The sequence below is a fragment of the Sphingomonas aerophila genome, from assembly GCF_014199305.1.
GTDB classification, from domain to species: domain Bacteria; phylum Pseudomonadota; class Alphaproteobacteria; order Sphingomonadales; family Sphingomonadaceae; genus Sphingomonas; species Sphingomonas aerophila.
This window is the reverse complement of the sequence record NZ_JACIJK010000009.1, coordinates 56,503-110,754: the sequence shown is the minus strand read 5'-3', so window position 1 is coordinate 110,754 and position 54,252 is coordinate 56,503. Positions and strand designations below refer to the sequence as shown.

Annotated in this window: 61 protein-coding genes, 2 tRNA genes and 2 pseudogenes (2 of these 65 cut by a window edge); 41 read left to right on the top strand and 24 right to left on the bottom strand. The window is 65.0% G+C overall.

Going from position 1 to position 54,252, the window contains the following annotated elements; all coding sequences use genetic code 11:
* From FHS94_RS14660 to FHS94_RS14645, 4 genes are all read left to right on the top strand, one after another.
* Positions 1 to 640, top strand: partial view of a CaiB/BaiF CoA transferase family protein gene (locus tag FHS94_RS14660; RefSeq protein ID WP_184059180.1) — the 3' portion only. It extends 503 nt beyond the left edge of the window; 640 of the gene's 1,143 nt are visible here — the last part of the coding sequence; the start codon falls outside the window, past its left edge; its stop codon occupies positions 638 to 640.
* 9 nt (positions 641 to 649) lie between these two features.
* Positions 650 to 1,195 carry a 2Fe-2S iron-sulfur cluster-binding protein gene (locus FHS94_RS14655; RefSeq protein ID WP_184059178.1) on the top strand — a complete coding sequence of 182 codons (546 nt, stop codon included), beginning with the start codon at positions 650 to 652 and terminating at the stop codon, positions 1,193 to 1,195.
* A 108-nt stretch (positions 1,196 to 1,303) separates the two neighbouring features.
* On the top strand, positions 1,304 to 2,374 hold the full coding sequence (locus FHS94_RS14650) for an RcnB family protein (protein WP_246348637.1): 1,071 nt from the start codon (positions 1,304 to 1,306) through the stop codon (positions 2,372 to 2,374).
* A gap of 82 nt (positions 2,375 to 2,456) precedes the next feature.
* Complete coding sequence (locus FHS94_RS14645) at positions 2,457 to 3,143, top strand: prolyl hydroxylase family protein (protein WP_184059176.1); 687 nt, start codon at positions 2,457 to 2,459, stop codon at positions 3,141 to 3,143.
* Positions 3,144 to 3,149: 6 nt separating this feature from the next.
* Here FHS94_RS14645 and FHS94_RS14640 read toward each other — a convergent pair whose 3' ends face one another.
* The 3 genes from FHS94_RS14640 to FHS94_RS14630 are packed head-to-tail and all read right to left on the bottom strand — an operon-like array spanning position 3,150 to position 4,120.
* Entirely contained in the window at positions 3,150 to 3,326 is a 177-nt protein-coding gene (locus tag FHS94_RS14640; protein WP_184059174.1) for a hypothetical protein, read from the bottom strand.
* 45 nt (positions 3,327 to 3,371) lie between these two features.
* Entirely contained in the window at positions 3,372 to 3,884 is a 513-nt protein-coding gene (locus FHS94_RS14635; protein ID WP_184059172.1) for a hypothetical protein, read from the bottom strand.
* The gene (locus FHS94_RS14630) at positions 3,881 to 4,120 is read right to left on the bottom strand and encodes a helix-turn-helix transcriptional regulator (RefSeq protein ID WP_184059170.1); all 240 of its coding nucleotides are present in this window, start codon (positions 4,118 to 4,120) and stop codon (positions 3,881 to 3,883) included. Before FHS94_RS14630 ends, FHS94_RS14635 begins: the two co-directional genes overlap by 4 nt.
* A gap of 309 nt (positions 4,121 to 4,429) precedes the next feature.
* Here FHS94_RS14630 and recJ point away from each other — a divergent pair, with 309 nt between their 5' ends.
* From recJ to FHS94_RS14605, 5 genes and pseudogenes are all read left to right on the top strand, one after another.
* Complete coding sequence (gene recJ, locus FHS94_RS14625; protein ID WP_184059168.1) at positions 4,430 to 6,196, top strand: single-stranded-DNA-specific exonuclease RecJ; 1,767 nt, start codon at positions 4,430 to 4,432, stop codon at positions 6,194 to 6,196.
* A 61-nt stretch (positions 6,197 to 6,257) separates the two neighbouring features.
* Positions 6,258 to 6,332, top strand: a tRNA-Glu gene (locus FHS94_RS14620).
* 229 nt (positions 6,333 to 6,561) lie between these two features.
* Positions 6,562 to 7,869, top strand: coding sequence for an O-antigen ligase family protein (locus tag FHS94_RS14615; RefSeq protein ID WP_184059166.1), 1,308 nt, complete (start codon positions 6,562 to 6,564; stop codon positions 7,867 to 7,869).
* A 387-nt stretch (positions 7,870 to 8,256) separates the two neighbouring features.
* Positions 8,257 to 8,406 (top strand): annotated as a pseudogene (locus FHS94_RS19940) (DapH/DapD/GlmU-related protein); the annotation flags it as partial.
* Between the two features lie 156 nt (positions 8,407 to 8,562).
* A complete protein-coding gene (locus FHS94_RS14605) occupies positions 8,563 to 9,699 on the top strand; it encodes an acyltransferase family protein (RefSeq protein ID WP_184059162.1) in 1,137 nt (378 codons plus the stop codon).
* On the opposite strand, the gene FHS94_RS14600 is transcribed toward FHS94_RS14605, so the two are convergent.
* On the bottom strand, positions 9,696 to 9,941 hold the full coding sequence (locus tag FHS94_RS14600; protein WP_184059160.1) for a hypothetical protein: 246 nt from the start codon (positions 9,939 to 9,941) through the stop codon (positions 9,696 to 9,698). The genes FHS94_RS14605 and FHS94_RS14600 overlap by 4 nt on opposite strands.
* 268 nt (positions 9,942 to 10,209) lie before the next feature.
* Between FHS94_RS14600 and FHS94_RS14595 the strand changes: the two genes are divergently transcribed.
* The 4 genes from FHS94_RS14595 (at position 10,210) to FHS94_RS14580 (ending at position 14,963) form a co-directional block, all read left to right on the top strand.
* A complete protein-coding gene (locus tag FHS94_RS14595; protein WP_425506190.1) occupies positions 10,210 to 11,016 on the top strand; it encodes a class I SAM-dependent methyltransferase in 807 nt (268 codons plus the stop codon).
* A 25-nt stretch (positions 11,017 to 11,041) separates the two neighbouring features.
* Positions 11,042 to 12,949: a S9 family peptidase gene (locus FHS94_RS14590; RefSeq protein WP_184059158.1), complete on the top strand. Its 1,908-nt coding sequence runs from the start codon at positions 11,042 to 11,044 to the stop codon at positions 12,947 to 12,949.
* A gap of 90 nt (positions 12,950 to 13,039) precedes the next feature.
* Entirely contained in the window at positions 13,040 to 14,791 is a 1,752-nt protein-coding gene (locus FHS94_RS14585; RefSeq protein WP_246348636.1) for a sensor domain-containing diguanylate cyclase, read from the top strand.
* A 97-nt stretch (positions 14,792 to 14,888) separates the two neighbouring features.
* Positions 14,889 to 14,963: transfer RNA gene (locus tag FHS94_RS14580), tRNA-Val, on the top strand.
* Positions 14,964 to 15,013: 50 nt separating this feature from the next.
* Here the strand turns inward: FHS94_RS14580 and cpdR are convergent.
* Positions 15,014 to 15,388, bottom strand: a complete 375-nt coding sequence (gene cpdR / locus FHS94_RS14575) for a cell cycle two-component system response regulator CpdR (protein ID WP_184059154.1) — start codon at positions 15,386 to 15,388, stop codon at positions 15,014 to 15,016.
* A gap of 114 nt (positions 15,389 to 15,502) precedes the next feature.
* On the opposite strand from cpdR, the gene FHS94_RS14570 reads away from it, so the two are divergent.
* Positions 15,503 to 16,348 (top strand): N-formylglutamate amidohydrolase, encoded by an 846-nt coding sequence (locus FHS94_RS14570; RefSeq protein ID WP_184059152.1) that lies wholly within the window; start codon positions 15,503 to 15,505, stop codon positions 16,346 to 16,348.
* Positions 16,349 to 16,522: 174 nt separating this feature from the next.
* Here FHS94_RS14570 and FHS94_RS14565 read toward each other — a convergent pair whose 3' ends face one another.
* The gene (locus tag FHS94_RS14565; RefSeq protein WP_184059150.1) at positions 16,523 to 17,293 is read right to left on the bottom strand and encodes a SapC family protein; all 771 of its coding nucleotides are present in this window, start codon (positions 17,291 to 17,293) and stop codon (positions 16,523 to 16,525) included.
* 60 nt (positions 17,294 to 17,353) lie between these two features.
* Positions 17,354 to 18,814, bottom strand: a complete 1,461-nt coding sequence (locus FHS94_RS14560; RefSeq protein ID WP_184059148.1) for an FAD-binding oxidoreductase — start codon at positions 18,812 to 18,814, stop codon at positions 17,354 to 17,356.
* 132 nt (positions 18,815 to 18,946) lie between these two features.
* Between FHS94_RS14560 and FHS94_RS14555 the strand changes: the two genes are divergently transcribed.
* From FHS94_RS14555 to FHS94_RS14545, 3 genes are all read left to right on the top strand, one after another.
* Positions 18,947 to 19,354: a hypothetical protein gene (locus FHS94_RS14555; protein ID WP_343055303.1), complete on the top strand. Its 408-nt coding sequence runs from the start codon at positions 18,947 to 18,949 to the stop codon at positions 19,352 to 19,354.
* A gap of 83 nt (positions 19,355 to 19,437) precedes the next feature.
* Positions 19,438 to 20,817 carry a DEAD/DEAH box helicase gene (locus FHS94_RS14550; protein ID WP_184059144.1) on the top strand — a complete coding sequence of 460 codons (1,380 nt, stop codon included), beginning with the start codon at positions 19,438 to 19,440 and terminating at the stop codon, positions 20,815 to 20,817.
* A 6-nt stretch (positions 20,818 to 20,823) separates the two neighbouring features.
* On the top strand, positions 20,824 to 21,030 hold the full coding sequence (locus FHS94_RS14545; RefSeq protein WP_184059142.1) for a DUF1289 domain-containing protein: 207 nt from the start codon (positions 20,824 to 20,826) through the stop codon (positions 21,028 to 21,030).
* A gap of 17 nt (positions 21,031 to 21,047) precedes the next feature.
* Here FHS94_RS14545 and FHS94_RS14540 read toward each other — a convergent pair whose 3' ends face one another.
* The 3 genes from FHS94_RS14540 to FHS94_RS14530 form a co-directional block, all read right to left on the bottom strand.
* A complete protein-coding gene (locus FHS94_RS14540; RefSeq protein ID WP_184059140.1) occupies positions 21,048 to 21,902 on the bottom strand; it encodes a dienelactone hydrolase family protein in 855 nt (284 codons plus the stop codon).
* 70 nt (positions 21,903 to 21,972) lie between these two features.
* Positions 21,973 to 22,635: a DUF1013 domain-containing protein gene (locus FHS94_RS14535; RefSeq protein WP_184059376.1), complete on the bottom strand. Its 663-nt coding sequence runs from the start codon at positions 22,633 to 22,635 to the stop codon at positions 21,973 to 21,975.
* A 237-nt stretch (positions 22,636 to 22,872) separates the two neighbouring features.
* A complete protein-coding gene (locus FHS94_RS14530) occupies positions 22,873 to 23,874 on the bottom strand; it encodes an NAD(P)H-quinone oxidoreductase (protein ID WP_184059138.1) in 1,002 nt (333 codons plus the stop codon).
* A 94-nt stretch (positions 23,875 to 23,968) separates the two neighbouring features.
* Here FHS94_RS14530 and FHS94_RS14525 point away from each other — a divergent pair, with 94 nt between their 5' ends.
* From FHS94_RS14525 to FHS94_RS14455, 15 genes are all read left to right on the top strand, one after another.
* Positions 23,969 to 24,163, top strand: coding sequence for a DUF1192 domain-containing protein (locus tag FHS94_RS14525; protein WP_184059136.1), 195 nt, complete (start codon positions 23,969 to 23,971; stop codon positions 24,161 to 24,163).
* A gap of 166 nt (positions 24,164 to 24,329) precedes the next feature.
* On the top strand, positions 24,330 to 26,663 hold the full coding sequence (gene clpA / locus FHS94_RS14520) for an ATP-dependent Clp protease ATP-binding subunit ClpA (protein WP_184059134.1): 2,334 nt from the start codon (positions 24,330 to 24,332) through the stop codon (positions 26,661 to 26,663).
* 118 nt (positions 26,664 to 26,781) lie between these two features.
* On the top strand, positions 26,782 to 28,467 hold the full coding sequence (locus FHS94_RS14515) for a GGDEF domain-containing protein (protein WP_184059132.1): 1,686 nt from the start codon (positions 26,782 to 26,784) through the stop codon (positions 28,465 to 28,467).
* 56 nt (positions 28,468 to 28,523) lie between these two features.
* On the top strand, positions 28,524 to 28,724 hold the full coding sequence (locus tag FHS94_RS14510; protein ID WP_184059130.1) for a hypothetical protein: 201 nt from the start codon (positions 28,524 to 28,526) through the stop codon (positions 28,722 to 28,724).
* Positions 28,725 to 28,777: 53 nt separating this feature from the next.
* Positions 28,778 to 29,032 carry an exodeoxyribonuclease VII small subunit gene (locus tag FHS94_RS14505; RefSeq protein ID WP_184059128.1) on the top strand — a complete coding sequence of 85 codons (255 nt, stop codon included), beginning with the start codon at positions 28,778 to 28,780 and terminating at the stop codon, positions 29,030 to 29,032.
* Entirely contained in the window at positions 29,029 to 29,928 is a 900-nt protein-coding gene (locus FHS94_RS14500) for a polyprenyl synthetase family protein (protein ID WP_343055302.1), read from the top strand. Before FHS94_RS14505 ends, FHS94_RS14500 begins: the two co-directional genes overlap by 4 nt.
* Positions 29,925 to 30,428, top strand: a complete 504-nt coding sequence (coaD, locus tag FHS94_RS14495) for a pantetheine-phosphate adenylyltransferase (protein WP_184059126.1) — start codon at positions 29,925 to 29,927, stop codon at positions 30,426 to 30,428. Before FHS94_RS14500 ends, coaD begins: the two co-directional genes overlap by 4 nt.
* Positions 30,429 to 30,510: 82 nt before the next feature.
* Positions 30,511 to 31,245, top strand: a complete 735-nt coding sequence (locus FHS94_RS14490) for a peptidylprolyl isomerase (RefSeq protein WP_184059124.1) — start codon at positions 30,511 to 30,513, stop codon at positions 31,243 to 31,245.
* Positions 31,242 to 32,267, top strand: a complete 1,026-nt coding sequence (gene queA / locus FHS94_RS14485) for a tRNA preQ1(34) S-adenosylmethionine ribosyltransferase-isomerase QueA (RefSeq protein WP_184059122.1) — start codon at positions 31,242 to 31,244, stop codon at positions 32,265 to 32,267. Before FHS94_RS14490 ends, queA begins: the two co-directional genes overlap by 4 nt.
* A gap of 139 nt (positions 32,268 to 32,406) precedes the next feature.
* Positions 32,407 to 34,044, top strand: coding sequence for an alpha-amylase family glycosyl hydrolase (locus FHS94_RS14480; protein WP_246348645.1), 1,638 nt, complete (start codon positions 32,407 to 32,409; stop codon positions 34,042 to 34,044).
* Positions 34,045 to 34,129: 85 nt separating this feature from the next.
* The gene (locus FHS94_RS14475; protein ID WP_184059118.1) at positions 34,130 to 34,693 is read left to right on the top strand and encodes an EF-hand domain-containing protein; all 564 of its coding nucleotides are present in this window, start codon (positions 34,130 to 34,132) and stop codon (positions 34,691 to 34,693) included.
* Positions 34,690 to 35,829 (top strand): tRNA guanosine(34) transglycosylase Tgt, encoded by a 1,140-nt coding sequence (gene tgt, locus FHS94_RS14470; RefSeq protein ID WP_184059116.1) that lies wholly within the window; start codon positions 34,690 to 34,692, stop codon positions 35,827 to 35,829. Before FHS94_RS14475 ends, tgt begins: the two co-directional genes overlap by 4 nt.
* Positions 35,826 to 36,035: a hypothetical protein gene (locus FHS94_RS14465; RefSeq protein ID WP_184059114.1), complete on the top strand. Its 210-nt coding sequence runs from the start codon at positions 35,826 to 35,828 to the stop codon at positions 36,033 to 36,035. The genes tgt and FHS94_RS14465 overlap by 4 nt, the downstream gene beginning before the upstream one ends.
* Before the next feature lie 146 nt (positions 36,036 to 36,181).
* Entirely contained in the window at positions 36,182 to 37,186 is a 1,005-nt protein-coding gene (locus tag FHS94_RS14460) for a cell wall hydrolase (RefSeq protein WP_184059112.1), read from the top strand.
* A 59-nt stretch (positions 37,187 to 37,245) separates the two neighbouring features.
* Positions 37,246 to 37,401: a hypothetical protein gene (locus FHS94_RS14455; protein ID WP_184059110.1), complete on the top strand. Its 156-nt coding sequence runs from the start codon at positions 37,246 to 37,248 to the stop codon at positions 37,399 to 37,401.
* A 42-nt stretch (positions 37,402 to 37,443) separates the two neighbouring features.
* Here FHS94_RS14455 and uvsE read toward each other — a convergent pair whose 3' ends face one another.
* Together uvsE and FHS94_RS14445 are read right to left on the bottom strand one after the other, a co-directional pair.
* Positions 37,444 to 38,622 carry a UV DNA damage repair endonuclease UvsE gene (uvsE, locus tag FHS94_RS14450; RefSeq protein ID WP_184059108.1) on the bottom strand — a complete coding sequence of 393 codons (1,179 nt, stop codon included), beginning with the start codon at positions 38,620 to 38,622 and terminating at the stop codon, positions 37,444 to 37,446.
* The gene (locus FHS94_RS14445; protein WP_221234788.1) at positions 38,619 to 39,689 is read right to left on the bottom strand and encodes a single-stranded-DNA-specific exonuclease RecJ family protein; all 1,071 of its coding nucleotides are present in this window, start codon (positions 39,687 to 39,689) and stop codon (positions 38,619 to 38,621) included. Before FHS94_RS14445 ends, uvsE begins: the two co-directional genes overlap by 4 nt.
* A 96-nt stretch (positions 39,690 to 39,785) precedes the next feature.
* On the opposite strand from FHS94_RS14445, the gene FHS94_RS14440 reads away from it, so the two are divergent.
* Genes FHS94_RS14440 through FHS94_RS14425 form a run of 4 tightly spaced genes read left to right on the top strand, consistent with a single transcriptional unit; the run spans position 39,786 to position 43,124 of the window.
* A complete protein-coding gene (locus FHS94_RS14440; protein ID WP_184059106.1) occupies positions 39,786 to 40,391 on the top strand; it encodes an arylesterase in 606 nt (201 codons plus the stop codon).
* A 56-nt stretch (positions 40,392 to 40,447) separates the two neighbouring features.
* Entirely contained in the window at positions 40,448 to 41,317 is an 870-nt protein-coding gene (locus FHS94_RS14435; protein WP_184059104.1) for a CDP-alcohol phosphatidyltransferase family protein, read from the top strand.
* Complete coding sequence (locus FHS94_RS14430; RefSeq protein ID WP_184059102.1) at positions 41,314 to 42,405, top strand: inositol-3-phosphate synthase; 1,092 nt, start codon at positions 41,314 to 41,316, stop codon at positions 42,403 to 42,405. The genes FHS94_RS14435 and FHS94_RS14430 overlap by 4 nt, the downstream gene beginning before the upstream one ends.
* Positions 42,402 to 43,124, top strand: coding sequence for an NTP transferase domain-containing protein (locus tag FHS94_RS14425; RefSeq protein WP_184059100.1), 723 nt, complete (start codon positions 42,402 to 42,404; stop codon positions 43,122 to 43,124). Before FHS94_RS14430 ends, FHS94_RS14425 begins: the two co-directional genes overlap by 4 nt.
* Positions 43,125 to 43,184: 60 nt before the next feature.
* Here the strand turns inward: FHS94_RS14425 and FHS94_RS14420 are convergent, their stop codons facing one another.
* The 5 genes from FHS94_RS14420 to FHS94_RS14400 form a co-directional block, all read right to left on the bottom strand.
* Entirely contained in the window at positions 43,185 to 43,610 is a 426-nt protein-coding gene (locus FHS94_RS14420) for an OsmC family protein (protein WP_184059098.1), read from the bottom strand.
* Between the two features lie 13 nt (positions 43,611 to 43,623).
* Positions 43,624 to 44,100 carry a hypothetical protein gene (locus tag FHS94_RS14415; protein WP_184059096.1) on the bottom strand — a complete coding sequence of 159 codons (477 nt, stop codon included), beginning with the start codon at positions 44,098 to 44,100 and terminating at the stop codon, positions 43,624 to 43,626.
* A 239-nt stretch (positions 44,101 to 44,339) separates the two neighbouring features.
* A complete protein-coding gene (locus FHS94_RS14410; protein ID WP_184059094.1) occupies positions 44,340 to 44,786 on the bottom strand; it encodes a DUF3597 domain-containing protein in 447 nt (148 codons plus the stop codon).
* 67 nt (positions 44,787 to 44,853) lie between these two features.
* Positions 44,854 to 45,264: a glycine zipper 2TM domain-containing protein gene (locus tag FHS94_RS14405; RefSeq protein ID WP_184059091.1), complete on the bottom strand. Its 411-nt coding sequence runs from the start codon at positions 45,262 to 45,264 to the stop codon at positions 44,854 to 44,856.
* 183 nt (positions 45,265 to 45,447) lie between these two features.
* A complete protein-coding gene (locus FHS94_RS14400; protein WP_184059089.1) occupies positions 45,448 to 45,723 on the bottom strand; it encodes an HU family DNA-binding protein in 276 nt (91 codons plus the stop codon).
* Positions 45,724 to 45,931: 208 nt separating this feature from the next.
* Between FHS94_RS14400 and FHS94_RS14395 the strand changes: the two genes are divergently transcribed.
* The 4 genes and pseudogenes from FHS94_RS14395 to FHS94_RS19935 all read left to right on the top strand — a co-directional run.
* Entirely contained in the window at positions 45,932 to 46,738 is an 807-nt protein-coding gene (locus FHS94_RS14395) for a universal stress protein (RefSeq protein WP_184059087.1), read from the top strand.
* 99 nt (positions 46,739 to 46,837) lie between these two features.
* Positions 46,838 to 46,981, top strand: coding sequence for a hypothetical protein (locus FHS94_RS14390; RefSeq protein WP_184059085.1), 144 nt, complete (start codon positions 46,838 to 46,840; stop codon positions 46,979 to 46,981).
* Positions 46,982 to 47,069: 88 nt separating this feature from the next.
* On the top strand, positions 47,070 to 47,723 hold the full coding sequence (locus FHS94_RS14385; RefSeq protein WP_184059083.1) for an NAD(P)H-dependent oxidoreductase: 654 nt from the start codon (positions 47,070 to 47,072) through the stop codon (positions 47,721 to 47,723).
* Positions 47,720 to 47,884: pseudogene (locus tag FHS94_RS19935) on the top strand (hypothetical protein); the annotation flags it as partial. The gene FHS94_RS14385 and the pseudogene FHS94_RS19935, both read left to right, overlap by 4 nt.
* On the opposite strand, the gene FHS94_RS19450 reads toward FHS94_RS19935, so the two are convergent.
* The 5 genes from FHS94_RS19450 to uvrA form a co-directional block, all read right to left on the bottom strand.
* Entirely contained in the window at positions 47,816 to 48,034 is a 219-nt protein-coding gene (locus tag FHS94_RS19450; RefSeq protein WP_246348634.1) for a hypothetical protein, read from the bottom strand. The pseudogene FHS94_RS19935 and the gene FHS94_RS19450 overlap by 69 nt on opposite strands.
* A gap of 179 nt (positions 48,035 to 48,213) precedes the next feature.
* Positions 48,214 to 48,426: a cold-shock protein gene (locus FHS94_RS14375; protein WP_184059079.1), complete on the bottom strand. Its 213-nt coding sequence runs from the start codon at positions 48,424 to 48,426 to the stop codon at positions 48,214 to 48,216.
* A gap of 272 nt (positions 48,427 to 48,698) precedes the next feature.
* On the bottom strand, positions 48,699 to 49,046 hold the full coding sequence (locus FHS94_RS14370) for a hypothetical protein (protein WP_184059077.1): 348 nt from the start codon (positions 49,044 to 49,046) through the stop codon (positions 48,699 to 48,701).
* Entirely contained in the window at positions 49,043 to 49,795 is a 753-nt protein-coding gene (locus FHS94_RS14365; protein ID WP_184059076.1) for an SIR2 family NAD-dependent protein deacylase, read from the bottom strand. The genes FHS94_RS14370 and FHS94_RS14365 overlap by 4 nt, the downstream gene beginning before the upstream one ends.
* Positions 49,796 to 50,165: 370 nt before the next feature.
* The gene (uvrA, locus tag FHS94_RS14360) at positions 50,166 to 53,084 is read right to left on the bottom strand and encodes an excinuclease ABC subunit UvrA (RefSeq protein WP_184059074.1); all 2,919 of its coding nucleotides are present in this window, start codon (positions 53,082 to 53,084) and stop codon (positions 50,166 to 50,168) included.
* Between the two features lie 180 nt (positions 53,085 to 53,264).
* On the opposite strand from uvrA, the gene FHS94_RS14355 reads away from it, so the two are divergent.
* Positions 53,265 to 53,795 carry a homogentisate 1,2-dioxygenase gene (locus FHS94_RS14355; RefSeq protein ID WP_184059072.1) on the top strand — a complete coding sequence of 177 codons (531 nt, stop codon included), beginning with the start codon at positions 53,265 to 53,267 and terminating at the stop codon, positions 53,793 to 53,795.
* A gap of 2 nt (positions 53,796 to 53,797) precedes the next feature.
* On the opposite strand, the gene FHS94_RS14350 is transcribed toward FHS94_RS14355, so the two are convergent.
* A complete protein-coding gene (locus tag FHS94_RS14350) occupies positions 53,798 to 54,151 on the bottom strand; it encodes a GCN5-related N-acetyltransferase (RefSeq protein WP_246348633.1) in 354 nt (117 codons plus the stop codon).
* Positions 54,148 to 54,252, bottom strand: the 3' portion of a protein-coding gene (locus FHS94_RS14345; protein ID WP_184059070.1) for a helix-turn-helix domain-containing protein. The gene runs 855 nt beyond the window's last position; the window shows 105 of its 960 coding nt (coding positions 856–960); its start codon lies beyond the right edge, outside the window — the gene reads right to left on this strand; its stop codon occupies positions 54,148 to 54,150. Before FHS94_RS14345 ends, FHS94_RS14350 begins: the two co-directional genes overlap by 4 nt.

Below are 54,252 nucleotides of genomic sequence, written 5' to 3'. Positions count from 1 at the left end.
GAAAATCGGCGTCGCCTTTGCCGACATCATGACCGGGCTGTACGCCGCCAACGCGATCCAGGCGGCGCTGCTGATGCGGGAGCGGACGGGCCGGGGCCAACATATCGATTGTGCGCTTCTCGACACCATGACGGGGGTGCTCGCCAACCAGGCGACCAATTATCTGGTCGGCGGCGTCGACCCGCATCGCGTCGGCAACGCGCACATGAACGTGTCACCCTATGCCGTATTCCCGACCAGCGATGGCTGGTTCATCCTGGCGGTCGGCAATGACGGGCAGTTCCGCCGGTTTTGCGAGGTCATGGACCTTCCGATCGCAGAGGACCCGCGGTTCCTCTCCAACGCCGGACGGCTGGAACATCAGCCTGCGTTGTTCGCGCTGATCGAGGACGCGACCCGCCGGGCCCCTCGGGACACGCTGCTTGCCCGACTGGAGGCCGCGAACGTCCCGGCTGGGCCGATCAACACCGTTTCACAGGCGCTGGCCGACCCGCAGGTACGTGCGCGCGGCATGCAGATCGACGTCGAGCGGGAGGATGGGCTGACCCTGCCTGCCCTTCGTTCGCCGATCCGCTTCTCCGATGCCGAGCTCGCGGTCGGGCGCGCGGCCCCGTTGCTACCGCGCGCCGAGCAGGGCTAGGCAGGCGATGTGACCCGCTTCACCGTCAACAACCAACCGGTCGAGTACCGGCTCGATCCGCAGACACCGCTGTTGTGGGCGCTGCGCGACGCGTCCAACCTGACCGGGACCAAATATGGCTGCGGCACGGGCCAGTGCGGCGCGTGCACGGTGGACGTCGACGGCCAGGCGCGCCGGTCCTGCCAGGTCGCGATCGGCACGATCGAGGGCAGCTATGTCACCACGATCGAGGGGCTGTCGCGTGAGCGCAACCACCCGGTCCAGCTCGCCTTTCTGGCCGAGAATGTCGTCCAGTGCGGTTTCTGCATACCCGGTTTCGTGATGGCGGCCGCCGCCTTGCTGCGCCGGAACCCCGATCCCAGCGAGCAGGTTATCCGGGATACCCTGACCAACCTGTGCCGATGCGGCGTCTACCCGCGGGTGGTGGAGGCCGTGCAGCGCGCAGGACGTGCCATGCGGGGAGAGGAACTGATCCCGGCCGGTCCGCGCCCTGGCATCGAACCCGCAGATTCGGCGCGACTGGTGCCGGCCTTTGCTCCACCGTCCCGGCCATAAAGCTTTCTGGTCGCTGACGACCGGGTTCAGCATTGCATCAGCCCGACTCGGCCATACCCTGAACATCATAGGGGCCGGCTCGTGCGCCGGCGATCGGAAGGATGTTCGATGCAAAAGGCATTGCTGGCTCTGCTCGTGACGGCAGGCGCATGGCTGCCGGGCGTGGCAAGCGCGCAGGACGCGCCGGAGCGCTGGCGCGGCGGCGCTCGCGGTCAGGCGCAGGCTGCCCCGCGGTTCAATGGCGCGGGTGCCAACGGCAATTACCAACGTGGCAATTGGCAAGGGCGGCAGGAGGCTCGTGCACCCGCAGAGCGCCCCGCTCCGCCCCAGCCGCAGGTTCAGCCACAGCGCCAGCCGGACGGGCAGGATCGCCCCTTCGTGCGCGGCGGTGGTGGCCAGCGAACCGATTGGAACCGCGACGCTGGCCAACGACCGGACTGGAACCGGGCGGAACGAGGCGGCTGGGGCGGCGACCGTCGGCCTGGGGCACCCGGTAACGACGCGCGGCCAGCAGAAGCGCAGCGTCCTGTTTTCCAGCGTCCGGATGGCCAGCGCGATTGGCGCAACGGCAACCGGCAGCAGTTCAACGGGCAGCGCCCAGATGGACAGCGGTTCGACGGGCAGCGCTTTAACGGGCAGCGCCCCGACGGACAGCGGTTCGACGGCCAGCGGTTTAACGGCGAGCGGTTTAACGGGCAGCGGTTTAACGGCCAGCGCCCCGATGGACAGCGCTTTGGTGGGCAGGGCTTCAACGGCCAGCGCGACTGGCGCGGGGGTGATCGCAACCGTCCGTCCGCCGGTTGGCAGCGCGACCGCGCAGACTGGAACGACCAGGGCCGCAACGATCGCCGTTTCAGCGATCGCGCAAACTGGAACCGTGGCTGGCGCGATGACAACCGGTACGACTGGAATCGTTATCGGTTTTCCAATCGCAACGCGTTCCACCTGCCGCGCTACTATGCGCCGTCGAACTGGGACTATGGCTATCGCCGCTACGGCGTTGGCGTCCGGCTGAACACGATCCTGTTCTCACAGAACTACTGGATCGACGATCCGTGGGATTATCGCCTGCCAGAGGCTTATGACCCGTATCGCTGGGTTCGCTACTACAACGACGCGCTGCTGGTGGATGTGCGCTATGGCGAGGTTGTTGACGTCGTCTACGACATCTTCTGGTGATTGGTCGGAGCGTCGTGCCGGGTGATCCCGGCGCGACGCCCTGCGGCTTGCCTTTCGCGCTGGCGCTTGCAACATCCGGCCGATGTTCGGCTTCGGCAAAAAGCAACCTACCTACGCCTCCCCTGCCCGCGGGGAGATCGGCGCCAGCGTCGCCGCCCGGCTTCAGGCCGATCCGCGGATGCAGCAGGTGGAGCTTGCCCAGGCGCAGATCTTTTATGGCGTGGATTACCTGCCGCCGGATCAATGCGACCTCCTGATCGGCATGATCGACCAGTACCGCCGCCCCTCTACCCTGTTGTCAAACAAGGGAGGGCCCGGCTTTCGCACCTCCGAAAGCTGCGACATGGATCGACATTCGCCGATGGTGAAGCCGATCGACAACGGCCTTGCCGACCTGCTTGGCATCGACCCCGCCCATGGCGAGACAATGCAGGGCCAGCGCTATGCGCCCGGGCAGCAGTTCAAGGCGCACCATGATTACTTCCACGAAGCGGAGGACTACTGGCCCGCGATGAAGGCCGGCGGCGGCCAGCGCACCTGGACCGCGATGATCTACCTGAACGATGTGCCGGAGGGCGGCGCGACCTGGTTCCCCTCCGCCGGCATCAAGGTGGCACCGCGCCGGGGCATGTTGCTCGCCTGGAACAACATGAAGCTGGACGGCAGCCCGAACGAATGGACCATCCATGAAGGGATGCCGGTCGTCGAGGGCGTGAAGTACATCGTTACCAAATGGTTTAGAGTGGGGCGCTGGTCGGGCGCGTCCTGACGCCGCTCAGCGAGGGCGGCGCAGGCGGACCAGGGCATAGCCGGTGAACAGGGACACGATCAGGGCGATGCCGAACCCGATCAGGGCACCCCATCGCCCGCCGACCGGACCGGCGACCAGCCCGCCCAGCACAAGCCCGACGATCGGCAGAATTACCAGCAGCAAGCATCCGATCGCGATCATCAACGCCTACTCCGGATTGGCAACATCGCGACAACCTCGCGACCCTCAATCGTCGTCGTCGATTGGGGCCCGCGCCCAGCTTGCGTAACAGGTCGGCCCGGCGGTGTAGATCGTAGCCAGGACGAAGGCGAGTTTCATAATCGTCGAGCGCAAGGCGTCGGCCGTCCAGCCCTGGACCAAAGACAGCCCGACGATCGTCCACAATCCAATCACAGCCACGGCGGCCAGCGCTGAAAACGCGGCCAGGAACGCGCGGGCGCGCAACGCCCGGTCGAACTCGTCCACGCGCTCCGGCCCCCCCCAAGGTTTGACCGGCCCCAGGATGGGCATCAGGTTCGCCAGGCCAAAGCCGAGCAGGAGCATGGCGTATCCCCACCAAAGGTTCGGCTGACCCAGGTCGACCAGGAAGCCGGCGACCGTCAGGACGAGCACGACGACGGAGAGCCAGCGCATCGAGCGCCGGCGCGGGTGCCCAGCTGCGAAGGACGGAATGCCCGTCCAGGCCACGCTATCGTCGAGACGCTCCAATATGCCCTTGCGGGCGCTGCGATGGCTCATGGCTGTTCTCCCGCGCGACGCAGTGCGTCGGTGATGGATGGGAAGGGTTGAAGCGAGAATACCAGTTCGACCTGTACGCCGAATACGCTCGCGATCTTGAGCGCCAGTTCCAGGCTGGGCTTGTAGTCACCCCGTTCGAGGTAGCCGATCGTCTGCGGGTTCACATCGACTGCCTCCGCCAGGTCCTTGCGGCTGAGCCCGCGGTCGTGACGGAGCAGGGCGATCCGGTTGAACATAGCGGGATGCTACCACAATGTTGTGTAAACACAACGGTTCGTTTGCGCCATTAATGGTCCAGGTCTTTTTTCTCGCCATTGCAGGCCTGCCGACCCTTCTGATCTGATCCAGTATGATAGCGCGACGACTGCGGTGGCGACGACGTGCAAGCCCCTGTCCGGCAACGTCATCCCATGCGATAGCGCGACGGCAATGTATCACCCGAACACCTCGTCCTGCCCGACCCCTCCCATTACCTCTTGCCGTGCCCAGGTGATTTCGGGTGCCGCGTTTTACCCTCGCCCCTTCATCTCGTCGGCGATTGCGCGATGAGCCATGTTCTCGGCATCGAACGGTCGATCCTGGGCCAGCCATGGCGTTGGCGACGGCTTGCCGCGGACGGGCGCACTGGAGACCTGTCGGGCGACACGGGCGGGGATGACCTGCTGACCCAGTTGCTGCTCGCGCGCGGCGCGACACGGGAGTTGCTGGAGCAGCATCGCTCGCCGTCGATACGCGGTTTCATGCCCGACCCATCTGTGTTCCGCGACATGGACCGCGCAGCCGCACGCCTGGCCGACGCGGTTGAGCGTCGCGAGTCCGTGGCGGTATTCGGCGATTACGACGTCGACGGGGCGACCTCGGCGGCGCTGCTGACCTTGGTATTGCGCGACCTGGGTGTCGAGCCGCGTGTCTATATCCCCGATCGGCTGACGGAGGGCTATGGCCCGTCCGGCCCCGCCATGGTCCGGCTGGCGCAGCAGGGCGCGTCGCTGATCGTGACGGTGGACTGCGGGGCGCAGGCATTTGACGCGCTGCTCGCCGCGCGTGACGCCGGCGTCGAAGTGTTGGTGGTCGACCACCATCAATGCGCCGCCACCCTGCCCCATGCCCATGCGGTGGTGAACCCCAATCGCCTCGACGAGGATGAGGGCAAGGCACATGGGCACCTCGCCGCGGTCGGGGTTTGCTTTCTGCTCGCCGCCGCGCTGGTGCGAACCTTGCGCGCGCGTGGCTATTTCGCCGGGCGCGCGGAGCCGCGGCTGCTCGACCTGCTGGACCTCGTTGCGCTGGGCACGGTGGCCGACGTTGCCCAGCTGCGCGGGCTCAACCGCGCCTTCGTGGCGCAGGGGATCAAGGTCATGGCCGGCCGCCGAAACATTGGGCTGTCGGCTCTGATTGACGCATCGCGGCTGACCAAGGCCGTGAGCGCGAGCGACCTGGGCTTCGCACTCGGCCCTCGCATCAATGCTGGCGGGCGGGTCGGGCGAGCGGACCTGGGCGTGCGGCTGCTGACCACGCAGGACCCGGCCGAGGCGCGCGCGATCGCCGCAGAGCTCGACCGCCTCAATGAAGAACGCCGCGCGATCGAAGCAGGCGTCCAGCAGGCGGCGGAGGCCCTGCCCGCCTCGGCGCGCGTGGTGGTGGTCGCCGGCCATGGCTGGCACCCCGGCGTGATTGGCATTGTCGCCGGGCGGCTGAAGGAAAAGCTCGGCCGGCCCGCCATCGTGATCGCATTGGACGACAATGGCCTGGGCAAGGGATCGGGCCGGTCGATCCCCGGCGTGGACCTCGGCTCGGCCGTGCTGGCGGCCAAGGAACATGGACTGCTGGTCGCGGGCGGCGGTCACGCGATGGCAGCGGGCCTGACCGTAGCGGCAGACCGTGTTGGCGAACTGGCGGCGTTCCTTGAAGACCGCCTCGCCGAGGTGGTCGACCGATCACGGGCAGATCGGGCATTGTTGGTCGATGCCGTGCTGGCGACGGGCGGGGTGTCCCCGGCCCTGGTCGAGCAGCTTGAGGCGGGCGGCCCTTATGGAACGGGCTGGCCCGCGCCCCGTGTAGCGGCCGGGCCAGTGCGAGTGATTCGGGCCGACGTGGTCGGCAACGGCCATGTCCGATGCGTGGTGGCCGGCGATGATGGCCGCAGCCTGAAGGCGATGGCGTTTCGATCGGCAGACACCGCCCTTGGCGCCGCGCTGCTGGGCGCGCCGCCGCACCGGCGCCTGTGGCTCGCCGGGCGGGCAAAGCTCGACGACTGGGCACAGCGCCCGGCGGCGGAATTGCATGTCGATGATGCAGCCTGGGCGGAGTGAACGCTTTCTGCGCGACCCGCTTGACCCCTGCGCCATGCCCGGCTAGTTCCGCCCCCGCTACGGCCCCTTCGTCTAGCGGTTAGGACGCGGCCCTTTCACGGCTGAAACACGGGTTCGATTCCCGTAGGGGTCACCAGCATCGAGAAGCTTTCTTTTCTCTGCTGGTGATAGCGGCTTTTGCGCCCAATCCGATCTACTCGTCTCCAGAGCCCGTCCGCCTGCAGCGTACCTCGTTTTTGCCGAAATTGTGACGACCGACCCTGACAACATTCGCCACACAGCGCGTGATGGTCCGAAGATCTTCGTCCGGACCAGACCAATCTGGCGCGCTTTAACGTTCGGGCCCGTGCGATATAGCGCGAGTCATGCCGAGCCTCTCACAAGAAGCCTCTTCTCGCTGGGAGCGTCTTGCCCTCGGCGGTCTCGCGGCCGTGACCCTTACCGCCTATTTCTTCTGCTCGGCGATCAGTTCGTCTTGGGGGCTTTGGGTCTTCCTGCTGTGTTGGGCTGCCGTTCTGGCGGTGAGGCCGAGTCTGATACTGGAGCATTTCCAGGGCTGGCTCATCTGGCTCTTGCCAGCTTTATGCATGCTATCAACCGCCTGGTCGCGCTGGCAGTCGCTGACGTTCAAGCAGGCGACCGAGTATATCGTGTTCACGCTGGCGGTGATGACGATGGCGAAGGTTGTGGGGCGTCGTTCAACCCTTCTCGCAGTGGTCGCCGCACTGGTCGTGGTCGTCGGCATCAGCCTGGCTACAGGTACCGGGGGTCGCTTGTTTTCCTCCCCTGGCACCATCGCCCTGAGAGGCATTTACGCGAGCAAGAACTTCCTGGTGTTCAATTGCGCTGTCCTTTCGGTCAGCGCACTGGTCGGGGCGCTGGACAAAGGATTTCCGCCCCTCGCGCGGCTCTTCTGCATTGGCGCTATCTTTCTGGGCATCGTTGTCGGGTACATGGGCCATTCGCTGGGCGGCATGGTGGCGATGGTCATCGCGATGATGTTCGTGCTGGTGACCGCGCTCGGTTCCAAACTGACGATGTCACTAAGGTTTAGCCTGGTAGCACTGCTGTTGGCGACCATAACGGTCATCGTGGTCGGCTTCCTTGTCATTCCGCCAGATCTGCTTGGAGAAGCGCTGCGCTCTGTAGGCAAGTCCTCGGATCTGACCGGCAGGACGATCTTGTGGGCTCAAGCGCGGCTTGAAATGGAGCAGCATCCCTGGCTCGGCATCGGCTTTGCCGCGTATTGGCATCCCGAGTTCTACGACGCGCTTGGACTTTACAGGGCGCTTGGGATCGATGCCATGACGGGGTTCCACTTCCACAACCTGTTCTACGAAAGCGCCGTCGAGCTAGGATATGTAGGCGTTCTCGTGATGGCGATTACGTTGTTGACTATCACCGGAAAGGGCCTTGCCCGCTTCGTCACCGACCCGTCCATCAGTTCAAGTTTTACGCTCGGTGTCATGACGCTACTTCTCTCGCGCGTTTACCTGGAAGTGGATTTCCTGTCGCCATTCAGCGAGGGGACGTTCCTGGTCACGCTCTGTTATGCTTTCTTAAAGCCGGATCGTGTAGCCCTAGGCTCTCGCGCAAAGCCGTCTTTCAGGACTGACGACCTCCTAAAGTTTCGCGATGACGAGATGCGAGAAGAGACAGCAACTTCGAGGTGATCAGGTATGGGACGGGGCGGGGCTTCACGGGTCACTCGAGCTACCAAAGGTGTTTTGCTCTCGCTGGTTTGGCGGATGAAGGGCGTCAAGGTGCGCGATCGAGTAATCTGCGATGGCTTGAGCCCAAGCATCGGCACTGCAGGTCTGCTTGAGCTTGGATCCAGAACATCATTTCGAGGCAAAAGGCGCCGCACTCGTCTTGGTGCCGCCGATGGCGCGACACTACGTATCGGCGACAGGTGCTTCATCAACAGCGGTACCGTTATTGAAGCATCGTCCAGGATCGAGATCGGATCACGCACCAAGATCGGTGACGAGGTTCTGATCCTCGATTCCAACTATCATGAAGTCAGCGAGGGTGCCGGCGTCAAATCCGCTCCTATCGCAATTGGGCGCAACGTCTGGATCGGCAATAGAGCGATCATCCTACCTGGCGTCAGCGTCGGCGATCACAGTGTGATTGCAGCAGGTTCGGTTGTGACGCGTGACGTCCCCGCACGGGCAGTCGTCGCCGGCAATCCGGCCCGGGTGGTACGCGACGTTGCATGCTCCGACACTTACGTTCGACCATAAACCGCTGTTCGGCGGACCTTTTTAGCCCTAAACAGTTCAACCCGGCGCCAACGGGCTTCGTTGGAGCAACCTCTAAGGTATTTTGAAGCGAGCACGATGGCTGCGCACTCCGGAGTGGACATGAGGGGTAAAGCTTCAGAAGCGCGGATCGACTTCTTGGACAAATTGCGCGGCCTGGCGGCGGCTCTCGTGTTCGTCCAGCATGCAGCCGATCACATTATCCTGGAGTCATCAGGAGCGTACCTCCGCCCGTTGTTCGTCGAGGCTTTCGATGCTGGCCGGTTCGGGGTCGCCCTGTTTTTTATCATCAGCGGGTATGTCGTCCCTTTCTCGATCAAGGGGCCGCTGGCGATCAGGTCTTTCGTGATTGGCCGGGTGTTTCGCCTATATCCCGCCTATTGGCTGTCCATCTTCGCGGCGCTCGCGGTATTCTATATCTTCAAGGGTTTCGTACTTCCCTGGAAGCAGGTGGTCGTCAACATGACCATGCTGGAAGCGCTATTTGGCGTTCCGTTTGTGCTTGGGCCGTACTGGACCCTCATTATCGAGATCGCCTTCTACGTCTTTGCAGCGTTGCTCTACAAAGTCGGGCGGCTGCACTCTCAGGCCGTCGCTTTCCTTCTTGTGGCGGCTTTTGCGGGCGGAAGCATCCTGCTCACGATGGGGTCGATCCTCACAGGCCATTACCTGCGGGCGAACCTTGCCCTGAACTTGTCGCTGATGTTTCTGGGGCTGGTACTGCGGCTCGAGGACGAAAAGGGAGCCGCTGGCAAGAAGAGATACGAGCTCGGTGGCCTCACCCTGGTGTTTGGTGCAATCATCTTCTCGGCCCTTCTGGGCGGAGACCGGGCTGGTCCGCTATTCACGACGACGTCGTTCACCTCCGGTTATGTTCTGGCCGTTTTATGCTTCCTGGCGTCGCGAGCGCATGTGTTCAGGTTGCCGCAGTGGTTGGCGTGGCTCGGGACGATCAGCTATTCGGTCTATCTATTCCACGAGGTGGTTCTGAGCGCGGCTGATCCCGTCTTGTCCCGCACGTCTTCCGGCGCGAGCCACCTGCTGATCGTGGTCGTGTGTGCTGTGCTTGCGGTCGCGGTCTCAACCCTGGTTTATCACCTGGTCGAGAAGCCGAACATTCGGCGAGGTCGTGCAATCGTGTCGTGGATCAGGTCACGGCCGGATGCCGGACCATCCAGGGGCGCCTCTCCTTCATCGAAGGATGGGCCGGTGAATGTCACCGGCCCACCGAACAATTAGTTGCTGTCCGAATTGTCGTTGTCGTCAACGGCGATGATCACGCCGCCAGCAACGATGGCGGCCGCCAGAATGGCCGCGATCAGGCCCCCACCAGCCAGTCGCTCCTTGCCGGCCGGCGCAGATGCGCGGACAGACTTGGCGACCGACAACGATGCGGCGGGGTTCGCCGGGGCAGCTGCCGCGACCGTCGGACTTGCAATCAGGGCGGCACCCGCAAGCGCGGCTGCGATGGTCTTGACCATAAGTATCTCCGTTCCGTGGTTTGTTGTGGGCCAGGCCTGTGTCGGCGCGGCGAGATCAATAACGCACTTGTGGCGGGTAGGTGCCTTGGGCGGGCGCGAACAAAACCACGCTCGACCTGAAGTGCTCGTTTATTAACAGACAGCTCTTCTGCCAGACACGGGCAGATCGGCTGGTGATTTAGCCAAGGCCCGATTGTTGGGTTGCACTCACACCCCCGTCACGTTCAAGAACGCGGCTTCAGGCGCGATGTCGCTCGAGGGGACTTTCATGATGCGCGTATTGATCTTGGCAGGGCTTTTGATCCCGGCCAGCCTGACGGCGGCGTCCGCCGCGACCCAAGCTCCTTCCGCTGCGGTCCGTGCCGCCGTTGCCGATGCGCAGCGCACGCCGGCCAATCGCCAGCGCGACCGCTATCGCCACCCTGCCGAAACGCTGGCGTTCTTTGGGGTTCGGCCGGAGCAGACGGTGGTGGAGTTCCAGCCGAGCGGCGGCTGGTATACCGAAATCCTGGCGCCCATGCTGAGCGCCAAGGGCCATTATGTCGGGCTGGTCGCCGGCGGCCAACGGGCACAGGACAGCTTTTCCCGGCTGCTCGCAGCTGGGGGCGAACGCTACCGGGGTGCCAGGATGGCGACGCTGGATCCAGCCACCGGTTCGTCCACCGTGCCTGACGGTTCGGCCGACGTGGTGCTCACCTTCCGCAACGTTCACAACCTGATCATGGGCGGCGGCAACAACGCCGCAAATAGCTTCCGCGCCTTTGCCCGCATGCTGAAACCAGGCGGGACGCTGGGCGTGGTGGACCATCGATTGCCCGAGGAGATGAGCGCGGACGCCGAGCGCGAGAGCGGCTATGTTAAGCGTTCCACCATCATCCGGCTTGCCCAGGATGCCGGGTTCCGACTTGCGGCCGAAAGCAAGGTGAATGCGAACCCCCGCGACACTCACCAATGGCCCAAAGGAGTCTGGACCCTGCCACCCTCACTCCAGTTGGGCGACACCGACCGGGCCAAATATCTGGCGATCGGGGAAAGCGATCGCCTGACCCTGCGCTTCGTCAAATCCGCACGCTGATCATTCGTCTCAAGGACCTGTTTTGATGCGCCTGTCCGCCTTGCTGCTGCTTGCCTCCGTCACGGCCGGCCCTGCCCTTGCCGAACTCCACCGCTTCAGCGCGCTTACTCTCGCGCCATCAGGGCGGGAGATGGCCGACGTGGAGAACGGCACGGGCACGCATTCAGTGATCGTGGTCCGGTCTGCGCGCGATGGCCGCATCGTCCGGCAGATCGACCCCTGCGCGACGTGCAGCTATTCGGGGCTGACCTACTCGCCCGGTGGCGATCGCATCGCGTTCGTCGCTCGTGACCGTACTAAGGGCACCGCGACGCTGATGGTCGCGACCGGAGGCACGGCAACAACGGTGGCGACTGTATCCGGCCTCGCATCCACACCGCGCTTCTCGCCGGATGGGAAGCGGATTGCGGCGCTGGTCACGTTGGGCGCTACCAAGGAAACGGGCGCCGCGCAGGCAGGCGCGCGTCAGGTTGGCGAGATTGGCGAGCAGAATGACGAGCAGCGCCTCGCCGTCTTTCCGATCGACGGCACCGCCGCCGCGACCGTGACGCCAGTGTCGCCGGCCGGTCGCTTCATCTACGAATATGACTGGACGCCGGACGGGTCCGCGTTTGTGGTTACATCCGCGCTGGGCAATGGCGATGCGAACTGGTGGATTGCCACGCTGGACCGCGTCGATGCCGCGACCGGGGCGGTCACCTCGATCGCGAAGCCGGGCACCCAGATCAACATGCCCCGCGTCTCCCCGGACGGCCGAACCGTTGCCTTTATCGGAGGGTTGATGAGCGATTTCGGCTCGATCGGCGGCGATGTCTGGACGGTGCCGGTCGAAGGCGGCACGCCGACCAACATCACCCAGGGACAGCCGGTGACATTCACGTCGCTGGCCTGGACCCGCGGTGGCCTGCGCGCGGCGACGATCCAGAACGACAAGATGGGGGCCATGGCGATCGTTCCGGGGCAATCGCCCCGCCCCTTGTTTGCCCGTCCGGTCAGCCTGGCCGCGGGTGATGGCCGGATCGCCTGGGACGACAAGGGCGCCACCCTGGCGACGATCGTCCAGGATTTCACCCACGCCCCCGCCATCTTCTCCGGTCGCGCGACAGCACCACGCCAGGTAACGAAGGACAACAATGCGGCACCGGCCGCGGTGAACGCCCGCAGCGTCACGTGGCGGAACGAAGGCTATACCGTGCAGGGCTGGCTGCTGTCGCCGCTCGGCGCGGATCCGGTGAAGAAGGCGCCGATGATCGTCAACGTCCATGGCGGGCCTGCCGCGGCAAGCAGCCCACGCTTTTTCGAGAAGGGGCTGGCGAGCGCCCTGCCCGATGCCGGCTATTACGTGTTCCTGCCCAACCCGCGCGGGTCCTATGGCCAGGGCGAGGCCTTCACGGCCGCGAACAAGCGCGATTTCGGCAAGGGTGACTTGCGCGACATCCTTGCCGGCGTCGACGCGGTGGAGAAGGTGGCACCCATCGACGACACGCGCCTTGGACTGACGGGTTGCTCCTATGGCGGCTTTATGGCGATGTGGGCGAATACCCAGACCAATCGCTTCAAGGCCATTGTCGCGGGTGCGGGCCTGTCCAACTGGGTCAGCTATTACGGGACCAACGGCATCAACGAATGGATGCTGCCGTTCTTTGGAAAGTCGGTCTACGACGACTACAAGGTCTATGAGGATGCCTCGGCCGTGTATCACGTCGGCACCGCCCGGACCCCAACCTTCATCTATGTCGGCGAGCGTGACATCGAGGTTCCGCCGACCCAGTCGGTCGAATGGTGGCAGGCGCTGAAGAGCCGAAACGTGCCCGTCAGCCTGGTCATCTACCCCGATGCCGGCCATTGCGTGCCCACCGCGGCGGCTGACGTGTCCAAGCGGCAGCTGGCCTGGTTTGGCAAGTACCTGGCGCCCGCTACCGCCAATCGATGAACCGTGCAGGCGGTGGGCGTTCGTGCCCCCGCCCATGTTCATGATCTAACATTAGATCAGAGTTAACGCCTGCTGGTGTTTATGGCGGGCATGATACGCCGACCGACGATCCTGCGGCTTAGCCTCGATTTCGCGGGCTACTTCGCCGCTGCGTCCGCTGCCGTCGCGGCGACCAGGCTTAACGGCGGCGTGGCCCTGATCTGGCTGGCATCAGCCCTGCTGCTGGGGCGCCTGGGAACCGCCCCACGTCGTCACTGGCCCGCCATCCTGGTAACCTGTGCCCTTGCCAGCGCACTCGCGACCAGCATGTTCGGGGTCGGTCCGATCGCAGCCCCAGCCCTCGCGCTGGTGAACATTGGCGAGGCTGCGCTGACGGCATGGCTGCTGCGACGCGCGCGGTCCACGGATCCATTCCAGTCTCTTGATTGGCTGGTCCGGTTTGTCGGGGCGGCCGGCTTGCTGGCCCCTTTCCTGAGCGCCTTGTGCGGCGCCACGATTGTACATCTGGCGACAGGTGGCGACTGGACGAGCAATGCCTTGGGGTGGTTCGTGGGCCATTCGCTCGGCACCTTGACCTTTGCTCCCCTTGCGACATTTTTAATGCGCAATGACCTAAGCCGCTGGCGCAGCGAAGCGGGCAGTCACCATACCCGGGAAACCGTGCTGCTTCTGGGCCTGGTGTTGATCACAAGCGTTGGCGTGTTCGGCCAGAGCCGTACCCCGCTTCTTTTCCTGCCGCTGCTGCCGATGATCCTGACCACATTCCGCGTGGGGCGGTTTGGCGCCGCAGCGTCGCTGGTGCTGTTGGCCGTGATTGGGGGTGGCTGCACCGTCGCGGGCGTCGGGCCGATCGCCCTCATGCCGGGAGTGACTGGCGCGAAGCTGCAGTTTTTCCAGTTCTACCTCGCTGCGACCGTGCTCACCATCCTGCCTGTGGCGGCCGACCTTGCCCGCCGAAATCAGCTGTTCCGGGCGTTGCGCGACAGCGAGGCGCGCTATCGACTGCTGGCCGAGACCAGCACCGACATCATCCTGAACCTCGATCCCGACGGGTGCATCCGGTTCATCTCACCTTCAATCCGCCAGTTGGGCGGCTATGAGCCTTCGGAACTGATCGGACGTAACGCAGCCATCCTTGTCGCTCCCGGTTATCGGGCGGCAGTGGCTGCATCGCATGCCGCCACCCTGCGTGCCGGGGGACAGCCAGTCAGCCTGGAATATCTCGGCGTTGCCCGGACGGGCACGACCTGCTGGATCGAAACGCATGCACGCGCGATCGTCACGGATACCGGTGAGGTGGACGGGATCGTCAGCATCGTCCGCGACATCTCCGCCCGTAAGGCGCTGGAAGAAAAATTGGCAGCGGACGCCCTCACCGACCCGGTTACTGGCCTTGCCAACCGCCGTGCGTTTCTGTCGATCGTGGACCGCCAGATGGCACAGGGAGGCGCGACCGGCTGTATCGCCCTGTTCGACCTGGACCACTTCAAGCGAGTGAATGACGGGTGGGGTCACGCCGCCGGTGATCAGGTCTTGAGGACTTTTGCCGAGGTAGCGCGTCGCACCCTTCGTTCGGGGGATCATGTCGCCCGGATCGGCGGGGAGGAGTTTGCCGTGTTGCTGCCCTCGTCGAGCATCGAGCAGGCGGAGTTGGTATGTGAGCGGCTCCGTCAGGCAGTGGCCGCCACGCCCACGGCGCATGAAGGGTTCAGCATTCGGGTCACGGTGAGCGGCGGGGTTGCCCCCCTGTCGGGCAGCGGAGACGAGGCGCTGAGGGTCGCGGACATGGCGCTGTATCGCGCCAAGGCTGCGGGGCGCGATCAGCTTGCCCTGGCGGCATAGCCCGTGCCGAAGCCAGGGGCCTTTCGCAGAATTAGCGGGTCGGGAGCGGTAATGATGCTTGCGCTTGCTATCAGGCGCGGCTAGTGGCCCTCCCCACGGGCGTGTAGCTCAGTGGTAGAGCACTGTGTTGACATCGCAGGGGTCGCAAGTTCAATCCTTGCCACGCCCACCATAAAAGGCCTCGGAAGCTATCCGCTTCCGGGGCTTTTTGCTGTCTTCGGGTCAAATCCCGGTGGCGGCTTCCACCTCGAACAGGCGATCGACTTCCATGACGAGGTCGCGCAAGTGAAACGGCTTGGACAGGACACGGGCGTTTGGCATGGTCCGGCCAGCTTTCAGCGTGACGGCGGCGAACCCGGTGATGAACATCACCCGCATGTTCGGCGCGATCTCTGCCGCCCGTTGCGCCAGCTCGATGCCGTCCATCTCCGGCATCACGATGTCGGTCAGCAGCAGGTCGAACTGCTCGGCTTCGATGAGCGGGAGTGCCGCCGTGCCACGGTCCACGGCTGCGACGGCATAACCGTTACGCTCCAAGGCGCGGGTCAGATATTCGCGCATGACCTGATCGTCCTCGGCCAGCAGGATACGGTTCATCGAAAAAGCCTTGGTGATGGACGGTCAGGCTTACGCCCGTGACGGTTAATATTTCCAGTCCCACGCACGAGACTTTGCGTTGCGGCGGCGGGCGGACGCGCTTAGCGTCAGTTGATGGCGGAGCCACCCTTCGATTTCATTGGCGACCTGGTACCTGCCAGTCCGGTGGTGATCTCCGTTCCGCACGCCGGGCGGGACTACCCCCCTGCCGTAATGACGGCGCTGGCTGCCCCGCCGGCGGCGTTGGTCGGACTTGAGGATCGTTTTCTTGATGCCGTGGCCCTCGCAGCCCGAGGTTCTGAGGCGATGCTCATCCAGCGCGCGCCGCGTGCCTGGATCGACCTGAACCGAGGCGAGGACGAACGCGACCCGCGCGTCGACGAGGGTGCGCCCCGTGTGTCGCGCCATAACGAAAGTGCAAAGGTCCGCAGCGGCCTTGGACTGGTGCCGCGTCGGGCCGGCTCGGCGGGTGAGATTTGGAGCCGGCGTTTCACGGATGCCGAGATCACGTCGCGGATCGCTGTCTCACATCGCCCATATCACGACGCCCTTGCTGCCCTGCTGATTGCTGCACGCCGACGCTGGGGGATCGCGGTGCTGCTCGACCTGCATTCCATGCCCCCGCTCGGTCCCAATGCAGCCCGGATCGTGATCGGCGACCTGTTCGGCCGCGCAGCATCAGGCCAGTTCGTCGCCCGCCTGCAGGCGGAAGCCGCGCGGGCCAGGATCAGAACAGCGCTGAATGCCCCTTATGCGGGCGGCCACGTCCTGAGACGCCACGGAGCCCCGTCCGAGGGCATTCATGCGATCCAGATCGAACTCGACCGCGGCCTTTACCTCGACCCGGCACTTGATCGACCAGGGCCGGGGGTGGCCGACACCGCCGATCTCGTGCGTCGAATGGCCGCGGCGCTGGCCGACGAGGCCATGTCCGGCAGCTTTCCCGTCGCAGCCGAATAAAAAAGCCACCCCGTGCATGATGCACGAGGTGGCCGAGGTTCAGGGAGGAGACACGTCGAAGACGTGTCGTACGACCTCGCGAAAGGGGGGGAACACGAAGCCGTACAGTCCATAAATGGATAGCCGGCCTTTTGGTTCAAGGGGACGCGATCAAAAACCGCGCCCCGGCTAATCTCACCCCACAAGCACGGGGGCAGGCGCCTTGCCCTGCTGGGCCTGCCTGCCGAAAATATCCCGCATCAGGGCGAGGGAGAACAGGTGTGCGTGAAGCAGCGGCAGCATGCCCGACTTCATCATCTTGCGAAGCTGGTCGCCACGCAGGTCGTTCAGCTTTTCTTCGTTGATCATCTGGAAACCGCGATACACGAAGGGCTGCTCCGCACCTTCCGGCTGGATCGACATTTCGCCCTCCATCAGCAGGTCGAGCTCGCGAATCTCGCTCATGAACTGCTGCGTACGCAGCCCCGCCTGCTCGAACGATTCGGCAAAGGCGAGGATGTTACGGGTGACTTCGCTCGGCTGGCCATTTTCGAACAGCGCCTCGCCATCCTCGAACGGACCGATGGCTGGCGAGGTCGGGTCGAAGCAGAGCGACAACTCCTGCGCGTCCGGATGCAGCCGGGCGAGCATATACGGATAACGCCGGACGTAAGCTGGCACGTAGAAGTTCTGGTCGATCAGCTTTCCAGCATCGTCCATGAACACGTTGACGCCTTCGTTCAGGCCCATCAGCGCGAGCGGAACCGCTTCGTCACCGGCCGAGAACACGATCGGCATGTAGCGCTGAACAAGGGCGAATTCGTCCGTGGTGATGGGAACGGCATGCTGCCCGACCAGGAACGGTGCAGTTTCCTGCGAACGCACCCGGTAGTTGCCGTGCTGATCACTCGAAAGTGGCTCAAGGCCGTTATAGAACAGGGGAAGCTGCTGCGGCGCGCTGGCCATGAAGGGACACTCCGTCGATCTGATAAACTGGTGGCGACGCCGCCGAACCGGATGCGGGGTCTATGGCGTGGCGCTACGGGGCGCAAGCGTCACGAGCTTGCCGGGGTTCAGCAACCCCGACGGATCAAGCGCGCCCTTGATCGCCCGCAGGGTCGCCATGCGGGCAGGCGATGACAGCCGCTCCAGTTCGGCAACCTTCATCTGACCGATGCCATGTTCGGCCGAAATCGTGCCACCGGCCGCGACAACAAGATCGTGGACGAAGCGGGTAATGACGGGCCCCTGCTCCGCCTGCCAGCGTTCGCGATCGACACCGGCGGGCGCGCGCACATGGAAGTGGATGTTGCCATCGCCCAAGTGACCGAAGCCGCTAGCCCTGGTTCCCGGAAAGCGAGCCTCTGCCTCGCGGGCCGCCTCTGTCATGAACCGCGGCATGGCCTCCACCGGGACGGCAATGTCGTGCTGCACGGCGGGTCCGCTCGCCCGCTCGGCATCCGACAGCGAATCACGCAAACGCCAAAATGCCTCTGCCTGGGCTTCGCTGGTGGCAATCGTGGCGTCCGTCACCTCCCCCTCCGCCAGCGCATCACCCAGCAGCCGTTCGAGAAGCGATGATGGTTCCTCATCCGCCGGGTCGCTCTCAACAGCTTCGATCAGCAGGTGCCAGGGATGCTCGCCAGCCAATGGGGGCCGGCTGTCGGGCAGATAGTTCAAGGCTGCCGCTAGTGTTTCGTACGGCAAGATTTCGAAGCTCTCGATGGCAGCGGTACGGGCTTGAAGACGCCTCAGCAGCAGGAGTGCCGCCTCCGGGCTGGACACTCCGGCCCAGGCAACGCCACGCGCGATCACGGCAGGCACGATGCGCAAGGTCGCTGCGGTGATGATGCCGAGCGTACCCTCCGCACCGATCAGCAACTGGTCGAGATTGTAACCGCGATTGTCCTTGCGCAGCGCCGCAAGCCCATTGTGAAGGGCACCATCGGCCATCACTGCCTCCACGCCGGCCACCAGCCCCCGCATCGTTCCCCAGCGGAGCACCTGCATGCCACCTGCATTGGTGGACACCAGACCGCCCACCGTGGCGCTGCCCCGCGCACCCAAGGTCAGAGGAAATCGCTGCCCCCGCTCGGCCGCAGCCGCGTGCAGGTCCGCGAGCACCACGCCGGCTTCTGCAACCGCCAGCCCGGCGGCCGGGTCGAGCGAGCGGATCTTGTTCAGTCGCCTGAGCGACAGGATCAGTGCAGAGCCATCGACCGGCGGAGTAGCGCCGCCAACCATGGAGGTGTTGCCGCCCTGGGGAACCAGGGGCACGCGCAGCCTCCCAGCCTCGCGCACGATCGCTTGCACCTGTTCCACGGTGTCGGGCTGCAACATCGCCGCCGCGTGACCGCGGAACCGCCGCCGCCAGTCGACCAGCCACGGCGCGATCAATTCCGGATCCGTGACGATGCCACCTGATCCCAGGCGCGTTCGGAGTGTTTCGATAAGCTGTTTCTGGCCGGAAGTGGGCTTGTCGGACATGAAGTGCGATTAGGCAAAGTTCATCGGCTGTTCAACGATCTGCCCTATTCCTCCGTACAGCTCATGACAGCCCGGCCCATCATTCCATCGATTCTGCTTGCGATGTTTGCGCCCCTGGCGGCTGCTCCCGCCGTGGCTGGCGGTCAGAGCTTCGCCCCTGTCCAGCTTGCACAACTCAGTATCCGTGAGCGCGTCGTGGTGCGGGTGCGGCGCATCCCTGCCACGCCGCCCAGCCTGCCAGCCCCCGCGGCGGTGCGCTGGAAGGAGAAGGGCGGCCCCCGATGCGTGGCGGTCGCGGACCTCGCCGGTGCTCTGGTGACGCAACCGGATGCGGTGGACCTGGTGATGGCCGGCGGACAGCGGCTGCGGGCCAAGCTGGATGGCGAATGCCGGCCGCTCGATTTCTATTCCGGCTTTTACCTGAAGCAGGCGAGTGACGGGATGGTCTGCTCTGATCGCGACACGATCCGGGCCCGGTCCGGCGCCACTTGTCCGATCAAGCGGTTTCGGAAGCTTGTTCCCGATAAGCCGCGGCACTGAATCTTGACATTTTATGATGTATGCGCGAGCGGCAGAACGCCGGCGCGCGAGCCTGTGCCCGCGCCCTGGAACCGGACAATCTGATGAACTTTGCCGATCTCGGCCTTTCCGACGAACTTCTCGCCGCGGTTACGGACGCCGGCTATTCCGAGCCGACACCGATCCAAGCGAGCGCGATCCCGTCTGTGCTGATGATGCGCGACATGATCGGCATTGCGCAAACCGGCACGGGCAAGACGGCCAGCTTTGTTCTGCCGATGATCGACATCCTGGCGCATGGTCGCAGCCGCGCCCGGATGCCGCGCAGCCTTATCCTGGAGCCGACGCGCGAGCTCGCGGCGCAGGTGGCCGAGAACTTCGAAAAATATGGCAAGAACCACAAGCTTTCGATGGCGTTGCTGATTGGCGGCGTATCGATGGGTGACCAGATCAAGGCGCTTGAAAAGGGCGTTGATGTCCTGATCGCGACACCAGGCCGGTTGATGGACCTGTTCGGGCGGGGGAACATCCTCCTGACCGGTTGTTCGCTGCTGGTCATCGACGAAGCGGATCGCATGCTCGACATGGGATTCATTCCCGATATCGAGGAAATCTGCACCAAGCTGCCGGCCAACCGTCAAACCCTGCTGTTCTCCGCGACAATGCCGCCGCCCATCAAAAAGCTGGCGGACAAGTTCCTGAGCAACCCCAAGACGATCGAGGTTGCGCGGCCGGCAAGCACGAACATCAACATCACTCAGGCGCTGGTTCCTGTGTCCGGCGGTGCGTACGGCAAGCGCGAAGTCTTGCGTCAGTTGCTGCGGACAGTTGAGGTGCGCAACGCGATCATCTTCTGCAACCGCAAGACAACCGTTCGCGAGCTGAACAAAAGCCTGAAGAGCCACGGCTTCCGCTCTGGTGAAATTCACGGCGACATGGAACAGCCGCAGCGTCTGGCCGAACTCGACCTGTTCAAGAGCGGCGAGATAAACATCCTCGTCGCCTCTGACGTCGCGGCACGGGGGCTGGACATCAAGGGCGTTAGTCACGTCTTTAATTTCGACGCGCCCTGGCATCCGGACGATTACGTCCATCGCATCGGCCGTACTGGCCGGGCAGGTGCCACGGGCACGGCCTACACACTCGTCACGACCGAGGACGAGGAGAACATCACCAATATCGAGAAACTGACCGGACAAACGATCAACCGTCTCGACCTGAATGCCAGCGCCGGCGCAGCCGGCGGTGACAAGGAAGAGAAGGCCACGCCAGATCGGGCGCAGGCTGGCGATCGGCGGCGTGGTGGACGTGGACGCAAGGAAGAAGCGCGTGAGCAGCCTCGGCCGAGCCGGGAAGCGGCACCAAGGGCAAGCGAACGCCCCCGTCGCGACCGTGACCGGCGGGAAGATGACGAGGCGGACTATAACGGCGGCTGGAACGGCCCGGTCCCCGAGTTCCTGCACGCGACGATCGCGATCAGCTAAGCCACGATGATCGAGTTCGTGCCGGCCGAACCGGTCAGCTTGGCCAGCCCGTGCGTCAATGTCTGCGCGATGGACCAGGCAACCGGCTGGTGCCTGGGCTGTGGTCGCACGATTTCGGAAATCAGCAACTGGAGCGCCAAGCCGCCCGAGGAGCGGCGGTCGATCCTTGCCGCGTTGCCGCCGAGAATGGCCGAGCTGAGCTCGCGCGGCTGAAGCGTCGGTTTGCCTGCCTACAGCCGCTGAAGGGTCGCGAGTTGCCGGGCCCAGGCGCGCTCTGCCTCCGCACGATTGTACACGCGGCTGTCGGGCGGGCACCAACCGTGCATCGTGCCGGCATATACCTCGATCTCCGCAGGTCGCTTGGCCGATGCGAAGGCGCTTCGCAGCGCGGTTTTGTCATTGGGGCTGCGTGCATCGTCGTTGGCGGCAATGGCGACCAGCGCCGCCGCACGCATCCGTGGCACCAGCAGGTGCGGGCTGTCGGGAGTGTCCGTGACAAGGCCCGCCGGGTGGAACGCGCCAATCGCGCGGACGCGGGTGGGATTGGCGGCGGCGGTCCGGAACGTCATCGGGCCACCCATGCAATAGCCCGTACTGCCGATCCCGCGACGCGGGTCCACCTCACGTTGCTTGTCGATCCAAGTCAGGAACGCCGCAGCATCGCGCGTCGTGGCAGCCGGGGTGAGTTCCTCCCGCCACGGGCCGATGCGCTCGCGAACAGCGGGCTGGTCGAAGGATTCGCCCGCCGCCAGAAACGGCGCCTTGGTTGAGCGGTAGAACTGATTAACGGTAAGAACCGCATAGCCGGACTGGGCGAGCCGATCGGCCATCTTTCGGAAGGCGGGACGCAGCCCCATGATGTCCGGCCAGACCAGCACGGCAGGCGAGCGGACGCCGGACGGGGCTACGAAATACGCATCGCAGTGGCCGTCGGGCGTTTCGATCACAACATCTCGGCCCGCGATGGTGCGGGCATTCGCGGGCGCCGGCAGCATCATCGCCAGCCCCACCGCCCCGGTCACGGCACCAAAATCGCGTCGCGACAGGAAGCGGTCGTTGTCGTCCGCGGTCAGCTCGTCACACATCCTGGCTCTCCCGACTCGAAGGACCGGAGGCTAGCCCGGACCGCCAGCCTTCGCCAGAGGTGCCGTGACATCAGCGGCGGAAGGGATCCTCGAACAGCGCGCGCGCCTGATCCTCCACGCTGCCCGCCACGTCGGCATCGCGCGACGCGGCGTCGCGCTCGGCACGCAGACTGGCAATCAGCGCCTCGCGGTCGCCCTCAAGCCGGGTGTCGGTCGGGCCGGCCTCGATGCCAGCAGCCTTTGCCGCCTTTGACACCGCTGCGTCGAGCTCGCGCTGCGTGGTAAGGCCGAGCGTCACCGGATCCTTGGGCGTGATGTTCGCGATGTTCCAATGCGAACGGTCGCGGATCGCGGCGATCGTGGTGCGGGTGGTGCCGATCAGATTGCCGATCGCGCCGTCCGAGATCTCCGGGTGATTGCGGATGATCCAGGCAATGCCGTCCGGCTTATCCTGCCGCTTCGACACGGGGGTGTAGCGCGGGCCCTTTGTGCGGCGGACCTGATCGGGTCCGCGGGTCATCTGGAGCCGGTAATTCGGATCCGCCTGGCCCTTGTCGATCTCTTCCTGTGTCACTTCGTGCGCGCGGACCGGGTCGCGACCGGTCAGCTTGGTCGCGGCGGTGTCGTCGGCGATCGCCTGCACTTCCAGGATGTGAAGGCCGCAGAAATCCGCGATCTGCTCAAAGGAAAGCGAGGTGTTGTCGACCAGCCAGGAGGCGGTCGCATGGGGCATGAGCGGCTGACGATTGTCTTGGGCCACGGGCGTAAAACTCCGTCACAAACAGAAAGGGCCGCCCCTCACGGAGCGGCCTCGTTGAGATCGAACCTAGGCGAACGGAGGGCTTTCGGCAAGACAGGGCCGCGGTAGAGCCCAGACGAACCGTTCCAGATGAGAACCGAGCCGATACAAAGAGGGCGAGATGCCCGTTCGGCGGCCCGCCACCCCCGCCTCTGCCGAGCACGGCAGGGCTTACTCGACCAGCAGCACGATCTTGCCGACATGGTCGCCCGCCTCCATCCGAGCATGGGCTGCGGCCGCCTCGCCCAAGGGATAGGTGCGGTCGATAACCGGGCGCAACCGCCCCGCCTCCACATGCGGCCAGACGGTGCGGTGCAGTTCGTCCGCGACCAACGACTTGAACGCAGCGTCGCGCGGGCGCAGCGTTGATCCGGTCAGGGTCAGCCGGCGGCGCATGATGTCGAACAGCGGCACGGTAGCGGTCGCCCCGCCCTGCACGGCGATGGACACGTGGCGTCCATCCTCGCCCAGGCATTGAAGGTTACGGGGGACGTAATCGCCACCGACCATGTCGAGGATCGCCTGCACGCCCTTCCCGCCCGTGATCTCCCGCACGCGCTCGACGAAGTCATGCGTCTTGTAGTTAATCGCATGCGCCGCACCGCCGGCCAGCGCCGCCTGGCATTTCTCGTCGGAGCCTGCGGTCACGATCGCAGTGACACCGAACAGGCTGCACAATGACGTCGCCATCGTGCCGATGCCACTGGTCCCGCCATGGATCAGCACGGTGTCCCCTTCGGTCGCATAGGCGCGCTCGAACAGGTTGGTCCAGACGGTGAACAGGGTTTCAGGGATCGCCGCCGCCTCTGCCATCGAAAGGCACGGCGGAACGGGCAGGCACTGGCCGGCCGGAGCGACCACATATTCAGCATAGCCGCCGCCGGCGACCAGGGCGCAGACGGGCTGGCCGAGCAGCTCTTCAGGCACGCCATCCCCCAACGCCGCGACGTGGCCGGCAACCTCCAGCCCCAGGATGCTCGGCGCGCCGGGAGGGGGCGCATAATTGCCCCGTCGTTGTAGAACGTCCGGCCGGTTAACGCCGGCGGCAGCGACGCGGATCAGCACCTCCTCCAAACCCGGCTGCGGCACTGGTCGCTGAACGGGCTGCAGCACCTCCGGCCCGCCAGGCGCTTCCGGATCGATCGCCGTCATGATCGTGGGGATCGAGTCCATCAGTACTCCAGGTCCGGGAAGATTGGGGAAAACATTGGAAAAGTCTGGATGGCACTTATTGACTTCCCCCCTGCCCCGGTCAACGCTGCCGGGCATGGAATTGGACGACGCCCCTCCGCGTCCGAATGACGCCCTTGTTGAGCTGGTCCGACAGGATTTGGACCGGTTCTCCGTTGCCGAGCTGGAAGCGCGCGTTGTCGCGCTGGAAGGCGAAATTGCACGGACGCGGCGCAAGATCGAGCATGCTGTTAACCACCGCGCAAGCGCCGACGCGTTATTCAGAAGATGAGGCTGCGGCCCGCCCTGCAACCCTGCCTTTCAGGCAAGGGCCCTGGGCTAAAGAAAGGGCGACGCCAGCCGCCGTTTCGGGGCGCAGTGCTTGATGCGGGGCCGCACGATCACGACATGGGTCGCAGCGGGAACGCAACCTTAGCGGCCCGACCGGAGTAATCTGAATGCCATCCTTCGCCCCCGCGCTCGAGACCACGCTGCACAAAGCGCTCGAGGCCGCGTCCAGCCGCCGGCATGAATATGCGACGCTGGAGCATCTGCTGCTGGCGCTGATCGATGATGAGCACGCATCCAAGGTGATGGCGGCGTGCAACGTCGATTCAGGCGAGCTGAAGACCACTGTCGCCCATTATCTCGATACCGAGCTCGACGCGTTGAAGGTCGACGCGGCGACCGATCCCTCGCCCACCAGCGGTTTCCAGCGCGTGGTTCAGCGCGCGATCCTGCACGTACAGTCGTCCGGCCGCGACGAGGTGACCGGCGCCAACGTGCTGGTCGCCCTGTTCTCCGAGCGCGAAAGTTACGCGGTGTACTTCCTGCAGCAGCAGGACATGAGCCGGCTGGATGCTGTCAGCTTCATCAGCCATGGTGTCGGCAAGAACGGGCAAAGCGCCCCCGAAGCCTCGACGCCCAAGGGTGCCGACGAGGACAAGCCCGCCAAGCCGAATGAAAAGAGCAAGGGCGAGAGCGCGCTCAAGCAGTTCACCGTCGACCTCAATGAAAAGGCCAAGATCGGCAAGGTCGATCCGCTGATCGGCCGGTCGGCCGAGGTGGACCGCACAATCCAGATCCTGTGCCGCCGGTCCAAGAACAATCCGCTTTATGTGGGTGACCCGGGCGTCGGCAAGACGGCGATCGCCGAGGGTCTGGCGCGCAAGATCGTCGAGGGCCAGGTGCCGGACGTGCTCAAGGAGGCCGTGATCTACAGCCTCGACATGGGCGCGCTGTTGGCGGGCACCCGGTACCGCGGCGACTTCGAGGAGCGGCTGAAGGCCGTGGTGACGGAGCTGGAAAAGCTGCCGCACGCGGTGCTGTTCATTGACGAGATCCACACGGTGATCGGTGCCGGCGCGACCAGCGGCGGCGCTATGGACGCGTCCAACTTGCTGAAGCCTGCCCTGTCCGGTGGCCAGATCCGTTGCATCGGCTCGACCACCTACAAGGAGTTCCGCAACCACTTCGAAAAGGATCGCGCGCTGCTGCGCCGGTTCCAGAAGATTGACGTGAACGAGCCGACCGTCGAGGACACGATCAAGATCCTGGCCGGCCTGCGTACCGCGTTCGAGGATCACCATCAGGTCAAGTACACGCCCGACGCGATCAAGTCGGCCGTGGAGCTTTCGGCCCGGTACATCAACGACCGCAAGCTGCCCGACAAGGCAATCGACGTGATCGACGAAGTTGGCGCGATGCAGATGCTGGTGCCCGCCGCGAAGCGGAAAAAGACGATCACGCCCAAGGAGATCGAAGCGGTGATCGCGACCATGGCGCGCATTCCACCGAAGTCGGTCAGCACCGACGACACGCTGGCGCTCGCCAGCCTTGAAACGGACCTGAAGCGTGTCGTGTTCGGGCAGAATGCCGCGATCGTAAAGCTGGCATCCGCGATCAAGCTGTCGCGTGCCGGCCTGCGGGATCCGGAAAAGCCGATCGGCAACTATCTGTTCACCGGCCCGACCGGCGTCGGCAAGACGGAAGTCGCCAAGCAGTTGTCCACGATCTTGGGCATTCCGCTGCAGCGGTTCGACATGTCCGAATATATGGAGCGTCACTCGGTCAGCCGACTGATCGGTGCTCCTCCGGGCTATGTCGGATTCGACCAGGGCGGCTTGCTGACCGACGCGGTCGACCAGAACCCGCATTGCGTGCTGCTGCTCGATGAGATCGAGAAGGCGCATCCGGACCTGTTCAACATCCTGTTACAGGTGATGGATAACGGTCGCCTGACCGACCAGCACGGCAAGACGGTCGACTTCCGCAACGTCATCCTGATCATGACGACCAATGCGGGCGCCAGCGACATGGCACGCGAAACGCTCGGCTTCGGCAATCTCACGCGAGAGGGCGAGGACGAGCAGGCGGTGCAGAAGATGTTCACGCCGGAGTTCCGCAACCGGCTGGATGCGATCGTGCCGTTCGGCTACCTGCCGCCCGAAGTCGTCGCGCGGGTCGTGGACAAGTTCATTCTTCAGCTCGAGTTGCAGCTGGCGGATCGCAACGTCCACATCAACCTGGACGACGAGGCCAAGAAGTGGCTGACCGACAAGGGCTATGACAAGCTCTATGGCGCGCGTCCGATGGGTCGCTTGATCCAGGAAAAGATCAAGCAGCCGCTGGCCGAGGAGCTGTTGTTCGGCAAGCTGGTCCATGGTGGCGAGGTCACGGTACGGATGAAGGACGGCGCGCTGTCTTTCGCGATCGAGGCCGCCGCTCCGCGCAAGCCCAAGAAAAAGGGCGGGCCGAAGAGCGGCAAGACGGAGCCAGTCGAGGCTGAGTAAGATCCGCTCACCTTTATACGTTTGAGAAGGCAAGAATCGGCGTGGGGAGCGATCCCCGCGCCGGTTTGTCATTGTGGCGTTTACTCTGTGTTTGCTCGCGTGGTGCTAGGCACCAGCCATGGGGCGGCTGCTCGCAGTAATTATACTTTGTCTGGCCTGGGCGACGCTGTGGGCAACGCCGGCTCGCGCGCGGGCAGGCGCCGTCGGCGACCCTGCACCCGTGTGTATCGCGCGGGCGGATCCCGACTCCTCGCCCAGCGCTCTTTTGGTGAATTCCGCGCACTTCGATTGCAGCAAGGACCAGCGGAGCTTCGGGCCGGGCGACTTTGACGTACTCGCGCCAAGCCTGAAGCCGGGCGCAGGACAAACCTGGCCGGCCCACGTCCGCTTCGGCAGCGTCTGGCAGCAAAACGCAACGCTGTTCGCACTATATGACGATGGCAAGATCGCCAGGGTGCCGCTGGATGAACACGCGCTCACGCGATCCTTGTCCCTGGGCGCCATCGTTGATGTACGCCTCCCGTACCGCAGGATCGCCGTTACGCGGTTGCTATGGCGCATCCAGGGCTCGGCCAATGTGCGCGGCATCGTACTCGGCCCACATACGGCCACGGCGACCCAAGGCTGGCAGTCAGACCTGTTACTCGGTGCCTTATACGCCGGCTTCGCTGGCCTGTGCGTTGCGCTGCTCGTTTTCAATCTTGCGCTGTGGTGCGCATTACGACGCCCTTTCCAGCTTGCTTATTGTGGAATGGTGCTGGCGCTGCTGCTTTATGCCGTAACGTCTTCTGGAGCGGTCGCCTGGTGGTGGCCAAGCATCTCGAACAACGACCGCATCCGCTTCAACTATCTGGCGCTCGGCCTGTCGGCCGCCGCCGCCCTGGAGTTTGCGCGAACTTTCTTCGAGGCAGGGGTGTTCGAGGGGCGAACGGGCCGGCTGGCCCGCGTGGTCAGCATCGCGCTGATCGCATCGGCAGCCACCTTTGCGGTGTTGGCGCCTTGGCAGGCCCGGCTGCTCGATCGCGTCTATGCCCTGACCTTTGTAGCGCTGCTTGCGACCGTCGTCCCCGTCCTGATCAAGGCCTGGCGGCTGCGAAGCAGCTATCTGTGGTTGTTCGCGCTTGCGTGGGGCGCACCCATCGCTTTTTCCGGCTTGCGGGTCGCGGCCTCCATGGGGTTGATCGAGTGGAGCTTTTGGATCGACAACTCGACCGTCATGGCGATGCTGGCCGAAAGCATGTTGTCGAGCGTCGCTATCGCCTACCGCATTCACCTGCTCAGCCGGGAGCGAGACGAAGCGCGCGAGCAGGAGATTGCAGCAAGGCTGCTCGCCGATACCGACCCGCTGACCGGGCTGCTGAACCGGCGCGCCTTTCTGGCGGACGCGATCGGGCGCGCAGGCGATCAGAAGCTGATCGTGGTGGACATTGATCACTTCAAGAAGGTCAACGATGCGATCGGGCACGATGGTGGGGACGAAGTGCTCCGTATCGTTGCGCGAGTGCTGCGCACGGCTGCTGCTGGGAACGGCGTGCTGGTCGCGCGACTGGGCGGGGAGGAGTTCGCCATCCTCAGCCCGGCAGAGCAGGCGCTCGACCCGCGCGACCTCCTCGATGCACTGCGGGAGGCATCCATGCCTTTTGACCTGACCGTCACGGCAAGCCTTGGCAGTTGCACCGGGCCGATGACGCGCGAAACAGACTGGAAGAAGCTTTACAGCCTCGCAGACCGGGCCCTGTTCGCGGCGAAGACTGCCGGCCGTGACCGCGCACGCGATGCGGGCGTGCTGGCGGCCGCGGCATGATGGTTGTTTTCTCCGCGCCCGATCCGGTGTAAGGTCCCGGTCAGGGAGTGAGGCAGATGCGCAACCGACGGATCATGCTGGGACTGGCAGTGCTGGGGATGCTGGTGGCCGGCGTTGCGCGCCACCCGGTGGCCGACATTCGCCTGATCACTCATGACGTGGGCGACCCATCCCCCCGCCGCATGCAGGCCGCGGTTGACCTCGGCATGGTGGGCGTCTCCGTCCTCTACACCTGGACGGTGAAGCGGCTGCGCTGACGCTTGCGGCGGGCCGGCTTGCGCCAGGTTGGTCGGTGTCGCATAGCGCGGCCATGGATAACGTGCCCCCGCCGACACCGGTCGATGCGCTGTCGTTCGAAGACGCGCTAAAGGAACTGGAGCGGATCGTATCGCGGCTGGAAAGCGGTGACGCGACGCTGGACGAGGCGATCAGCCTTTACGAACGCGGCGACCAACTGCGCCAGCGTTGCGCGGACCGGCTGGACGCAGCGCAGGCCCGCATCGAGGCGATCCGCCTGGACGCGGATGGCCGCCCCGCAGGCACTCGCCCATTCACGGCCGGGTGAGCGTGACCACGGCATTGCTCCCCACCGCGCTGAAGGATGTCGCGGCCGAGATCGATCGGCAATTCGACCGGCTTCTCGCCGTGCCCGACGACTCCCGCGCCGACCTGTACCGCGCAATGCGGCACGCGGCGATGGATGGTGGCAAGCGACTGCGGCCGCTGCTGGTCATGGCGACCGCCGCGCTGTTCAACGTGGATCGCGAGAGCGCCGCACGGGTCGGCACGGCGATCGAGGCCATCCACGTTTACTCGCTGATCCATGACGACCTGCCGGCCATGGACGATGATGCGATGCGCCGGGGCAAGCCGACGGTGCATGTCGTCTATGGCGAGGCAACGGCGGTTCTGGCCGGCGATTGTCTGCACGCACTCGCCTTTGAGGTGCTCGCCGATCCCGATACGCACTCCGACCCGTTCGTCCGGGCAGAGCTGGTCGCCGACCTGGCGCGCGCGTCGGGCCCGTCCGGCATGGCTGGCGGGCAGATGATGGATCTGGTGGCGGAGAAGTCCCGTTTTGACCTCGCCACCGTGACGCGGTGCCAGGCGCTCAAGACAGGCGCCCTGATCGCTGCGTCGGTTGAGGCAGGCGCGATCCTGGGCCGGGTGCCGCCGGAAGGGCGCAAGGGCCTGCGTGGCTATGCGCGCGACCTGGGCCTTGCCTTTCAGATCGCGGACGACCTTCTCGACGTAGAGGGTGATGAAGAGACAGCTGGCAAGCGCCTGCGCAAGGACGGCGAGCAGGGCAAGGAAACCTTCCTGACACTGTTGGGCGCTGAGCGGGCGCGGGAGCAATGCCGCATGTTGGTCGCGCAGGCCGCCCAGCATCTGCATGCGTTCGGGCCGGAGGCGGACTTGCTGCGTGAGGTCGCCCGGTTTGTGGAGCAGCGCGACCGATGACTCGCGTAGGCGTTTATCCCGGTACGTTCGACCCGATCACGCTGGGGCACATGGACATCATCCGGCGCGGGGCAAAGCTGGTCGATCGGCTGGTGGTGGGTGTTGCCACCAATCCATCGAAGTCACCGATGTTCACGCTCGACGAACGGGTCGCCATCGTGAAGCGGGAAGTCGAAAACGTGCCTGGCGACATCCATGTGGTGCCGTTCCATTCGCTTCTGATGGACTTCGCCACGAGTCAGAACGCGCAGGTGATCGTGCGAGGACTGCGGGCGGTTGCGGATTTCGAATACGAATTCCAGATGGCCGGCATGAACCAGCAGATCAACAACCGGGTCGAGACGGTGTTCTTGATGGCCGATGTCGCACTGCAGGCGATCGCGTCCAAGCTGGTCAAGGAGATCGCGCTGTTCGGGGGTGAGATCGGCAAGTTCGTGACCCCGGCTGTGCGGGACGAAGTGGTCGCCCGCGTCGCGGAGAATGCCAGCACCGCCGGCTGACGTTCAGTTTGGCGCAAGTGCCGATCTGGTCTACATGCGCGGCCAATCCCCCCCCCACCATCGCCGCAGTTGTGGAGAGTTCATGCGTTTCGTAGCCGGTCTGTTTTCACTCGCCCTGATCGCCGCGCCCAGCCTGGCCGCGCCGCAGGTGATCGAGAGCCCCGGTCGCGCGCCCGCGCCGACAATGGCCGACACGCAAAACCTGTTGCTGCTGGACCTGTCGACCGGTGGCCGGGTCACGATCCTGCTGCGCCCTGACGTGGCGCCCAAGATGGTGGAGCGGGTCAAGACGCTCACCCGCCAGCATTTCTATGACGGGCTGACGTTTCACCGCGTGATCGACGGCTTCATGGCACAGGGCGGTGATCCCAAGGGCGACGGCACTGGGGGATCGACGCTGCCGAATGTACCGTCGGAATATAACTATCTGCCGCATGTGCGCGGGGCGGTTTCGGCGGCACGCGCTGATGATCCCAACAGCGCCAACAGCCAGTTCTTCATTGTCTTCCAGCCCAAGCTGAACCTGGACAAGAAATACACGGTGTTCGGGCGGGTGATGAGCGGCATGCAATATGTCGACGCGATCGAGCGCGGCGAGCCGCCCGCCAATCCGTCGCGCATTGTCCACGCGTACATCGCCGCCGACAACCCACCGGCTTACCAGCCTGCCCCGCCGACCCCTGCCCCGACGCTGGCCGCGCCCGTGACCCTTCCCAAGTCCGGCCCGACCGTTGCCGCGCCCAAGCTGGCGCCGGGTGACGCGCCGGCTCAGGCCCCAGCACGTCGTTCCAGCAAGGCCCCCGCGCGCCGCCAGTGAAAGTAGACCTGTTCGATTTCGAGCTGCCGCCCGAGCGCATTGCCTTGCGTCCGGCGGTGCCGCGCGACGCTGCGCGAATGCTGGTCCTTGACGGCGACAGCACGAGCGACCGGATCGTTCGCGACCTGCCACTCTGCCTGCGGGCCGGGGACATGCTGGTCTTCAACGATACGCGCGTGATCCCCGCACAGCTGGACGGCCGGCGCGGCGATGCGGCGATCGGCGCGACGCTGCACAAGCGGGAGGGGCCGCGACGCTGGCGCGCGTTCGTCCGCAATGGACGACGGCTTTGCGGGGGTGATGCGATCACGTTCGGGGGCGGCGTGGTGGCCCACGCCCTTGATCGCGCTGAAGATGGCAGCTGGGCGCTCGAGTTCGCCGGGGATGAGCCGGTCGAACTGCTGCTCGGGCGGGCGGGGCGCATGCCCCTTCCCCCGTACATCGCCGCGCGCCGTACGCCCGACGAACGTGACGCGGACGATTACCAGACGATGTTTGCGAACGAGCCAGGTGCCGTGGCCGCCCCCACCGCCGCGCTCCACTTCACCCCCGAGTTGATGACGGCACTGGCCAAAGCGGGGGTCGAGCAGGCAACGCTGACATTGCACGTCGGCGCGGGCACGTTCCTGCCGGTGAAGGGGGACGACACGGTTGAGCACCGGATGCATGCCGAATGGGGCCGTATCGACCCAGCCACGGCCGAGCGCCTGAATGCCGTGCGCGATCGCGGCGGCCGGATCGTTGCGGTTGGCACCACCTCGCTCCGTCTGCTGGAAAGTGCGGCAAGCGAGGACGGGCGCATCCAGCCGTTTGAAGGAGACACTGCCATCTTCATCACGCCGGGCTACCGCTTTCGCGGAGTGGACGGGCTGATGACGAACTTCCATCTGCCGCGCTCGACATTGTTCATGCTGGTATCGGCGCTGATGGGGCTCGATCGGATGCAGGCGGCCTATGCCCATGCGATCGCGAACGAATACCGCTTCTATTCCTATGGCGACTCGTCCCTGCTGCTGCCCTGATGCGTGCAGGGTCTCTGCAGAGAACGAGTGAGCAGAAACCGCCCGCTGAAAACAGCCGGCCCGCAGCTCACTCCCGCCCCTTTGACCCACACAATCGCACGCGCGCAGCAACGGTCGTCGTTGCGCGGCGTTGATATCGCTGACCATCACCGGAGACGCAGCCCTGCCCTTGCCATCCCCCCAAAGCGCCGCGGTCGAGTGGTGGCGCGGCGCCGCCGTGTATCAGATCTATCCGCGCAGCTTTGCCGACACGAACGGCGACGGCATCGGCGACTTGCCCGGAATCACGCGTCATCTGGACTATGTCGCCGGCCTGGGCGTCGATGCGATCTGGATCTCGCCCTTTTTCAAAAGTCCGCAGGCCGATTTCGGCTATGACGTCTCCGACTATTGCGACGTCGATCCGCAGTTCGGAACGCTGGCCGACTTCGATGCGCTGATCGAGCGGGCGCACCAGCTGGGCTTGAAGGTGCTGATCGATCAGGTCTGGTCCCACACGTCCGATCAGCATCCCTGGTTTGCCGAAAGCCGGGCGAGCCAGACCGGGCCGAAGGCCGACTGGTATGTCTGGGCCGATCCCAAGCCCGACGGCTCGCCGCCCAGCAACTGGCAGTCGGTGTTTGGTGGCCCTGCCTGGACCTGGGACGGACGGCGCCGCCAATATTACCTCCACAACTTCCTCAAGGAACAGCCCCAAATCAACGGGCACAACCCGGCGGTGCAGGATGCTCTGCTGGACGTGGCGCGGTTTTGGCTGGATCGTGGCGTCGACGGGTTCCGGCTGGATGCGATCAACTTCCTGATGCCGGACCCGGCGCTGACCGACAACCCGCCCGATCCCGACCTGACGAGGCCGCGGACGCGGCCGTTCGACTATCAGCTGCGCCTCCACAACCAGGGGCATCCCGACATCCCGCGCTTCCTGGAACGGCTGCGAACGGTGCTGGACGGCTATGGCGCCCGGTTCACGGTGGCGGAGGTGGGCGGCGACGATGCCGCACGAGAGATGCGGTTGTTCACGGCAGAGGGTCGGCGGCTCGACAGCGCCTATGGGTTCGACTTTCTGTACGCGCCCGCGCTGACGCCCGACCTTGTGGCAGAGACGCTGACCAGCTGGCCTGACGAGCCGGGCACGGGTTGGCCGAGCTGGGCGTTCGAAAACCACGACGCACCGCGCGCGGTCTCGCGATGGGTGACCCCGGAGTATCGCGACGCGTTCGCGCGGGTGAAGATGCTGCTGCTTGGCTGCCTGCGCGGCAACGTCATCCTGTATAATGGCGAGGAACTGGGCTTGACCCAGGTGGACGTGCCCTTCGAAAAGCTGCGCGATCCCGAAGCTATCGCCAATTGGCCGCTCACCCTGTCGCGCGATGGCGCTCGCACGCCGATGCCGTGGCAGGCCGACGCAGCCGAGCACGGCTTTTCGGACGGGGAACCATGGCTGCCGCTCGGCCCCGATCACCGGGAACTGGCGGTGGACCAGCAAGAGGCGGACCCCCGTTCGATGCTGGCCTGGACGCGAGCCGTGCTGTCCACCCGACGTGGGTCAGCGGCACTGCGGACCGGCACCGTGCTGATCGAGCGTTCCGATGAACAGGTGCTCGTGATGGTGCGAGCCAAAGGCGCGGAACGGGTGCTGTGTGCGTTCAATCTGTTGGACCGGCCCGCAACCTGGGCCGAGCCGCAGGGCCCCCATGCGGAGTTGCTGCGCACCGGCAATGTTGAGCCGGGCCTGCTGGGCCCTTATGCCGGTATCGTACTGCGACTGGGCAGCTAGGCGGCTTCCCCCGCGCGGCGTTCTGGACCATGAGCAGCGGCTTGCCCGGGACAGTCACGGTTGCCCGGGATCGTTGGAGACCTGAGTGACGATCCTTTTGTCCCTGCTGCTCGCGGCGGCCGCACAGGAAGTGGTTCCCGATGTTCGTGTGACCGGGCCAGGACGGCCCAACAGCCAGACACCCGCTACGCTGGTGGTCGAGCCCGCAGCCATGCTGATCGTGTCCTGCGACACTGACGCCGATGGTCGCACGACCCGGACAGAGCTGGAAGCATGCCTGCGGGGTAATTTCGACGCAATCGACACCGCCCACCGCGGACAGATCGGCTATATCGACTATGGCCGCTGGCAGACCATGTGGCTGGGCGATCAGGGCGCGCTGCCGAGCCCGTTCGAGGTTGACCGGGATGGCGACAACCGGGTCACGACCGACGAGTTGCTCGCCCAGTTCAACAAGCTGTTCGCCCGGTTCGACAAGAACGGAGACAAGGCCGTTACCCGCGCTGAGGCGCTGACCGTGCGGGCAACGGCTGCCGATGCGCGGGGGCCGGTCGGCGGGCGCGGCAAGCGGGGCGGAGCCAACCGGCCAAAGCCGGAGCGGGTGCCCGGCGGACGCCCCGGTGAGGGCGCACCGGACGAGCAGCCGTGACCAGGTTCTCCTTCACGATCGCCGCGACGGATGGTCGCGCGCGCACCGGTGCGATCGCCATGCAGCGTGGCACGATCCGCACGCCTGCGTTCATGCCGGTCGGCACCGCCGCAACGGTGAAAGCGATGAGGCCGGCCGACGTCGAAGCGGCTGGCGCCGACATCATCCTCGGCAACACCTATCACCTGATGCTTCGGCCAGGCGCGGAGCGTGTAGCACGGTTGGGCGGGCTGCACGGGATGATGGGCTGGTCGCGCCCGATCCTGACCGACTCCGGCGGGTATCAGGTGATGAGCCTGGCCGACCTGACCAAGCGGTCCGAAGAGGGCGTTTCGTTCAAATCGCACCTCGACGGCTCGCGCCATCTGCTCAGCCCCGAACGGTCCATGGAGATCCAGCGGCTGCTCGGCTCCGACATCGTCATGGCGTTCGACGAACTGGTGCCGACGACCTCGACCAAGGAGGTGCAAGCCGCGGCCATGGAACGCTCGATGCGCTGGGCAAAGCGCAGCCGCGCCGCCTTTGACGCGGGCGAGGAACATGCGGCTGGAGCGGCCCTGTTCGGCATCCAGCAGGGTGCCTTGGACGAACAGTTGCGCGGTGCCTCGGCGCAGGCGCTGATCGATATCGGCTTTGACGGATACGCTGTCGGTGGCCTTGCCGTTGGTGAGGGACAGGACGCGATGTTCGCCTGCCTCGATTATGCGCCAAGCCAGTTGCCGGTCGACAAGCCGCGCTACCTGATGGGGGTCGGCAAGCCTGACGACATCGTTGGCGCGGTGGAGCGCGGGATCGACATGTTCGATTGCGTCCTGCCGACCCGATCTGGGCGGACGGGCCAGGCGTTCACGCGTGACGGGCCGATCAACATTCGCAACGCGCGCTTCAACGAAGATCAGGGGCCGCTCGACCCGGCCTGCCCCTGCCCCGTCTGCCGAACATGGAGCCGGGCCTACCTGCACCATCTGGTTCGCGCCGGGGAGATACTCGGTGCTATGTTAATGACCGAGCACAATATCTGGTTTTATGAAACGTTGATGGCCGATCTGCGCGCGGCCATAGGCGAGCAACGGCTCGCAGGCTTTGCCGCGAGCTTTCGTGACCGATACCGGGCTGGGCAGGGAGAGACGCGATGACCAACAAGACCGAGGATGCCCCCAACGAGATCGTGGCCGCGGTTCACGAAGTCACCAGCCGCAGTGAAGCGCTGGTCAAGGCGGCGGACCGGACCAAGCGCTGGCCGCTGGCCAAGATCGGCCTGGGTGTCGGTATCGGGTCGGCCGCCATCGCGGGCGCCGTCCTGTTCGCGAACCGGTCCAAGGACGGCGACAAGAACCGCTGATCACGAGACGCTCGCCGACCCTGCAGCGCGACGACGCGCAAGCGAATAGGGAACGGTAACGATTGCTCCGCTAAGGCTCGCTTCCAGAACGGGTTGGGCGAAGGACGGGGTCGGCGTTGCCCATCATATGGCCATGGTACCGATGGATGCAGCGGCTGTGGCTCGTCATGGTCGGTCTTGGCCTCCTCACCTTCGCGGCGCTGTCGGCCCATGCAGCGTTGAAGGCGGTCACTTCCCATCCGGACGGGGCTGACCCGAACACGTCCTCTCCCGCGAAGGGATATGAGGCGGACGATCATTTTCCAGGCGCTGCGTTGTTGTATGCCGACGTGGCCACCGCCGCGCCCGCCGCCGGGGTGACCGGCACGATCGAGTTACCCGCCCTGCCCGAACCAGCGCAGGTGGCCGCCGCGCTGAGTGCCGCGAGTGGCGACACAGGCGTCACGGCGGCGCGACCCTTCTCGACCAACATGGCAAGCGCGATCGACCGCGGACGCGCGCTCGAATGCCTGACGGCCGCGATCTACTATGAGGCGGCGTCCGAACCGCTGCAGGGCCAGGAGGCCGTCGCGCAGGTCATCCTCAACCGCGCACGCCATCCCGTCTTTCCAGCCACGGTGTGCGGCGTCGTCTATCAGGGGTCCGAACGCGCAGGGTGCCAGTTCAGCTTTGCCTGCGACGGCGCCATGCAGCGGGTACAATCCGCCGGTGGCTGGGCCCGAGCCGCCCGTGTCGCCGCCGCGGCGCTGGCGGGCTATGTCTATGCACCGGTCGGGCTCGCCACTCACTACCATACTTATGCCGTGACCCCGGCGTGGAACCGCAGCCTGGTAATGACCGACATGATCGGCGCACACCTGTTTCACCGCTGGAAGGGCTATTGGGGCACTGCCGCCGCCTTTCGACAGATCTACCGCGGCGGGGAGCCTGTGCCCGGCCCCCACGCCTTGGTGCCTGTTTCACCTGTCGTGCCGGCTGCCCCGCCCGTCATCGCCGCAGCCGCGCCTGCACCGATCACGCCCGTGGCGACGATCCGCCCGCCTTACGCGGACAGTGGCGCGGCCAAGTCGCTGCCAAAAGGGGGCGATGATCGACTGCCGCCGCCCTCCACCGTGCTGGACAAGTGGAAGGACGTGGGAACGCTGCGCTGATCCCGCGCCGGAGGAACGGCCCTTCGCTCTCGGGGGTTGGTGGCGAAAGGAGAGCCGCCATGGACGACGATCAGAACACCCCGGGGACGCCGCATCCGAACCGTTCCACCGAGAACCGGCGACCGGGCGACGCCCGCGAGCTGAACGAGCATCTCGACAAGGACCGCGAGAGCACCGAAACCATCCCGCGCAAATCGTCGTTGCTCGGCGACTGATCCGGGTTGAGCCGGGGCGATCGAAATTGCCCCGGCCCAGCCCTATTCCGCAGCCTCGAGCTGCAGGCCCTCGTCCACGTCCGGCTCGTCCTCCGCGGCAACGCCACGCTCCAGTGCCGCCTCGTCGCGCGCCAGCGCCGCGGCATCTTCGGCGCGAATGCCAAAGCGCGCCGCCACGTCGGGCGCGAACCGCAACAGGTCCGGCCGCAGTTTCAGCAGGCTCACGTCCTTCGACTTGCCTTCCATCATCACATCGAACTCGAGCCCTTCCGCCATGCGCATGAAGGTCGCGAACTCGAACGGGTTGGTGAAGTCGGAATGACCCGTCCAGATCGGCGGGCGCAACACTGTCTTGATGCGAGCCGTCGCCTTGACCGATGTCTTGAGCAATTCGCCCTTCTTGGTGTTCGACTTGCCTGCCTTGGCGGCGGCGCGCTGCTTGGGCGTGATCTTCTGCTTGATCTCCCGCATCTCGGTACGCGGAGAGGAGAAATGGATCTTGGGCCGGACGCCCTCCGGCCAGGTCGCGAGAAACCGCTCAAGGGTCGGGCGCATCTCCAGCCGCTCTGGATTCAGGCACCACATGTGCTGGTAGTCAAAGATCAGCCGGACGCCGGTTCGTTCGTGGATCCACAGCACGTCCGCGCAGGAAAAGCGGATGTCGTCATTCTCCAGCACCAGCCGGCGCTTCACATGCTCGGGGCACTTCTCGAAACCCTCGATCCAGCGGGCGCGGCTTGCCTCCGGGTCGTCGTAGACGCCGCCCACATGGGTCACCATCACCGCCTCGTCGTTCAGCTCCATGCGGTCGAGCATCTCGGCCTGGCTGGACAGGTCCCAGATGCTCTTGGCGGTGAGGTCCGGGTCCGGGCTGTTGAGCAGGACATATTGCGACGGATGAAATGACAGGCGGATGTCGAGCTCGCGCGCTTTTGCGCCGAACGCCCTCAGCTCGGCATCGCTTTCCGCGACCATGTTGTGGAACTGCGGCATGTCCGGATGGGTCGCGTAAGGCGCCAGGTCCGATGACAGCCGGTACATGTCCAGCTTCTCACCCGCGAGATAGTCGAGGATCTTGCTGACCTCCTCGAGTGAGCATTTAAGGTGCGGGTTCTTTTGCCAGCGACGGGTGTCGTTGCTCTTAAATCCCGGTTTGCCCATCACCTTGACGGGGAAGCCAAGGCGTAAGGGTCGCTCGGGCGTGCTTGGGACGTCGGTCATGCCGCCAAAATCTCCTCGGGAAAGCCAAGCCCCTCGACGAACGCGTTCCAATCGGTGGGATGCAGGGCTCCACCGGTCGCCTGCGCGTGGCCGGAGCCGTAATGAGAATCGGCGCCAGGCGGTCGGTGCCGATGCAGGAAGTCGATCAGGTCGACCCCACTCGCGCTCCGGGCGGCAAAATGGACCCACCCGTCACGATAGCCGTCATTGGCCGCAAGCACGATCTTGTCCTTCAGCCGGCCGCGCCATTGCTGGGCGATCAGAGGGTGGATCTGGCAAGGTGAGTGAAAGCGGATCAGGGCGACATCGCCGCGCACCTTCGGCGCCACGCGGCGCGCCGCCTCGACCGCGTCGCGCACCTCCACCTTGGCGGCGCGCAGGGCGTCAGCGTCGGCGCCTTCACCCTTGGTGATCACCTTTGGCCCGTCACCCGACAACAACAAGCGAAGCGCCGGACCGGCATCGGCCGCCGCTGTTCGTCGCGGCGCATTGACCAGCGACACCGCGTCTCGCAGCGCTGTCTTGCCATAGCGGGCCTGCGCCTCGGCAAGCTCAGGGAAACCAGCCTGCTCCGCCATGTCGCCGATCAAGCCGAGCGCGGCGAGCCAGAGCAGGTCCGATTGGTCGCCCAGCGCACCGGCGCAAACATAGGCCAGCAATGCCGACGTAGGCTCCGGGTCCAGGCCATGGCCGCTGATCACGGTGGCGTCACCCGGCATCCCCGTCGGCCGATGATGATCGATGATCAGCGTCGGCACGCCGGGTGCAAGCGCGCCCTCACGCAGGCCGAGGTCCGTCACGATGAGCCCGCCTGGCCGGCGCTCGGCAATTTCCGATCTTAACGCGTCGTCCCACGGGTTCTCACCCTTGCCGACCAGCCGGATCTCTGCGGGGTGGCCTGCCCCGCGCAGCGCCCGCGACAGGATCGCAAGCGCGCCCAACCCGTCCGCATCGAAATGGCCGAGCAACAAGGCAGGACGGCTGCGGTCGAAGCTTGCCACCCCCGCGCTGAACAGGTCGCGTGCCGTCGTTCGCCAATCCGTCGCGTGAAGCAGAGGATGATCCATGCACCACGAACGATCGCTGTCGGCCGTGGTTGCCGCGGCAAGACAAGCGGCTGCAAAGGCTCGAAAAGATGGGAGCAGCTTCCCATATCCGCTTCGATGAACTCAGTGACGAATGGCGGACGGACCTCCGCAGAATTGGTGCTGGCCCTCGGAGACAGCTTGACTGCCGGATACCGGTTGAGGCCCGAGCAGAGCTTTGCCAGCCGGCTGGAGGTTCGCCTCCAGGAGCGTCGGCCGGGGTCGCGGGTGATCAATGCTGGCGTATCGGGAGACACCAGTGCGGGCGGGCTTGCGCGACTGCCCCGGCTGCTCGACCGGCAGACACGGCGCCCCGATCTGTGCCTGGTGGAACTCGGCGCGAATGATGCGATCCGCGCGATCGATCCGGCAACGACACAGGCGAACCTCGAACAAATCCTGGCCGAGTTGTCGAGGCGGGGTGTACCGGCGCTGCTGGCGGGCGTGGTCGCGCCGGCATTCCTGGGCAGCTACGCAATCCGGTTCAATGCCGTGTTCGCGGACGTTGCGGCCCGGCATGGGGTTCCGCTGTACCCGTCTTTCCTGGCCGGAGTGGCGGGGCGGCCAGGGCTGGTGCAGGCCGACGGACTGCATCCCAATGCAGCAGCGGTGGATCTGGTCGCGGCGTCCATTTTACCGCATGTGGAGGCCGCCCTGCCGCCTCTGCGCGACCTCGCGGCCTAGCTGTCGCTCCAAGCCTTCTTGCAAAGGTATGCTGGGCGGCGCATTATGACCGGGTCATGACAGTCCCTCCCCCGGATGGATCGCGCGACCGCCGGATCGAGGACCCGACTAATCTTTGGGTGATTCATCCTGCGGGACGTGCGTTGCTGCCCGTCGCTTTGCGATTCCGGGTGTCGGCTAATGCTGTGTCGGTGGCTGGGCTGGTCCTTGGGGCCGGTGCAGCAGCGGCCTATGCGTCCTGGCACAGCCGCTGGGCGGTGTTGCTCGGGGTGCTGCTATCGGCGGGCTGGCTTATCGCCGACGGCCTGGACGGCATGATCGCGCGGGCCACCCGTACCGCAAGCCCGCTTGGCCGCATGCTGGATGGGCTTTGCGACCACGGCGTGTTCCTGCTTCTCTACGTGGTCCTCGCTGCCTCTGTGGGCACATGGGATGCGTGGTTGCTCTCGGCGCTGGCTGGCGCGACCCATGCGGTGCAGTCCTCCTTGTATGAGGGGGAGCGGACTCGCTTCCATCGCCGGATCAAGGGCATCGCCGCGCCGCCGGCCACGCCGGCCAGCAATCCGTTGGTTCGGCTGTATGACCGTGTCGCCGGCCTTCCCGATCGACTGTCGCGACCTTTTGAAAAGGCTCTGGCAGCCGACCCCGCGGTTCTTGCAACCGCTTATGGTGAACGGGCGGCGCCGGTTCTGAAGGCCATGTCGCTGCTGACCGCCAACGTCCGGGTCTGGGCAATCGCGATCGCCTGCCTGATGGGCGACCCTCGCGCGTTCTGGTGGTTCGAAATCGTGCCGCTGACGCTGGTCGCTGTCATCGCCATCGTTCGTCATCGCCAGGTGGAGCGTGCGCTCGCCCGGCCCTTTTACTCGACCGACCGCGATCCGCTCGCGGCGGCATTATCAACAAGGGAACATCGTCACTCATGACCAGCATTCGCATCGCCGTTGTCGGCATCGGCAACTGCGCGAGTTCGCTCGTCCAGGGACTTGAGCATTATCGGGAGGGCACCAACGACGCCGTTGGCCTGATGCACTGGGAGATGGGCGGCTATCGCCCGAGCGATCTCAAGGTGGTCGCGGCGTGGGACGTGGACCGGCGCAAGGTCGGCAAGGACGTGGCAGAAGCCATCTTCGCCAAGCCCAACTGCACCGCCGTTTTTGCGCCCAATGTCCCCTCGACCGGCACGATCGTGCGCATGGGTGCGGTGCTGGACGGCGTGGCCGACCATATGGACGAGTTTCCTGAAGAGCGGACCTTTGTTGTCGCGAACGACGCACAGCCGACCAAGGAAGACGTGGTCGCGGAGCTGAAGCGCTCGGGCGCGGACGTGCTCATGAACTACCTGCCGGTTGGCAGCCAGCAGGCGACCGAATTCTACGCCGAGTGCGCGCTCGAAGCGGGTGTCGCGTTCGTCAACAACATCCCTGTGTTCATCGCGTCGAACCCCGAATGGGCCGCGAAGTTCGAGGCGGCGGGCGTGCCGATCATCGGCGACGACATCAAGGCGCAGCTTGGCGCGACCATCGTGCACCGCGTCCTGACCGACCTGTTCGCCAAGCGCGGCGTCAAGCTCGACCGGACCTATCAGCTCAATACCGGCGGCAACACCGACTTCCTCAACATGCACAATCATCGCCGGTTGGCGTCGAAGAAGATCAGCAAGACGGAGGCCGTTCAGTCGGTCGCGGCCGAGCGGCTGTCGGACGAGAACGTTCATATCGGCCCGTCCGACTATGTGCCGTGGCAGAACGACAACAAGGTCTGTTTCCTGCGCATGGAAGGCCAGCTGTTCGGCGGCGTTCCGATGAACCTGGAATTGCGGTTGTCGGTCGAGGACAGCCCCAATTCGGCCGGTGTCGCGATCGACATGATCCGTTGCGCCAAGATCGCGCGCGACCGCGGCCTCGCGGGCGTGATCGATCCCGCCAGCGCCTACTTCTGCAAGCATCCCCGCCACCAGGTCACTGACGACCAGGCGCATGAAGCGGTAGAGCAGTTCATCAAGGCTGCGTGACCGCCAACCCTCTCACGACGGCCATCCTGCTTGCAGCCGGCGAAGGTAGCCGGCTGCGGCCCTCCGCGCCTTTCAAGCCACTCTGCCGGGTGGCGGGAAAGGCGCTGATCGACCACGCGCTGGACGGGCTCGCTACGGCGGGCCTGACCCGCTGCGTGGTGGTTCTGGGCTATGGTGAAGCGGCCATCCGTGAACATCTTGCCCTGCGTGCACGGCGGGGTTCGGGTACTCCCGAAATCGTGGTCGTGACCACGGATCATGCCCACCCCAATGGAGTGTCAGCCCTTGCGGCAGCGCCGGTGGTCGACAGCTCTGGTGCCGTTCTGGCCATGTGCGACCATCTGGTCGACCCGGCGCTGTATCGGCGCATGGCAGAAGCTGGACCGGGACCCGGATTGCGGCTCGGCATAGATCGCCGCCTGGGTCACGCCTGGGTCGACCCGCTCGACGTCACCTGTGTGCGCACCCGCGGGCAGCGGATCGAGGCAATCGGGAAAGAACTGGTCGACCACGACGCGTACGACACGGGCGTCTTCGCCGTCGGACCCGCGCTGTTCGATGCCTTGTCAGCGTTGCCCGACCCATCCCTGTCCGACGGTGTGAGGGTGCTTGCGGCTGAGGGCCGAGCCGAGATCGTCGACGTAAGCGACCTCGAGTGGCTCGACGTGGATGATCCTCCCGCTCTCGCTCGTGCGGAGGCCTGGCGCGCCGCGGCGTAACCGGCGGGGCTATGGACGCCGGCGACGCCCACAGCCCGACCGATCACTTGGAATTTGGCGTCAGCGGAGCTCGTGCTTGAGCGAGATCTCCGCGTTCAGCACCTTGGAAATGGGGCAACCGGCCTTTGCGCCGTTCGCCAGTTCCTCGAACTGCTCCGGGCTGATGCCGGGCACGCTGGCGGTCAGCGTCAGCTCCGACTTTGAGATCTTGAAGCCGTCGCCGTCCTTGTCGAGCGTGACTGCGGCCTTGGTGTCGAGCGTGCCCTCGGTGAAGCCCGCGCCCGCAAGCGCGAAGCTGAGCGCCATGGTGAAGCAACTGGCATGGGCGGCCGCGATCAGCTCCTCCGGGTTTGTCCCCTTGCCGTCTTCGAACCGGGTGTCGAAGCTGTACTGGGTGCCATCGAGCACGCCCGACTGGGTGGACACCTGTCCTTGGCCGTTCTTGCCAAGGCCTTCATAGCGGGCGGTAGCGGTACGAGTCGTCATTGCGATCTTCTCCTCAGGCGGCGCCAGCCGCTTCGCTGAAACCGGAGCCACGGTCCGCTACCAGCGTCGGCGCTGGGCCGGTCGCCGGACGCAGAGCCTCGCGCTCCTCTGGCGTTGGGACCGCGGTCGGATCGGGGCGGAACGCCTCGGGCGCGCGGTCGCCGGGGCGGGGCGGTTCGTCACCGAGCAGGTCGGTGGGCACGTGTTCGGCGGCGGGGTTCGGTTCACCCCGCGGCAGCGCCTTCTCCGTTTCAGCCATGCCGACCGGAGCGGCCGCAAGCGTAGCAGGCCGTGGTGCCAGGGGCGCCGTGACGCTGTCACCAAAGACAGCGCCCACGTCAGCCGCGTCTGTACGCGGATCGGTTGGTCGAGCGGGGGGCGAAAAAGGCTGCCGGCCCGGTCTGGGGCCAAAGCGGGCGGCGCCCACCGACCAGGCGACAACGCCTGCGGTGAAGGCGACGAGGCCCAGCCCGAGTTTCTTGAAATCCATAAGCTATCCCCGTGAACAGTCCTGTGTTGCCAGCCAACGGGTGGCGGCGCGAGGCGTTCCGGCCCTGTGATCAGCGGAGCGGTTGTCGGGCCGGTATCTTCACAGGCCGGACCGCCCGTCGCGCCGGGCAATGCCTCGTCAACGAGACACGCATGCTTTGCGGACTCCACGGGGCCCGGCTGAGCCGATAGCCGGAGGCAGGCAGAAGACCGAAGCCCCTGCCCGCCACCGCGGATGGATCAGTCCTTCAGGCCAGCGGGAACCGTGCCGCCGTTCTTCTCAAGCTCGCGCATCACGGCCTTGTGCAGCCAGATGTTCATCTCCGCCGATCCATCCTTTGCGCCCGAGTAGCCGAGCTCAGTGGCCAGCTCCTTGCGGTTGTCGAGGCTGGAATCGATGTCGAGCAGCTTCATCAGGTCGACGATCGAGGAGCGCCAGTTGAGGTTCGGATTGCCCTTCTGCTGCGCAATGCCGGTCAGCACCTGTTCGACGTCGACGGCCTGGGCTGGCGCTTGAGCCTGGGCCGGGGCTTGTGACTGAGCGGGCGCGGGCTGGGTCGGGGCGGCACCGGTCGTCTGGGCGTGGCCGCTGGTGGTCTGCGCCGTGTTCTTGTGGCCGGAAAACTGGCCGCCGAGCGGGCCCTTGTCGCCGAAGATCGCGTGCTTGATCGCGCCAAAGATACTCATGAATACTGCTCCTGAAGCTTGCGGGGCTGACCGCGCCGGGGTTAACGCACCACCTGGCCTGCCGGTGTCATCGGCAACGAACCTGGTCGTTGCCGCGCTCGATCGCCTGCCCCGCAAGCGCACCGCCAGCCGCGCCGAGTACCGCGCCGAGCAGGCCCGAACCGCCGGGCGCAATGGCATTCCCAAGCAGGCCGCCCGCGGCGCCGCCGATGATCAGGCCCGTGGTGCCGTCATTGCGTCGGCAATAATATCGCCCGTCTTGCCCGCGATACACGCGCTCGTTGCGTGAAAGGCGACGCTCCCGATAGCGATTGTCTTCGCGATAATATCGGCCGGCATCGTAACTGCCATAAGCCGGATCAGGGCGATTATAGTCATAGGAGGAGTAGCGGCGGTCACCGCCAAGGCCGCCGCCATAGGTGCTGCAGCCGGCGAGAGTGGTGGAAGCGGCCAGGAGGCCAAGGACAAGCGTACGCATACGATTGACTCCGATCAGGGTCGATACCCACTTAACTCGGATCAAGGGTGATCGTTGCGTGACGTCCGTCGTCTCCCTGATGCGACGTGACTACCGGGCATAGGCTGGACCTACCAGGTCTGCCGCGGCTTGCGTCGCCGGAGAAGAAGCGGCCGTGCGGGGAAACCGCACGGCCGCAGCACTTCAGCCGTTCAGGGCGTCCTTGACGGCCTTGGCGGGTACGAACGTCAGCTTCTTGGAAGCAGCGATCTGGATAGTGTCGCCCGTGGCAGGGTTGCGGCCCTCACGCGCGGGGCTGTCCTTGATCTTGAACTTGCCAAAGCCGGTCAGCGAGACTTCTTCGCCCTTGGATGCGGTCGAGACGATCGCGCCGAGCACCGCGTCCAGCGCCTTGCGCGCGTCCGCCTTGGTCAGGCCGTGGTCGGTCACCAGAATTTCGGCGAGTTCAGCATTGTTCATTGTGTGATCTCCAGATTGGCGCGCCCGTGTAGCGCGGCAAAGGCCAATGTGGAAACCGAGGCTTTGGCAAATCCGCCTATGCGGTCCCGAGGGACGCCAGAACCGTCCAGATTGCCGGATCGCCGCCGGCCCGGAGCGCATCCGTAACATTGCCGATATGGCGACCATTGGGCGGTTCCTAGTCTCCGTTCACCAACAGAGGTGAGCCATGAAGAACATCCTGGTGCTGATCCACGATGATGCCGGTCAGGAGGCGCGCTTTCAGGCCGGGCTCGACCTCACTCGCCTGGTCGACGGGCACATGACCTGCCTCGACGTCACGGTCCCGCCCCCGCCCATCGTCGCTGCCGACATGGTGGATAACTATGGCGTGTCGCTGCTACTTGAGGACGAGAAAGCGCGCGAGAGTGCCAACCGTTCGCGCATGGAGAGGCGGCTTAGGGCAGAGGATGTGCGGTGGACCTGGCTGGAGGCGACCGGCCCCCTCGCGATCTGCCTGAAGGAAGCTGCCGGCCTTGCCGACGTCATCGTCGTCAATCGTCAGCTTGACGGCTATCCCGTACCGGACATGCGGTCCGTCGCGGCGGACCTGATCGTCAGATCCAACCGCCCGGTCCTGGCCATACCCGAAGCGTGCAGGCGAATCGCATTCAACCATGCGCTCGTCCTGTGGGACGGGTCGTCCTGCGCGGTGGCGGCCATGCGGGCCGCGCTGCCCTTGCTGAAGCTCGCGAGCAGCGTGGTCCTCTTCGAAGCGAGTGACGGCTCGGTGCGAATGCCGGCCGAAGACGCCGCGACCTATCTCGCTCGCGAAGGCATCGGCGTGCAGGTTCGCCGGGTTTCCGCGACCCGGTTCCAGGCTTCGGATCAAGTCTTGGAGGAGCTGACGACAGGGAGCCACGACTATCTCGTGATGGGCGGTTTCGGCCACCTTCGTTTCATCGAAGGGCTGTTCGGGGGCGTCAGCCGGGCGATGCTGACCCACAGCCCCGTGCCCCTGTTCATGGCGCACTGAGCCGTCCACGGGCCCCGGAGCCGGACCCTCCGTAAGTAAACGAATACCGCAACCTCGCCGCGAGCGGGTAAGCCGATTCTGCCTAGGGGAGAGACACCCATGCGCAGCACACATTTCGCGGTCATCGATCGGCTCGTCAGAACCGCTCATGATCAGCCACGCCTGGCCGTTGGCGGGTCGGGGATCGCGGTGATCGTCATACTCCAGCTGATCCTGCTGCTGGTCCGTCAGGATGGGTCCTGAGCCCTTCGCGGACGTAGGCAACCATCCGTGATCTTACGGACTGCAAAGCAGCGTCCGATGATCCAGACTCGCGCGGAAGGAGCATCCCGTGTCCATCGATCAGGCCGCGCCGCGCCACGTCGTCATCCTTTGCCACCCGGAAGAAAGAAGCTTCAACGCCTCTGTCGCCGAACGTTATTGCGCGTCCGTGCAGGCGGCGGGTCACCAGGCCGTCTTGCGCGATCTCTACCGGATGGGCTTCGACCCGGTGCTGCACAGCGCCGAGCGCCCGGGACCCAACAGCGTGCGGTGCAAGGACGTGGAGGATGAACTCGACGTCATCCGCGGCGCGGACGTCTTCGTTCTGGTTTACCCGATTTGGTTCGGCTCCGCGCCCGCCATGCTCAAGGGGTACGTCGAGCGGGTCCTGGGTAGCGGCGTGGAGCCATCCGCGATTCAGGCGCGCACCGCGCAGGGTGTTCTCACCGGCAAACGCCTTGTCAGCTTCACCTCGTCCGCGGCGAGCGACGTCTGGCTCGCCCTGCATGGCCAGCCGAGGTCGCTCGAAAGCATCTTCGACACCTACATAACACATGCGTTTCAGATGCAGGCGTCGAGGCATTTCCACTTCGGCCTGATCACGCCAGAGACGAGCGAGTTCGCGGTGCAATGTCACCTTAGCGACGTCGACATGCGCGCGCGCACCCTTGTGCGCGAGATGAAGGACGCCGATCACAACGTCCTGACGCCCAAGCGGACATGAGAAGCTCGTTGGCGAGCGCGGCTACCTCGCCCAACACTCGCCAGGATCGTCGACGCCAGCGTGGCGGAGCGGTCGTGCGCCCCGTCCAGTCGTCAGCGTCCGGTGGGCAGGAAGACCTCTGGCGCGACTTCCTCAAGCGGGCGTGCCTCGCGGGCATCGCGGGCGGTTTCGGACTTCAGGCTGCGCTCAGCCATGGCGGCCCAGGCGGCTTCCGCGCGGAGCGAACGGTCGCGAACATTGTCCAACGTCGCGGCGTCGGCTTCCTGACGGCAACGGGTGGCGTGGGCGGTGAAGGTGTCGCTGTCGCGCATGGGCGGCTCCGTGGGCTGGGGTTGAGGGAGCTGGAATTCGGGCCCTGATGGGCTTGTTCGAACCTGGGGCGGGTGGACGCGGGACTAGATCCCGTGTCGTCGGCCGGTGCGTATCGCGCCGTTGGCCGGGCCCGCCCTTTGGCTCGGGCGCAGCCGTCGCTGCGCCCTTGCGGCGGATATCAGTCCGCGTGTGACAGGTTCACAGCGGCCATCTTGCCGCGGCGATCCTCTTCCAGTTCAAACGAAACGCGCTGGTTTTGGTTCAGCGTGATCATGCCTGCACGCTCAACGGCGGAGATATGCACAAACGCGTCGTTGCCACCGTTGTCGGGCGCAATGAAGCCATAGCCCTTGTCGGCGTTGAAAAACTTTACGGTGCCAGTGGTGCTCATGGGAGCCTTCCTTCTTTGATGGGGCAAGCCGCGTGTCGGCCCGCCCGGTGCCATGGGAAGCAGGGAAGGAAGGAGAAGGAGCCGCAAAGCGCCGAAAACCGTCAATATGCGACTGTAGCAGCCCTCAGATGGTTACGAAGCGAAGCGAGTACAAGGCCAGCACCGCTGGCCACCATGTCAGGACGGCGGGCCAGCGGGGCCAAAGCGCCAACTGACGACGCTGGGGCTCACCTCCGCGGCGGCGAATGTTCCTAAGCTGCTAAGCTGATCGCCTAAAGGTCCACGGTGTAGGGCTGATCCGCCGCGACGAGCCTGAGCAAGGCTATTGCGTCAGAAGAGTATTTTCCAAACTCGGTCTGATTGAGCTTGTGAGCAATATGATACCGGTTGTCAGAGGCCTTGATATCTACACCTACGTCCGCCTTGACCTTCTTCAACATCTTGTCAGCGAGATGCCAACCTTTGCCGCCAAGAGCCTTTCCTACCTCGGTTAGAGAATACGGGTGGCTCGCCGCTAAGGCAGAGTAATTAGAGATTTCAGCCAAACCAAACAGTGTCGCAAAACTCTCATCGCTCTCGACAGCGCCACTCAGCATCTCAAAGTTCGCATGTACCATCATTCTAGGATGTCATGACGCACCAGGTTGTAGGATCTTGCAAGCAGCGCGCGAAGAGCTTTTGAGTTTACATCATTCAGAGCCGGATTTGCTGCAAACGCATCAAACACTAAGCCAAACTCTCGAGCTTCGATCAGCTTAACACGTACACTTCTATCATCTCCAGTTTGGATAATCCTCTCTCTTGCAGGAGATGACGATCCAGAGATTCCCTCGTTGAATTCAAGAATGTACACGTTAGGTATGACGCCCCCCTTTACGGGCAGAGCCTCATCGATATCCGACAAAATACTTTGAATGTTTGGGTCAGAGGCAATGTATCCCACGAAGATTAGTGGGTGCTCCGAGAAGAATGTGAGCAGCTTCGCGCTCAAATATTTTTTCTTAGACACGAACGTTTCGTAATCTGAACGCGTAAACACAAGACCGTTGTAGTTCTCTACACTCCCATGTATCTTGAATATCTCGCCGGTTGAAAGCTGCGCCCCCTGCAATATCGACTGACCAACGACCGGCACTAGATCTGGAAATATGATCTCCAACATCTGATCATAGTTGGTCGTCACAATGGCATGGGGCTTTATAGCCTGAAGAGACTCGATCTCAGCACCGTATCCCCCCGCCCTGAGCTCTTCCACGCTTTCCGGTGTCTTACTTATGTTAAATCGGGCTATCTCGTGCTTGATGTAGGCTTGCGCCGAGACACTTGTCCCGAACATTTCGGCAGGAAAGGAATTTTCCCACCCGACCATGCCCACTCCTGAAAAAGTTCTGCAAACCTCTCGCCGATATCTGGCGCGGAACCTAGGGACTGCTTGTAATACCCTAGACCCTTGTCAATGGCAGGGCAGGTTCCAGTCAAGTGAAGGAGCAACTCGTCCCAGTTAGGCGCACCGAAGTAACGCCTCGAGAGCCCGGAACCCACAAAGAGTATCGGCTGACATCCAAGTGTCTCAACTGTAGCTCTGATGTCGTCGACTATCTCATTCTGATATACTTCATACCGCGTCGCCTCTGCCTCTGAAGCCATCACCCTCTCCAATGATTTTACGGCTGTACGCCGCATGCGTGCTTCCGGCCCGCTGGACCGCGAGCCGCTTAGACCATGGATTGATTATCAGCCTACTCCGCCGCCTCCGCCCGCTGTACGCCACCCCTCCCCTTCTCCAGCAACGGCGCCAGATACCGCCCGGTATAGCTCCCCGGCGCCTTGGCCACCTCCTCCGGCGTGCCGACCGCGACGATCTCGCCGCCCTTGACGCCGCCCTCCGGCCCGAGGTCCACGACCCAGTCGGCGGTCTTGATGACGTCCAGATTGTGCTCGATCACCACCACGGTGTTGCCCTGCTCCACCAGCGCGTGGAGGACTTCGAGGAGCTTGCGGACGTCCTCGAAGTGCAACCCCGTGGTCGGCTCGTCGAGGATGTAAAGCGTGTTGCCGGTGGCCCGCCTGGCGAGTTCCTTTGCAAGCTTCACCCGCTGCGCCTCGCCGCCCGACAGGGTCGTCGCCTGCTGACCGACCTTGACGTAACCCAGGCCCACTTCGACCAGCATCGCCATCTTGTCGCGGATCGGGGGTACGTTGGCGAAGAAGCTGGCGGCATCCTCCACGTTCATGTCGAGCACGTCGGCGATCGACTTGCCCTTGAACTTCACTTCCAGCGTTTCGCGGTTGTACCGCGCGCCGTGGCAGACGTCGCACTGGACATAGACGTCGGGCAGGAAGTGCATCTCGATCTTGAGCACGCCGTCGCCCTGGCACGCCTCGCACCGCCCGCCCTTGACGTTGAAGGAGAAGCGGCCGGGCTTGTAGCCGCGCGCCTGCGCCTCGGGCAGCCCGGCGAACCAGTCGCGGATGGAGGTAAAGGCGCCGGTATAGGTCGCGGGGTTGGATCGGGGCGTGCGGCCGATCGGCGACTGGTCGATGTCGATCACCTTGTCGAGATGCTGTAGCCCGGTGATCTTGTCGTGACGGCCGGCAAGGACACGCGCGCCGTTGAGCTGGCGAGAGGCGGCGGCGAACAGCGTATCGAGCGTGAAGGACGACTTGCCCGACCCCGACACGCCGGTGATGCAGGTAAAGGTGCCGATGGGGATGGAGGCGGTGACCCCCTTCAGGTTGTTGGCGGTGGCGTTGTGCACCGTCAGCTTCTTGCCCGTGCCCTTGCGCCGAATAGCGGGGACGGCGACCTCCCGCGTACCGTTCAGGTAATCGGCGGTGATGGAACCCTCTGACGCCAGCAGCTCGGGCAGCGTGCCCTGCGCCACGATCTGCCCGCCATGGACGCCGGCGCCCGGCCCCATGTCAATAACATAGTCCGCGGTGCGGATCGCGTCCTCGTCATGTTCCACCACCAGCACGGTGTTGCCCAGGTCGCGCAGGCGGCGCAGCGTGACCAGCAGCATGTCGTTGTCGCGCTGGTGAAGCCCGATCGAGGGCTCGTCGAGGACATAAAGGACGCCCGACAGGCCGCTGCCGATCTGCGACGCGAGGCGGATACGCTGGGACTCACCGCCCGACAGGGTGCCGGACGTGCGGTTGAGGTTGAGGTAGTCGAGCCCGACATTGTTGAGGAAGCCGAGCCGCTCGATGATCTCCTTCAGGATGCGCTCCGCAATGGCGCGCTGCTGGTCGGAAAGTGTGGCGGGCATCGCGGTGAAGAATGCGAGCGCGTCCACGACCGACAGGTGCGTTGCATGGCTGATGTCCTCGCCCGCGATCTTCACCGCCAGCGCTTCCGGCTTCAGGCGGGCACCGTGGCAGACCTCGCACGGCTTGGGCGACTGGTACTTGGATAGCTCTTCCCGCATCCAGGCGGACTCGGTCTGGACCAGGCGGCGGTTGAGGTTGCCGATCACGCCCTCGAATGGCTTGTTGACGTCGTAGCTCTTCTTGCCGTCGATGAAGGTAAGCGTGACGGGCTTGCCTTTCGTGCCATGCAGGATCTTGTCCTGGATCTCGGGCGATAGTTCACCCCAGGGCGTGTCGATGGAAAAGCCGAACTCCCGCGCGAGGGAGCCCAGCACCTGCATGTAATAGGGCGATGGCGGGTTGGACTTGGCCCAGGGGACGACCGCGCCCTTCTTGATCGACAGCGCGTGGTTGGGAACGACCAGGTCCTCGTCGAACAGCAGCTTCTCTCCCAGCCCGTCGCAGGCGGGGCAAGCACCCTGCGGCGCGTTGAACGAGAACAGGCGCGGCTCGATCTCCGGGATGGTGAAGCCCGACACGGGGCAGGCGAAACGCTCGGAGAACACGATGCGACCGGCAGGGGCATGGTCCCCCAGCACGGCCGACTTGGGCGTGGAAACGTCGACCGGATCGGCCGGGTCCACATAGGCGAGCCCATCGGCAAGCTTCAGCGCGGTTTCGAAGCTTTCGGCCAGGCGGGTCGCGTCGACACGCCCGACCACGACGCGGTCGACCACTACCTCCAGGTCGTGCTTGAACTTCTTGTCGAGCGCGGGCGCCTCATCGACCTCATGAACCTGCCCGTCGATGCGGACGCGGGTGAAGCCGGCCTTCTGCCATTCCAGCAGTTCCTTCTTGTACTCGCCCTTGCGTCCGCGAACGACGGGGGCGAGCAGCAGCAGCCGGGTTCCCTCCGGTAGCGCCATGACGCGGTCCACCATTTGGCTGACCTGCTGCGCCGCGATCGGCTCCCCCGTGGCGGGGCTATAGGGGATGCCGACCCGCGCCCAGAGCAGGCGCATATAGTCATAAATCTCCGTCACGGTCGCGACGGTGGAGCGCGGATTGCGGCTGGTGGTCTTCTGCTCGATCGAGATGGCCGGCGACAGGCCCTCGATATGGTCGACGTCGGGCTTTTGCATCAGCTCCAGGAACTGGCGCGCATAGGCCGACAGGCTCTCGACATAGCGGCGCTGTCCCTCCGCATAGATGGTATCGAACGCCAGGGACGATTTGCCCGAGCCCGACAGGCCCGTAATCACCGTCAGCGTATCGCGTGGAATGTCGATATCGACATCCTTGAGGTTGTGTTCACGCGCGCCGCGGACGGAAATGGTGGTCAGGGACATAGGGGTGTTCTTTATCCGTTCTGGACGCTGTAGGACAGGGTTAAGATAGGAACGACCCCGCCCGTTGCCAGTTGAAGGGGCGGCGACCGGTGGAAATCCCTCGGTACTGGCCAAAACCCCTCCGCCCGTTGCACGGCCCCGCCCGCGCGCACTATCGCAACGGCGAGATAGGAGACGAACGTGACTGGGATGATGGTGGCGGCAGCGGCCGCCGCGCTCGCGATTGCGGCCGCGCCGATAAGGCAGGACCCGGCATGCCCGGCGGGCAGCAGCGCCGCCCTGCCCGCGACCTATGACGGCTGGGCCGCCATGCAGGGCGTGACGGCAGGCACCAGCGTCGCCACCCCGGCGACGCTGGCCTTGGGGCGAAGCGCTCGAACGACGCTGTCGCCGGTGGCAACCGTCACGTTTCCGGTGAAGCCTGAACGCGCCGCTGCTGCCGGAACACAAGCAGGTGTGCTCGCGGTCGATGTGACGACGCCCGGCACCTATCGCGTCGCGCTGGGCGCGGCGGTGTGGGTCGATCTGGTTGCCGGTGGCGAGGGCTCGACGGGGATGAAGGCTGTGACGGCAGTGGCGCACGGTCACGGGCCCGATTGTTCGACCGTCCGCAAGTTCGTCGATTTCAAGCTGACCCCGGGCCGTTACGTGCTGCAAGTTTCGGGGGCCAAGACGCCGATACTGGCGGTGATGGTGACGCGGCTGGGCTGACCTTACCGCCTTCCACGCCAGGCGAGCGAACGACGGTTCAGATCGGTCAGGTCGACTTCACCCTGTACGGCAGCACGGGCAAGCTCCACCGCGCGGGCCAGCGCCTCCGCATCGACATGACGATAGGCCGGCCGGGCAGCAACATGGTCGTACCAGCGTCCGCCCAGCGCATTGTCGAGGAGGATCCGCTGAAAGCAGTGATCCGCCTTGACCGGCCAGCTTCGGTCGAGGGCCAGTGCGGGCAGCGTGGCACGCGTAAGGTGCAGCCACTCCCGCTCCAGTTCCACTCGCTCGGCGGCTGACAACGGCGTGCCATCGCAGCCAGGACAACGGCCAGTAACCGCCCCATCGCTCATGGCGCATCAACGGGAGAACGGAACGCCAGGCGAGCGGGATCGTGCAATGCCTGCGTCCCCACGCCCAGCACCGCGGCCCGGGCACGGATGCTCGCGGCCAG

Coding starts and splice junctions, on each gene's coding strand:
- FHS94_RS14565 (WP_184059150.1), bottom strand. CDS start 17,293: ATGGCCAGCGCGCCGCAGCAGCTTCCCCTGTTCTATAACGGCCTTGAG.
- FHS94_RS14460 (WP_184059112.1), top strand. CDS start 36,182: ATGCAGCGGCTGTGGCTCGTCATGGTCGGTCTTGGCCTCCTCACCTTC.
- FHS94_RS14440 (WP_184059106.1), top strand. CDS start 39,786: ATGAACTCAGTGACGAATGGCGGACGGACCTCCGCAGAATTGGTGCTG.
- FHS94_RS14650 (WP_246348637.1), top strand. CDS start 1,304: ATGCAAAAGGCATTGCTGGCTCTGCTCGTGACGGCAGGCGCATGGCTG.
- clpA (WP_184059134.1), top strand. CDS start 24,330: ATGCCATCCTTCGCCCCCGCGCTCGAGACCACGCTGCACAAAGCGCTC.
- FHS94_RS14430 (WP_184059102.1), top strand. CDS start 41,314: ATGACCAGCATTCGCATCGCCGTTGTCGGCATCGGCAACTGCGCGAGT.
- FHS94_RS14590 (WP_184059158.1), top strand. CDS start 11,042: ATGCGCCTGTCCGCCTTGCTGCTGCTTGCCTCCGTCACGGCCGGCCCT.
- FHS94_RS14545 (WP_184059142.1), top strand. CDS start 20,824: ATGATCGAGTTCGTGCCGGCCGAACCGGTCAGCTTGGCCAGCCCGTGC.
- FHS94_RS14600 (WP_184059160.1), bottom strand. CDS start 9,941: ATGGTCAAGACCATCGCAGCCGCGCTTGCGGGTGCCGCCCTGATTGCA.
- uvsE (WP_184059108.1), bottom strand. CDS start 38,622: ATGACCGACGTCCCAAGCACGCCCGAGCGACCCTTACGCCTTGGCTTC.
- FHS94_RS14630 (WP_184059170.1), bottom strand. CDS start 4,120: ATGTTCAACCGGATCGCCCTGCTCCGTCACGACCGCGGGCTCAGCCGC.
- recJ (WP_184059168.1), top strand. CDS start 4,430: ATGAGCCATGTTCTCGGCATCGAACGGTCGATCCTGGGCCAGCCATGG.
- FHS94_RS14550 (WP_184059144.1), top strand. CDS start 19,438: ATGAACTTTGCCGATCTCGGCCTTTCCGACGAACTTCTCGCCGCGGTT.
- FHS94_RS14530 (WP_184059138.1), bottom strand. CDS start 23,874: ATGGACTCGATCCCCACGATCATGACGGCGATCGATCCGGAAGCGCCT.
- FHS94_RS14465 (WP_184059114.1), top strand. CDS start 35,826: ATGACCAACAAGACCGAGGATGCCCCCAACGAGATCGTGGCCGCGGTT.
- FHS94_RS14395 (WP_184059087.1), top strand. CDS start 45,932: ATGAAGAACATCCTGGTGCTGATCCACGATGATGCCGGTCAGGAGGCG.
- FHS94_RS14560 (WP_184059148.1), bottom strand. CDS start 18,814: ATGTCCGACAAGCCCACTTCCGGCCAGAAACAGCTTATCGAAACACTC.
- FHS94_RS14595 (WP_425506190.1), top strand. CDS start 10,210: ATGATGCGCGTATTGATCTTGGCAGGGCTTTTGATCCCGGCCAGCCTG.
- FHS94_RS14415 (WP_184059096.1), bottom strand. CDS start 44,100: ATGGATTTCAAGAAACTCGGGCTGGGCCTCGTCGCCTTCACCGCAGGC.
- FHS94_RS14370 (WP_184059077.1), bottom strand. CDS start 49,046: ATGATGGTACATGCGAACTTTGAGATGCTGAGTGGCGCTGTCGAGAGC.
- cpdR (WP_184059154.1), bottom strand. CDS start 15,388: ATGAACCGTATCCTGCTGGCCGAGGACGATCAGGTCATGCGCGAATAT.
- FHS94_RS14615 (WP_184059166.1), top strand. CDS start 6,562: ATGCCGAGCCTCTCACAAGAAGCCTCTTCTCGCTGGGAGCGTCTTGCC.
- FHS94_RS14570 (WP_184059152.1), top strand. CDS start 15,503: ATGGCGGAGCCACCCTTCGATTTCATTGGCGACCTGGTACCTGCCAGT.
- FHS94_RS14605 (WP_184059162.1), top strand. CDS start 8,563: ATGAGGGGTAAAGCTTCAGAAGCGCGGATCGACTTCTTGGACAAATTG.
- FHS94_RS14405 (WP_184059091.1), bottom strand. CDS start 45,264: ATGCGTACGCTTGTCCTTGGCCTCCTGGCCGCTTCCACCACTCTCGCC.
- FHS94_RS14455 (WP_184059110.1), top strand. CDS start 37,246: ATGGACGACGATCAGAACACCCCGGGGACGCCGCATCCGAACCGTTCC.
- FHS94_RS14585 (WP_246348636.1), top strand. CDS start 13,040: ATGATACGCCGACCGACGATCCTGCGGCTTAGCCTCGATTTCGCGGGC.
- FHS94_RS14505 (WP_184059128.1), top strand. CDS start 28,778: ATGGATAACGTGCCCCCGCCGACACCGGTCGATGCGCTGTCGTTCGAA.
- FHS94_RS14635 (WP_184059172.1), bottom strand. CDS start 3,884: ATGAGCCATCGCAGCGCCCGCAAGGGCATATTGGAGCGTCTCGACGAT.
- FHS94_RS14390 (WP_184059085.1), top strand. CDS start 46,838: ATGCGCAGCACACATTTCGCGGTCATCGATCGGCTCGTCAGAACCGCT.
- FHS94_RS14645 (WP_184059176.1), top strand. CDS start 2,457: ATGTTCGGCTTCGGCAAAAAGCAACCTACCTACGCCTCCCCTGCCCGC.
- FHS94_RS14535 (WP_184059376.1), bottom strand. CDS start 22,635: ATGCCCCATGCGACCGCCTCCTGGCTGGTCGACAACACCTCGCTTTCC.
- FHS94_RS14365 (WP_184059076.1), bottom strand. CDS start 49,795: ATGGTCGGGTGGGAAAATTCCTTTCCTGCCGAAATGTTCGGGACAAGT.
- FHS94_RS14350 (WP_246348633.1), bottom strand. CDS start 54,151: ATGAGCGATGGGGCGGTTACTGGCCGTTGTCCTGGCTGCGATGGCACG.
- FHS94_RS19450 (WP_246348634.1), bottom strand. CDS start 48,034: ATGCGCGACAGCGACACCTTCACCGCCCACGCCACCCGTTGCCGTCAG.
- FHS94_RS14640 (WP_184059174.1), bottom strand. CDS start 3,326: ATGATCGCGATCGGATGCTTGCTGCTGGTAATTCTGCCGATCGTCGGG.
- coaD (WP_184059126.1), top strand. CDS start 29,925: ATGACTCGCGTAGGCGTTTATCCCGGTACGTTCGACCCGATCACGCTG.
- FHS94_RS14540 (WP_184059140.1), bottom strand. CDS start 21,902: ATGTGTGACGAGCTGACCGCGGACGACAACGACCGCTTCCTGTCGCGA.
- FHS94_RS14490 (WP_184059124.1), top strand. CDS start 30,511: ATGCGTTTCGTAGCCGGTCTGTTTTCACTCGCCCTGATCGCCGCGCCC.
- FHS94_RS14375 (WP_184059079.1), bottom strand. CDS start 48,426: ATGAGCACCACTGGCACCGTAAAGTTTTTCAACGCCGACAAGGGCTAT.
- FHS94_RS14510 (WP_184059130.1), top strand. CDS start 28,524: ATGCGCAACCGACGGATCATGCTGGGACTGGCAGTGCTGGGGATGCTG.
- FHS94_RS14420 (WP_184059098.1), bottom strand. CDS start 43,610: ATGACGACTCGTACCGCTACCGCCCGCTATGAAGGCCTTGGCAAGAAC.
- FHS94_RS14515 (WP_184059132.1), top strand. CDS start 26,782: ATGGGGCGGCTGCTCGCAGTAATTATACTTTGTCTGGCCTGGGCGACG.
- FHS94_RS14410 (WP_184059094.1), bottom strand. CDS start 44,786: ATGAGTATCTTTGGCGCGATCAAGCACGCGATCTTCGGCGACAAGGGC.
- FHS94_RS14445 (WP_221234788.1), bottom strand. CDS start 39,689: ATGGATCATCCTCTGCTTCACGCGACGGATTGGCGAACGACGGCACGC.
- FHS94_RS14400 (WP_184059089.1), bottom strand. CDS start 45,723: ATGAACAATGCTGAACTCGCCGAAATTCTGGTGACCGACCACGGCCTG.
- FHS94_RS14435 (WP_184059104.1), top strand. CDS start 40,448: ATGACAGTCCCTCCCCCGGATGGATCGCGCGACCGCCGGATCGAGGAC.
- uvrA (WP_184059074.1), bottom strand. CDS start 53,084: ATGTCCCTGACCACCATTTCCGTCCGCGGCGCGCGTGAACACAACCTC.
- FHS94_RS14525 (WP_184059136.1), top strand. CDS start 23,969: ATGGAATTGGACGACGCCCCTCCGCGTCCGAATGACGCCCTTGTTGAG.